The following is a 57671-nucleotide window of genomic DNA, read 5'->3' as shown; positions in this document are numbered from 1 at the left end:
CTACACGCCGAAGAACCTGGTCACGCCGCGTGGGCGCAACCAGCGGCGCCAGGTGGGCGTGTACGCGGGCGTGATGCATAACGATTATGCCCTCCTGAGCGCCGAAGCCAACGCGCGCGGTGAACCGATGCCGGTGTCGCTCAACTACGCGCAGATCGCCAACCGGGTATCGTACTTCTGTAACTTCCACGGTCCCAGCATGGCCATCGACACGGTGTGCTCGTCGTCGTTGATCGCGGTGCACATGGCGCTGGAAAGCCTGCGCAGCGGCGAATGCGAGGTGGCGCTGGCAGGCGGCGTCAATCTGTCGCTGCATCCGGTCAAGTACCTCACCTACGGGATGATGGACATGCACGCCAGCGACGGCCGCTGCCGCGCCTTCGGCAAGGGCGGCGATGGCTACGTGTCAGGCGAGGGCGTGGGCGCGGTTCTGCTCAAGCCCCTGCGCCACGCGGTGCGCGACAACGACCATATCTACGCTGTCATCAAGGGCAGCACGACCAACCACGTGGGCGCGGTCAGCGGCCTGACCGTACCCAGCCCCGTGGCGCAGGCGGACATGATCGAGCAGTGTTTGGAAAAGACCGGCATCCATCCGCGCACCATCAGTTACGTGGAGGCGCACGGCACCGGCACGTCGCTCGGCGACCCGATCGAAATCCAGGGATTGGTAAAAGCCTTTGGCCACTACACGGCAGACCGCCAGTACTGTGCCATCGGCTCGGTCAAGTCGAATATCGGCCACGCGGAATCGGCGGCCGGCATCAGCGGACTGGCCAAGGTGGCCCTGCAACTGCGGCACCGCACCCTGGTGCCGTCGCTGCATTCGACTGAACTCAATCCCTACCTGGACTTCACCAGTTCGCCGTTCCGGGTGCAGCACGTGTGCGAACCGTGGCGCCAGCCGGTGATGAGCCAGGACGGCCACGAGGTGGCGATACCGCGCCGCGCCGCCCTCAGTTCCTTCGGTGCATCCGGTTCGAATGCGCATCTGATTTTGGAGGAGTACGCCGCGCCAGTCGCGCCGCCGGCGTCCGCTTATCCTGCGCGCCCCGTGATCGTGCCGTTGTCGGCAAAGAAAGCGGATCGCCTGCAGGCCATGGCGGCGCGCCTGCTGGCATACCTGCGCCGGCACGGGGAGGGCTTGTCGCTGGCCGACCTGGCCTGGACCCTGCAAACGGGACGTGAAGCGATGGCCGAGCGGGTTGTCTTCGTGGCTGCCAATATCGAAGGATTATGCACGCAGCTTGAAGCTTTTAGCGGCGGTGCACCGCATGCCATGCGCGCCACCACGGCAAAGGGCAAACAGGCGTCAGCGCCTGCAGTGGAAGACCTCGAGCGCTGGATTGCTGCCGGCGACATGCAGCCGCTGGCGCGGGCCTGGCTCGATGGCGCAGCGATTGAATGGGACGTGGTGCACCGCCTGCAGTTCCCTGACTTGGCGCCGCGTCGGGTGAGCCTGCCGACATATCCGTTTGCGCGCGAGCGCCACTGGATCGACGTACCGGCGTCCGCTGCATCAGCTGCAACAGCTGCATCAGCTGTATCGACACCTCTGCCAGCTGCACATGCGAGTGCCGTCATAGCCGCGTCAGCGCCTGTAACGACACCCGCACCAGCGTCGGCTAGCGGGGGAGCTCCGGGATTGGCCTCGGCTTCGGATTCCGTATCTGCCAAGGCACCGGCATTCGCCGACACCGTGTACTTCACCACCGCGTGGCACGACTGTCCCGCAACAGGCACGGCAAAACCATGCAAGACCACCGTGTTCGCCATCGGTGCGCCAGCGCTCAACGCGCCGCAACTGGCGGGGCATGCTATCGACATCGTCCACCTGCCGACCAGCGACGATATTCCCGCCGATCTCGAACGTCACGCCACCGCGCTGCTGGCGTGGAGCCAGGAAGCCGCCCGCCAGCGCCGCGCCGAACCGGAACTGCTGCTGGTGTACGGGCCGCACACGGGTACCGACTATCCGCACCGTGGCCTGATGGGCGCCTTGCGCACCATTGCGCTGGAACTGCCGTTCATCCGCACCAGGCTGATCCTCGATGCTGCATTGGCGGTTGGTGACATGGCTTCCGCACAAGCCAACCTGCGCGCCGAGATCACTGCCGGCGATGGCTACACGGAAGTGGCATATCCGGCCGGGCGCCAGCGCCAGGTGCTGCGGCGCGAACTGCTGGACGCAGCACCAGCCGACGCGCAAGACGGCCGCACCAGCGCCGATCATCTGCGCCGCCAGGGCGTGTACCTGGTCACTGGCGGCCTGGGTGGACTGGGCCGGATGTTCGCTACCCACCTGGGAGCCGGCACGCAGGCGCGCTTCGTGCTGACTGGCCGTTCGTTGCTGGATGCGGCCCGTGAGGGGCAACTGGCTGCGCTGCGCAGCCAGGGCGTGCAGGCGGACTACATCGCCTGCGATACGGCGCAGCCGCAAGCGGCGCACGCGCTGGTGGCGCAGGTATTGGAGCGGTATGGCGCCTTGCACGGTGTGATCCACAGCGCCGGGGTGCTGGCCGACAGTTTCATTGCGCGCGCCACTGCCGCCGAGGTGCATGCGGTGCTGGATGCCAAGGCGGCCGCCATCGTCAACCTGGATCACGCCACCGCTAGCCTGGCGCTCGACTTCTTCGTGGCGTTTTCCTCGTCGGCGGCGTTCGGCAACCCGGGCCAGTTCGGCTATGCGACCGCCAACGCCTTCCTCGACAGCTTCGCTGGCCACCGCGCGGCGCTGGTGGCGCGCGGCGAGCGACGCGGTAAAACCGTGTCGATCAACTGGCCGCTGTGGCAGAACGGCGGCATGTCGGTGCAGCCTGCCTATGCGCAGCTGATGCGCGAGCAGTACGGCATCGTGCCGCTGCAGGAAGACGCCGGCATGGCGGCCCTAGGGGCGGCGCTCGCCTCGAATGGCCACCAGTTCGGCGTGTTCCAGGGGGAGCGCGCCCGCATTGCCGCCTTGCTGACGGCAGCTCCGCAACCTGCCGGGCAGATTGGTGCGCAGCGTACAGTTAGCGAAAAGAGCTCGCAAGATGCAGAGGACGCGGTACGCGCGGCCGTGGCGCAGGTGTTGGGTCTGGCGCCCGATACCGTGGATGCCGACGTCGATTTCGCTGACCATGGCATGGATTCGATCGGCGCCACCAGGATCGCCGCGCTGCTCAACGAGCAGTTGGGATTGACGCTGACCGGCCCGCTGTTCATGGAACTGAACTCGCCGCGCAAGCTGATCGGTTACCTGGCCGCGACCATGTCATCGACACAAGCAGCTACGCCAAAATTCGTCGCGCCCATGCCGATGCCGGAAGCGGAAGCGCAACCGCAACCGCAACCGCAACCGGGACCTGAGCCTGAGCCGGCACCTGCACCGCCACTGACAGCAAAACCTCGACCTGACCCGCAACCCATGACCAGCCATGCAGCGAAGCCGCGTGCCGCCATCATCGGCTACGACGTCCGGCTACCGGGCGCGCCGGATGCCGACACCTTCTGGCGCCAGGTGCAGGACAAGACCATCAGCATCGACGACAACGCGCACGACGCCTGGCGTGCGCGTGGCGTGGTGGCCGATGCCGATCCCGCCAGCATGCGCCACGCCGGACTGCTCACCGACATCGACAAGTTCGATGCCGCCTTCTGGGGCGTCGGCGCAGCGGCAGCGCGCGCCATGGACCCGCAACAGCGGCTGCTGATGCGCAGCATCTGGCAGTGCGTGGAACACGCCGGCATCGCCATGCGTGAACTGACCACCGGCCGCGTGGGCCTGTTCCTGGCGCTCGATGCGGTCGATTACCAGGCGCTGGCCCGCAACCTGGACATGGACGAGGGGACAGTGCAGCCACTCAGTCCCGGCATGATCGCCAACCAGGTTTCGTATTATTGTAATTTCACCGGCCCCAGCGAAGCGATCGACAACGCCTGCGCCAGCACTTATGTGGCATTGAAGCGCGCGGCGCAGGCGATGGCAGCGGGCGAGTGCGACACGGCGATCGTCGCCGGCGTTAAGATTCTGCTCGACCCGGCGGGCTTCCGCAGCCGCGACGAGGGGGAAATCCTCAGCCGCAGCGGGCGCATGTACCCGCTCGATGCCCGCGCCGACGGGTATGTGCGCGGCGAGGGCGTGGGCTGCGTGCTGCTCAAGCCCGAAGACCGGGCACTGGTCGAGGGCGACACCATCCACGCCGTGGTGGCCGGCGTGGGCGTGACGCACAACGGGCGTGGCGCGCTGTCACAGGTGGCGCCCAGCGTGGACGGCCAGTACCGCGCCATCCGTGAGGCGTATCGCGTGGCGGGCTTCGGCCCGGAGACGGTTTCCTACATCGAAGCGCATGGCACCTCCAACAGCTTCAGCGATGCGGCCGAACTGGCCGCCTTCAAGCAGTACTTCAAGGAGGCGCTCACGCCGCAAGCCTGGCGGCAGCACCGTTGTGCGGTCAGTTCCGTGAAAGCCAATATCGGCCACCTGGAAGGCGCCTCGGGTATCGCATCGCTGGTCAAGGCCCTGTGCTCGCTGCGCGATGGCCGCATCGCGCCGATCGCCACCTGGGCGTCGCTGCACCCGGCCATCCTGCTCGAGCAGTCGCCGTTCCACGTGCCGACCACGGTGGTGCCATGGGAACGGGGCGCGGCACCGCGCCGCGCAGGCCTGCATTCGATCGGCATCGGCGGCGTCAATGCCCACGTGCTGCTGGAGGAAGCGCCGTTGGCCACCACCCCGCGAGCCCGCGCGCCGCTGCCCCGGCAGCGCTTCGACGAGAAGTCGTTCTGGCTGACGGCGCCCGTCGATGAACCAGCGGCGGAAGATGTCTTTGCAAAGCTGTTCCACGAAACCTTCACGCAGGCGTCTGCCGATGGCTGGGAATCGCTGGTCGCATGAACCGGCAGCGCTGCTCAACTTCAATTCAACTCAAGGAGCATCGAATGGACAAGCAACGCGCGCTGCGCGACACCGTGATTACGCTCGCCGGCGAAGCGCTGGGCGTGGCGCCCGGCGACATCGCCACCGGCGTCAACATCCAGGACCTGGGATTCAACTCGGTTCTGCTGGTCGGCTTCGTGGAAAAGGTGTCGGCCGCGCTGGACGACGATATCCACCCGGGCGTGTTTTTCGAACACGCGACGCTGGATGCCTTTACCGGCTACCTGCTCGAGCACAAGTCCGACAAGGTGGACCAGTACCTGTCGATGATGGCTGCCGACATGGCACGCGCCATTCCGTCACCGGCTGCGGCGCCGATGGACGCGCAAGCGCGGCCGCTCACCAGGGGGACGCATGGCGAACTACCGCAGAACGTCCCGGTGATCATCGGCGGCGGCATCGGCGGCATGTTGATCAGCCGCGCACTGTGCCGCAAGAATATCCGCCATGTGCTGGTCGGCTCGCCGCAACTGGGCGACACGCCCAAGCTGGGCGAATCGATGACGGAGGCGTGCACCATCGAGTTCACCCAGGACTTCGAAGGCTACGAACCCTACCTGTTTGCCAAGAACTACACGCCGTTCTTCATGGGCGACATCGTGGCCGGCTTGCGCTTCGATTTCTTCGGCACCATGGCTTCGCTGTTCCTGGACAAAGCGCCGCGCGCCTTCATCCACGTCGATCGCATCGGTTTCGACCAGGCCTTGTTCGACGAAGTGAGCGCCTGCGAGCAGTGCTACTGGGTCGACGACCTGGTGGTCGATGTCGATTACGACAAGGAAGGTGATCGCCTGTCCCTGCTGCGTCTGAAGAACGGCGCCACCATCAAGCCGTCTTACGCGTGGGACTGCACCAACCATATCCGTCTGCTGGGCCGCAAGCTCGAGATCCCGTACCAGAACTTCGACGCACCGCGCCAGGTCATCTTCACCCACTATATGCAAAAGGATTGCGAGGACCTGTGCCACCGCGAAGACCTGCCATGGATGCACGCCACCACGCTGCTGCGCGCCGAGACGGAGTTCGATAACCTCAATGGCGTGTCCTGGTTTATCCCGCTCGGCAAATATGTCTCGGTGGGGATCAGCATGGCGCCCGAGGATATCGGCGACCGCAATCCCGAGGAGATCATCACCGCGCTGACCAAGGCATACCAGAATCGCGGCATCGACTACAGCCGCGAATTTGCGCGCCGCAAGGAGATTGTCAGCGTGCCGTCGCAGCACTTCATGCATGAACGCTTTTATGGCGCCAATTGGTCGATGGTGGGCGGTTGCGCAGCCAGCACGTGGTTTACGTCCGGGTCGCAGATCAGCATGCTGGCGTGCATGGCGGCGATGGCCGATCGCATCATCGACGAACCGCAAGTCTATGGCGAACATTACAGCCGCCATGTACGCGGCTTTGCCAAGACCCAGCGCATCTACGACACGCTGCTCGGTTCGGGCATCGGACCGCTGGACGCGATGAAGTTCCTGTCGGGGATAGTCGAGCAGGCGCGCGGCCGGATTTCGTCCTACTACATGTTCCGCAAGGGGCTCGACACGCCGGTCGCGCGCATCGCCAAGGAACTTTGGGAAGAACAGGTAGTCGTAGACAAGGACTACTTCGCGTTCCTCAAGCAGATCGCCACCCATGCCCAGCCGGCAAGGCGGCAGGAGCAGGCGGGCGCCATCTTTGCCAGGCTGGCCGAGATGCACGACGCCGCGCGCAAGGTCAGGATTCCGTACCTGCGCGACAGCGCCGTGCGCGAGGAAAAAACGGGACTGTTCCTTTAACCGGGATAAAGCGGATCATGGACCAACACAATTATCTTCAGCCCTGGGCCCAGCGCATGGCGCAGGCGTTTCGCAGCCTGTGGAATGGTACGCTGGCGCCGGACGAGACAACGCGGTTGCTCGACCCGGCGCTGGTGTTCCACTTCCACGACCAGGCGCTGTACGGCCCCGATTCGTATCGCCGTTTCATGGCCACCGCGCGCGCATCCGCCAGCGAGCTCGATCTGGACGAAGAGCTGGTGCTGGCTCGCGACGACCTGCTGATGCTGGTCTATCGCTGGACCGCCGCCCAATGGCATTCCGACATCGTCGGTGGTGGGCGCCATTCCAATTACTGCAAGGTGGTGCTGCGCGTGCGCGATGGCCGCATTGCCGAGATCTGGCAGCAGTCGCCGGATTTTCTTTACCTGCTCGGCAAGCTGCCGTTGCAGGCGCCGATGGCGTATCCACAGGTAGTGTTGTCCAGCGTTCTGGCCTGCGCGGACGGCGCCATCCGCGCCACCGACGATGCCGACACCCATGCCATGAGTGCGCTGTTCAGGCGCATGAACGACTGCTTTCTCAACCGTTCGTCGCTGCGCAATATGCAGGACATCCAGCACCACGACATCAGCTACGATACCGGCGGCACCCGGGGGACGGGCGTGCAGGCGTGGAAAACCTTCGTGTATGCGCTGCACACCTGCCTGGGCGGGCAGCAGGGCACGCGCTTCGACGACTTGTACCTGCGTGACGGCGACCGGCTGCGGGTGTTCCTGCGCGCTACCGTGGCGCATGAGTCGCCATATATCCTGCGCTGCGCCGACGGCCTGCTGGCGGCAATGAAGATGCGCGTGCGCGATGGACGTATCGCCGCCATCGAAACCCAGCTGGTCAACTACATCCAGTTTCTCGATACCGATTTTACCCGCCACCACGAGCGCTTGGCCAAGCTGTTCCACGGCCGCCGCGAAGCGGTAGTGGAGGCACGGGCCGATGCGGCCCTGGTACTGGCTGCTGCTGCGGCGCCGAGAGTAGGCGTGGCGATCATCGGCATGGCCGGCCGTTTTCCGCAATGCGATACTGTCGATGAGCTATGGGAGGCGCTGGTTGACGGGCGTTCGCTGATTTCAGCGCTGCCCGAGGCGCGCCCCTGGCTGGCCCAAGGTACCGACATCGGCCATGCGGGCCTGATCGACCGCATCGATCATTTCGATACGGGCTACTTCCAGGTGCTGCCCGACGAGGCGCGCTTCATCGATCCCCAGCAGCGGCTGCTGTTGCAGGAGATCGTGCACAGCATCGATGATAGCGGCCACCCGGCCGCCAGCTATGCCGGCCCGCGCACGGCGCTGTTCATCGCCAACCTGTCGGCGGACTACCAGAAGCTGCTTCACGACCAGGGCTGGATCGACGATCCGCAGTCCTGGGCTGGCAACGAGCAGGCGATCTTCGCTTCGCGCGTGGCGCGCTGCTTCGATATCCAGGGACCGATCCGGCTGGTCAATGCCGAGTGCACCAGCTCCCTGGTGGCGCTGCACGAAGCGGCGCGGCTGATCGGCGCCGGCGAGATCGACCAGGCCATCGTGGGCGCCACCAATTTGCTGCTGCATCCGTATGGCTTCGCGGCGCGCAGTGGCACCTTGCTTACGCGGCAGCCGCAGGCACGCCTGTTCGGCAGCGACAGCGATGGCCAGTTGCGCGGCGAGGCGATCGTCAGCGTGGTGCTCAAGTCGCTGTCCAAGGCGCAGGCCGATGGCGACCGTATTTACGGCGTCATCGCCGGTTCGGCGGTCAACAGCAGCGGCAAAACGCTGTCGCTGGCGGCAGGGCACGTCGAACGGCAAGCAGCCGTGATCCGCGCTGCCTGGGAAGCGGCCGGCATTGGACCGGAGGAAATATCGCTGATCGAGTGCCACGCATCCGGTGTGCGCGGTGGCGACTTTGCGGAAATCGCCGCGCTCCAGCACGCGTTTGGCGAGGGTGGCGGCGGTAATGGTAATGATGCCGCTGCGCCGGTACGGCTGGGCACCTCCAAGGCTGCCACGGGCCACGCCGAGGCGGCGTCCGGCATGGCGTCGCTGGTCAAGGTGCTGCTGCAGTTGCGGCACAACCGGGTAGTCGGCGTTGCAGGACTGGATCGCATCGACCCTGCGCTGCGGCTCGATCCACTGCGCTTTGCGCTGTCGTCGGAAGCGGCGCCGTGGCCCCGCCAGAACGATGTGCCGCGCGTGGCCGGCATCAACGGCTTTGCCGCCGGCGGCTATAACGCCCACTTGGTGGTGCGGGAATATGTCGAATCCGGTGCCGGTGCTGCGCACCTTTCAGCACCACCATCCGCGCTCGATGGCATCGTGCTGGTCTCGGCGCAGTCGCAGGCCAGCCTGCACGCCCGCCTGCGCGACTTGCTCGGGTACCTGGCCGCTCATCCGCATACCGCGCTGGCCGACCTGGCGTACACCTTGCGCCAGCGTGATGCTTTGCGCTGGCGTGCCGCGTTCGTCCCGGCCGATGTGCCGCACTTGCAGGCCATGCTGGCGGCAGCGCTGCAAGGGCAGGGTGGCGAACGTGCCTTACTGGGTCGGCGCGACCAGCCGTCCGCACCGGTTGCGGCGGAAGGTGATCCGCTGGTTATCGCTGCCGCCTGGGCTGGCGGCCAGTCATTCGCATGGCCGCCGATCACGGGCCACCGGCGCCCGCGCCTGAGTGGTTTGCCAGCCTATCCGTTCGATGCCCAGCCGTGCTGGCTGCCACCACCGCGCGCGGGGGAAGGCGTGACAGGTAACGCTAACGGCAGCAGCACCGTCACTGCCAGTCTCACTGGCGCCAGCATCGCCACCGTCTCTACCACCGCAAACCCCACCAACCCTCCCATCGTTGATCGTGCCACCGTCCCGGAATCTCCAGCGCTACGCAAAGTCGTCACGCTGATCGGCAGGGAAGCCTGGTTGGCGGACCACGTGGTGAACGGCCAGGTCATGCTGCCGGCCGTGGCTTACCTGGAGCTGGTGCGTGACGCCGCTGCGAGCGCGCTGCAATGCCCGGCCACCAGCGTGCAGTTGCACCAGGTGGCCTGGGTGCGGCCGATCGTGTTCGATGGCGCCGGGGAGATAAAACTCCAGATCGCGTTCACGCCCTTAACCAATGCAAGTGCGCTGCTGTTGGGATTTACCGTTACCAGCGCTGGTGACGGGGAGCCGCTGCTGCACTGCCAGGGGCAGGCACGGGCCGGCGCCGCGCCAGCCGCACCACATGTCACCACGCTGGACCAGTTGCGCGCTGCCTGCATCACACCTGGTCCGCAGCCGGAGCAGCTTTACGCGGCTTACCGCGCAGCGGGACTGGCTTATGGTCCTGGCTACCATGCGGTCACGGCCCTGCATACCGATGCTGCGGGACGAGTATTGGCGCGGCTCGAACTGCCCGCCGGTGCCGATGGCAGCACGGGCATGGCGCTGCATCCGTCGATGCTGGACGCCGCCATCCATGCCGCTGCCGCACTCACGCCAGCCGAAGGTCACGGGGCACTGGCGCCATCGCCATCGCTATCGCTGCCGTTCGCCGTCGAACGCGTGGCGATCCACGGCGAGACCACTACCACCATGTGGGCCTTTATCCGAGACACCGGAGGCAGCGCTGCCGGCGCCCGGGTGCGCAAGCTCGATATCGACCTCTATGCCCACGATGGCCGCCTGTGCTTAGCGCTGTCGGGCTTCTCGCTGAGCAGCATGGATAATACTGGCGCTGCCAGGCCGGCCGCCACGCCAATGTTGGCACATCAAGCGTCGCATCAGGCGGTGCACGAACCGGTGCTGCACTTGCTGCGCGCCGAAGTGGCGGCGCTGCTGCAAGTGGCGGTGGACGACATCAGCGCCGACGAAGAGTTGGGCGCTTACGGGTTCGACTCCATCAACCTCACCAAGTTGGGCAACCTGCTCAATGAGCTATACCGGCTGCCTGCGGAGCGGCCGCTGAACCCGACCGTGTTCTTCGAATACCCGAGCCTTGCCGCGTTTTCGCGCTTCCTGGCCAGCCGCTATCCGGAGCAAGTGGCGGCAATGCACGGCGCGACTGCCGGGCGGCAGCAGCAGGCGCCACGCGTGATCGCGGACCTCACCGAAGCGCCAAGCTTGCTCGTGCATGCGATAGAAGCGCCACGTGCGTTCGCTGATGCCGGCGAAGCGCCGCACATCCTCGTTGGCGCCGCCGAACCGTTACGCGTATCCGAGGATGCGGCCGATCCGTCACGCGTGTTCGAAAATGCTGCCGAAGCACCACCACCGAAGCCGGCCCGGTCGGCCGGCAAGGCCATTGCCATCGTCGGCGTCAGCGCCAGCTTCCCGCAGGCCCCGGACCTGGATACATTCTGGCGCAACCTGGAAAGCGCCCGCGACTGCATCGTCGAAGTCCCGCCCGAGCGCTGGGACTGGCGCGCGCTGTTCGGTGACCCGGCCACCGAACCGTTCAAAACCGACGTCAAATGGGGCGGTTTCTTGGATGGTATCGCACAGTTTGATCCGCTGTTCTTCGGCATCTCGCCGCGCGAGGCCGAGTTGATGGACCCGCAGCACCGGCTGCTGCTGCAACATGCCTGGCATGCGATCGAGGAAGCCGGCCATAATCCGCGCAGCCTGGCGGGTAGCCGCACCGGTGTGTTCATGGCCACCGCCAACAGCGGTTACGGCAATCTGCTGGCTCAGGCCGGGCTGGCAGTCGATGGTTCGACCATTACCGGTATGGTGCCGTCGGTGGCGCCCAATCGCATCAGCTACCTGCTCGACCTGCACGGCCCCAGCGAGCCGGTGGAAACCGCGTGTTCGTCGGCACTGGTGGCCATCCACCGCGCCATGGCCGCGATCGACGCCGGCCACTGCGACCAGGCGCTGGTGGGGGCGGTCAATACCATCGTCACGCCGGATGGCCATATCGGCTTCCGCAAGGCCGGCATGTTGTGCGAGGATGGCCGCTGCAAGACTTTCTCGCGCCACGCCAACGGTTATGTGCGTGGCGAGGGCGTGGGCGTGCTGCTGCTCAAACGCCTGGCCGACGCTGAGCGCGATGGCGACCATGTCCACGCGGTCCTGCGCGGCAGCGCCGAAAACCACGGCGGCCGCGCCAACTCGCTGACCGCGCCCAACCCCAACGCCCAGGCGCAGTTGATCGCAACCGCCTTCACCGAAGCCGGCATCGATCCGCGTACAGTGGGTTATATCGAAGCGCATGGCACCGGCACGGCGCTGGGCGATCCGATCGAGATCAATGGCCTCAAGCTGGCGTTTGCCGATCTGTATGCCAGGCATGGCGCGGCGCCGGCGCAGGAGGCGCACTGCGGCGTCGGTTCCGTCAAGAGCAATATCGGCCACCTGGAACTGGCGGCGGGCATGGCCGGCATGGTCAAGGTACTGATGCAGCTGCGCCATCGCGCGCTGGCGCCCACCCTGCATGCGCAGGAACTCAATCCCTACCTGGAGATCGAAGGTAGCCCGTTCTTCGTGGTGCGCGATGGCCAGCCGTGGGCCGCTCCGCGCGATGCCGAGGGGCGCACCTTGCCGCGTCGCGCAGGCGTGAGTTCCTTCGGTTTCGGCGGCGCCAACGCCCACGTGGTACTGGAGGAGTACCAGGCTGCGGCTCAGTCGGCAGGCGACGGCACCGCAGGACCGCAGGCCTTCGTGCTGTCCGCCCGGACCGAATCTCAGCTGTTCGACGCGGCGCGCCGCCTGCGCGCAGCGCTGGACGCTTTCAGTGACGACGACTTGCCGGCCATTGCGAACACGCTGCAACTGGGCCGCGAGGCCATGACGCACCGGGCGGCGCTGGTGGCCGGTTCGCTGGCGCAGCTGCGCACGCAACTGGACGCCGTAGTCGAAGGCCGTGCTGCCACCGTGCCGGACGTTTACCTCGGTGCCGGCAAGGCCGGCCGCGACACCATCGCGCTGTTCCAGTCGGACGACGAATGGCGCCCGGTGCTGGCCGACTGGCTGGCGCGGGGCAAATACCGTCATGTACTGCCACTGTGGGTACATGGGCTGGCGCTGGACTGGACACCGCTGTACGCCAGCACTCGTCCGCGCCGGCTGTCGCTGCCCGGCTACCCGTTTGCACAGGAGCGCCACTGGGTGCCGCCAGGGACCGTCGGTCATCCGCTGCCGGCACCGGCGCACGTTCTGCATCCGCTGTTGCATATGAACGTCTCCGGCTTCGACGGCCAGCGCTTCCGCACCACCTTCACCGGCCAGGAATGGTTCCTGCGCGACCACGTGGTGTTACAGCGCCGCGTGCTGCCAGGCGTGGCTTACCTGGAGATGGTGTGCGCGGCGCTGGCGCAATCCGCCCGCTCAACCCAAGGCATGGTGCTGCGTGACGTGGCCTGGCTGCAACCGGCGGCGCTCGATGTCGGCGATGCGAGCATCACCCTGGAACTGGCGCTGATACGGCGCGACGACGGCGACGTGGCGTTTGCCATCACCAGCGGCGACCAGCCGCCGCGCACGCACTGCCTGGGACTTGTCAACCTGTCCGGCCCCGGGCCACAGCAAAAGCCGTTCACACCGCCGCCGGCTGGCGGCGTCGCTGTCATCGCCGACCGGATCTACGAGCGGTTCGCGGAACTGGGCATTGCCTACGGCCCTGCCCACCGGCCGCTGTGCGAGTTGCACGTGGCGGAAGCTGTGGAAGGCCACGCAGCGCAGATATGGGCCACGCTGGAACTGCCGGCAACCGCCACCGCAGGCATGCACGACTACGTGCTGCACCCGGCAATGCTCGATGGTGCTCTGCAAGCGGGTATCGGCTTCATGCTGGCGCAGTCCGGCGGTCAGGCGCCGCTGCCGTTCCACCTGCGGCGGCTGGAAGTGCTGGCGCCGTGCACCGCCAGCATGCGCGCGCTGGTAACACGCGACGCCGCTCATGCCCAGGATGGCGACACTATCCGCCTCGATATCGACCTGTACGACACCGGGGGCGCGCTATGCGTACGTATTGGCGGCTTCGCCGCGCGCCAGGCAGGTGGTTCGCATACCGAAACCTCCTCCCACCGTACGCTGTCGAGCGAACCGCACGCGCTGGTGCTGGCGCCGGTCTGGGAGCGGCTCGAATATCGGGCCTCGGCCGAGACCAGTCCGCGCGCCGGCGACCGCGTGTGGCTGCTGGACGCTGCCTGTGGCCCCGCTGCCGCCGCCGTTCTGCGAGCGCAGTGGGCACACCCCACCGTCTTTACACCAGGCGGTCCTGACGCATCGTCCTCACCCGTTACATCTGGCAGCCCCGACACTCCGTTCGCACCTGCCGTCCACGGTAGCCTCGCCAAGACGTCTGCGATCTACACACCCGGCAAACCTGGTAACGCCGGCACGCCGTTCACACCTGGCGCATCCGCTAGTTTCGTCACGACATCCACACCCAGGACACCCAGCCCGCAGGGTACATCCGCCGCGACCGTCACACCCGCCGGGCAGGCAAGCGACGCTGACCTACGGACATTGCTGGCGGATGGCGTCGATCACGTTGTCTGGGCTGCCGCCGACCGGCAGGCATTGGCGACCTACGGAGATGCCATGCTTGCCGCCCAGGAGTGCGGTATCTTCGCTGTTTTCCGCGCCGTCAAGGCCTTGGTGGCCCACGGTTATGGCGGCAAGCCGCTGGCCTGGACCTTTATCACGACCGGCACGGCGGCGCCGAACGCCGATGAACGCATCGATCCTACTCATGCCGGAGTACGCGGTCTGGCCGGCGTGCTGGCCAGGGAATATCCGCAGTGGTCGGTGCGGGTGCTGGATCTGGCGCCCGGCTGGTCGGCCGATGTGGCGACACTGTCTGCGGCCCTGGCGCTGCCCGCCATCGACGCGGTGGTGCGCGACGGCGTCTGTTACCAGCAAAAGCTGGCGCCGCTGCATGTGCTGGACCGGGTGGCCGCACCACGCTTGCGCGAATCGTCGTACCGGGCCGGTGGCTTGTACGTGGTGATTGGCGGCGCCGGTGGCATCGGCGCAGTGTGGACCGATTACATGATGCGGACGTACCAGGCGCAGGTGGTGTGGCTCGGACGCCGGCCGCTCGATGAAGCCATCGCGGCGCGGATAGAAGAACTGGCCAGCCACATCGCCGCGCCACCGCCGGTGTATCTAGCCGCCGACGCCACCGATCCCGTATCGCTCGCCGCCGCCCGTGCGCAAGTGCTGGCGCGCTTCGGCCGCATCGATGGCCTGGTGCACGCGGCGGCGGTGTTGTCCGATGCCAGCCTGGCCAACCTGGACGAAGCGGATCTGCGCGCAGTTTATGCCAGCAAGGTCGATACCAGCGTGCGCATGGCGCAGGTGTTTGGCGACGACCGGCTCGATTTTCTGCTGTGCTGCTCGTCGCTGGTGGCGTTCGCGCATCCGCCTGGCCAGGCCAACTATGTGGCTGGCTGCGTGTTCCAGGATGCCTGGGCCCAGGCCATGGCCGCGCACTGGACCTGCCCGGTGAAGGTGATGAACTGGGGGTACTGGGGCGGCGTGGGTCTGGCTGCGGACGATGGTTACCGCGAACGCATGGAGCGCCTTGGCGTTGGTTCGATCAATGCGGCCGAGGGCATGGAGGCGCTGGAAATGCTGCTGGCCGATAGCCAAAACCAGACCGCGCTGGTCAACGTCACCCGGCCGCTGGCCGAGCTGTCGCAGGGGATTTATGCAGGAGTGCTGGCGGGCGGCCACCCGACCGCAGAGTCACCCGTGCAGGCAATGGCGGCGCCACCATCGGCAGCCGCAGCCGCAGCGGCAACGGCAACGGCAACGGCAACGGCAACGGCAACGGCAACGGCGACGGCTCCCGACGAAGCCGGACTGACCGCCATCGTCACCAGCGTGCTGTCGGCCGCGCTCAAGGTGGCTCCCGGCGATATCGACCCCGACGAGCCGTTTTCGGCTTACGGCGTCGATTCCATCACCGGCGTGCAGCTGGCGCAAACATTGAACCAGCGCCTGGGGCTGGAGCTGGACGTGACGCTGTTCTTCGACCACGGCACCGTGCGGCGTCTGGCGCAGCACCTGCTCAACCGTCATGGCGCTGCGCCAGACATCACTCAGCCGCTGGCGCAGAAAACACCGGTGCCATCAACCGCACCAGCGGCAGCTCACCTAACGGCGCCAACGACAACGCCAGTTCCAGGACCGGCAGTATTTTATCCACCGTCGTCAATGGCGCGAACAACGGCACCGACCCTGGTAGCACCAGCACCAGCACCAGCACCAGCACCAGCACCAGCACCAGCACCAGCACCAGCAGCACAGGCGGCAGAAGCAGCACAAGCTGCACGAGCTGCACATGCAGCATCAGCAGCACCAACCACATCACCAACCCTACCTGCGGATAATCCTGCGCCAGCAATCGCCACTATCGCGCCGACGGCAGAACCCATCGCCATCGTCGGCCTGAGCGCAGCCTTCCCGCAAGCCGGCAACCCCGAAGCCCTGTGGCAGGCCCTTGCCAGCGACCGCCACTGCGTGACCGAAGTGCCGAAGCAGCGCTGGGACTGGGAGCAGGTCGGCGATGAATCGCTGACCGACGCCGAACGCGCCTGCTTCCGCTGGGGCGCCTTTCTCGATGGCGTCGAGCAGTTCGACGCCGGCTTTTTCGGCATCGCGCCGGAGGAGGCGGCGTACATGGCGCCGCAACAGCGGCTGCTGCTCACCCACGCCTGGCGCGCCGTCGAGGATGCCGGCATCACTCCCGCCACGCTGGCGCAATCACCCACCGGCGTGTTCATCGCGGCCGTGCCCAGCGACTATTTGAACCGACTAGAACACGCAGACCATGTGCCGTTAGTGGTAACCGGCCTCTCGACGTCGATGATCCCCAACCGCATTTCACAATTCCTCAACCTGCGTGGCCCCAGCGAACATTGCGATACCGCCTGTTCCTCCACCCTGGTGGCGCTGCATCGCGCGGTGCAGGCGATCCGCAGCGGCGAGTGCGCGCAGGCACTGGTGGGAGCGGTCAACCTGCTGCTCACGCCTGCCGGCTACATCGGCTTCCAGTCCATGGGTTACTTGAATGCCGGTCGCCGTATGGCAGCTTTCGAACCTGGCGCGTCCGGGTTCGTACGGGCCGAGAGCGTGGGCGCGCTGCTGCTTAAACCCCTGCGCCAGGCGCAGGCCGACGGCGACCATGTGTATGGCGTGATACGCGGCACCGGCGTGGCCCACGGCGGCGGCGCGCTATCGCTCACCACGCCCAATGGCGGCGGCATGCGCCAGGCGATCCGGCAAGCGTTGACTGGCAGCGGCGTCGATCCAGCCAGCGTGTCGTACATCGAGGCGCACGGCATCGCCTCGCCGCTGGGCGATGCGATCGAGATCGGTGCGCTCGGTGACGAGTACCGTCGTTCGACATCCGATACGCCGTGCCGGATCGGCACCGCGCGGCCGGTCGTGGGCTATGCAGAAGTGGCGTCCGGGCTGGTCTCGCTGGTCAGGGTGCTGATGGCGTTCAGGCACCGCACCTTGCCTGGCATTCCGGGCTTTGCGGGGCCGCACGCCAACCTGGCGACGGCCGCCGGCCGCTTCGCTTTCAGCGCCGAGCCGCAACCTTGGCCGGCGCCGGTGGACCGGCACGGCGTTACTGAACCGCGCCGGGCGGCGATCAACAACTTCGGCTTCAGCGGCGTCAATGCCCACCTGGTATTGGAAGAGTACCTGCCGGCGGCGCGGCCGGAACTGCCGCAACAGCAGGAACTGATCGTGCTCTCCGCCCGCACCGATGCCGCCCTGCGCCAGAGTGCTGCCGACTTGTTGCTGGCTTTGCAGGAAGGCCCAGTGCCGGCACTGGGCGATATCGCTTTCACCCTGCAAACAGGTCGCGCGGCGTTCAATCGCAGGCTGGCGGTGGTGGCCGATAGCCACGAGATACTGCTGCGCGAACTGCAACGCCACCTTGACGGCAACGCTGTCAACACCGGCGCCAACGCCAACGCCAACGCCACCAACAACGCCACCATGACCACCACCGGCCGCGCCGGCGCCAAAGTCGCGGACCGCGTCCAGGCCGATTTGTGGGCGCGTCAGGGTCGGTTGCCGGAACTGGCCCGCCACTGGGTTGACGGCGGCACCGTGGACTGGCGGCTACTGCGCGCGGAAGGTTCGGCGCGCCGGGTGTCGCTGCCCGGTCACCCGCTGTCGCCCCGGCCGTACTGGGTACCCGGTGCCACCGGCCTGTCGGCGCTGCACGGCCGTCGCAAGGCCAAACGCGCAGCCCGCATCAACAAGGGCATCAACAAGAGCGTCAACCAGGGCGCCGACGGCCAGGGTGCCGGTCGTGCTACCGCCCCCAGCACCGCGCCTGCCACGTAACACCTCGAATCCCAACCACTGAAAGGACTGATATGGCGAACAATATGCAAGCACAGGCCAGGCAGGTAATCCAGCAGGCCATCCTGCGCCATGGCGGCATGGCGCGGTACGAGCAGGTCGATCGGATTGTCTGCGACGTGACGACCATGGGCGGGCTGGCCATGCGCCGGCGCGGGCTGCACGCCGATTTCCCGCTGCCCAACCGGGTCACGCTGATGCCCCGTCGGAGCCAGGCCGTGCTGCATGATTATCCGGCGCCGGGACGCTCCTGCCTGTACGACAACGGCCGCGTGGCCATGGTGGGGGGAGGGCGCGAAGCGGTCTTCGACAGCGACAACCACCGCCAGCAGATGCTCAGCGTCTCGCGCCTGCGGCGTCCATGGGCCGTGCTCGATGCCGTCTATTTTTTCGGCTATGCGATGACGCATTACGCCTCGCTGCCGTTTTCGCTGCTGGGGTTGAAAGTGGTGGGGCTGGCACGGCGCAGCAGCGGCGACTGGCGCACCCGCATCGATGTCGAGTATCCCGATGGCGCCCACACCCACAGCAAGCAGGAGACCTTCTATTTCGATGACACCGGCCTGCTGGTGCGTCACGACTATCGCCCGGAAGTGAGCTCGCCGGTCGCGCGCGCCGCCAATTTCCTGCACGAGTACAAGAACTGCGAAGGGCTGCTGATCACCGAACGGCGCAAGGTCCACTTCCGGCTCGGGCGCCTGGTCACGCCGCTGATCGTGATGGACGCCAGTATCAAGGTGCGGGAAGTGATGTACAGCTCCCCTGAAATGGCGGTCATCTCGGCATAAAGCACTCTTATTGAAGATGAAGGAGGAATCACCGTGGGAACACAAGTTATCGTCGATATCATCGCCGGCCACGCGCGCGAGGTGCTGCCCGACCTGGGTACGCGGCCGCTGGGAGCCATCGATTCGTTGCGCGAACTGGGCGCCAATTCCATCGACCGCGCCGAAATCCTGATGCTCACCACGGCCACGCTGGGTTTGCGCATTCCGCTGGTCGAACTGGCGCAGCCGCGCAACCTCGGTGAACTGGCCGCGCTGCTCGCGGAGCGAGGTGCACGTGTCGCCTGACGCCGTGGTCACCGGCCTGGGCGTGGTGTCGGCAATCGGCCAGGGCAAGCAGGCGTTTCTCGACGCATTGCTGGACGGACGCCAGGCGTTCGACGTGCTGCGGCGCACGGGGCGACAGGTGCCCGCGGGCGACGGTGAAACCGTTGCGCCGCCCTTTATCGGCGCCGAAATCGCCGACCTGCACCTCTCCGCAACCATGCCGCGCAAGGGCTTGCGCACCGCGTCCCTGGCAGGGCGCGCGGCACTGGCGGCGCTGCACGAAGCCTGGCACGAGGCCCGTCTCGACCAGGTGCGGCCCGGACGCATCGGCCTGATTATCGGCGGCAGCAATGTCCAGCAGCGCGAACTGGTGCTGGCGCAGGCCGCGCTGGCGGGCGAGCCGTGGTTCATTGCGCCGGCCTACGGCCACACTTTTCTCGACAGCGATGTATGCGGCCTGTGTACCGAGGCGTTCAATATCCGGGGCTTTGCCTACACCCTGGGCGCGGCGTCGGCCAGCGGCCAGGTGGCAGTGTTGCAGGCGGTGGAGGCGGTACGCGCGGGCCAGGCCGACGCCTGCATCGCATTGGGCGCCCTGACCGACCTGTCGTACTGGGAGTTGCAAGCCTTGAGTTCCATGGGGGCGATGGGTTCCGCGCGCTTCGCCGGCGAACCGGCGGTGGCGTGCCGGCCATTCGACCGCGACCGCGACGGTTTCATTTTTGGCGAGGCGTGCGGCGCGGTGGTGGTCGAGCGGGTGGAGCGCGGCGCGGCATTCGAGCGCGCCGGCGTGCAGCCGTATGCACGCTGCCTGGGTGGGGCGGTCAATGTGGATGGCAACCGCCATCCCAATCCGTCGCTGGCCGGCGAGTGCCTGGCCATCCGCCGCGCGCTGCGCCGTGCGGCGCTGACGGCGGCGCAGATCGATTACGTCAATCCCCATGCCAGCGGCTCCCGTATCGGCGACGAGACCGAACTGCTGGCGCTGCGCGAGAGCGGCCTGGCGCACGCCCGGCTCAATACCACCAAGTCGCTCACCGGCCACGGCCTGGCTGCTGCCGGCGCGGTGGAGGTGGTGGCCACGCTGCTGCAGATGCGCGCCGGGCGGCTGCACCCGTGCCGCAACCTGGACCGGCCGCTGGAAACCGGCTGGAATTTCGTCGGCGCAGCCGCGCAAGCCTGCGACGTCGAACACGCGCTCACGGTCAGCATCGGCTTTGGCGGGGTCAACTCGGCGCTGTGCTGGCAGCGCTTGTGAGGCCGTCCATGCCCATAAAGTCCCACGGCCTGCTCGAGCACTACCTGCCGCGCTATACCTTTGCCCACCGCTACAAGACGGTGGTGCATTGCGGTGACATAGGCCGCGTGTACGATATCGCCCGCGACGTCGATTTATCGCGCTCGCGCGTGATCGTGCTGCTGTTCCGGCTGCGGGGCCTGCCATGCGGCCGCTGGCGCGCGCGGGCGTTTTGCGCTGCCATGCACTGGACCGAGCTGGCGCAGCGGCGGCCTGCGGAATTCCTGGTCGCCTACTGGCGCGGCGGCGATGGTAACCGCATTCGCCGCATCGAGGACGCCGCGCAGTTTTGCGGCCCGCTGCCGGGCGCCACCCAAAAAGTGGGCTTCACGTTCCGCTTCCGCCAGCTCGATGCGAAGCGCGTGGAAATCGATACCGAAACCCGGGTGCTGTGCATCGGTGCGCGCAGCCGGCTCGCTTTTCTCGGGTACTGGCTGATGATCAAGCCGTTCAGTGGCCTGGTGCGCAAGGAAATCCTGCGCCTGATCCGCCGCGAGGCCGAGTCATGAAGGGCACAGTCAACCAGCCCAATGCCATGGTGGTCAAGCTGCCCTTGATCGTGCTGGCGCCGCTGCGACTGTATTTTCAGCTGGCCGGCCGCATCGCGCCGCAAGCGGCAGCGGGGGCGTTCCGCTGGCTGCTGTCGCACATGCCGCGCCGGCTTTTGTCGGCGCGCGAGCAGGCGTTTCTGGATGGCGCACAGCGCCTCGACTTCGATTGCGGCGACGCGGTGCTGGCCGGCTACAGCATCGGCGCCGGTCCCGCCGTGCTGCTGGTGCACGGCTTGCAGGGCAGCGCCGCCAATTTCCGCGCGCTGGCGCCGGCGCTGGCGCATTCAGGGTATCGCGCCGTCATATTCGACGCCGTCAACCACGGCAATTCGCCGCCGGGCACGGCATTTTCCGGGCGCTCGGTGCAGCACCTGCGGTGCGTGATCGAAAAACTGGGACCGCTGCACGCCATCGTCTGTCATTCGGCCGGCGCCTATCTGACCATGCTGGCGCTGTGCGAACCGACCGCCAGCGTGGAAAAATGCGTGTACCTGGCGCCGTACCCCGATATCGCCACCACGCTGCGCACGTTTGCCGACTACCTGTGGGTACCGCGCGCTGTGGAGCCGTGCCTGCGGCGCTGGTTCGAGGACATCGGCGGCATGCAGTTCGAGCAGCAGTCGATGCGCCACTGCCTGCCGCGCCATGGCACTACCCGCAACCCGGCATGCCTGTTCGTGCACGACACCGACGACCGCCACATCCCGCTCGACTGTACCCACGCCACGCTGCGGCACCTGCCGCTCGCGCGTCTGCACGTGACCAGCGGTCTCGGACACTTCCACATCCTCAAGGAACCGGGCGTGATCGCCCACATCGTCGATTTTCTCCAACGCCCATGACCAGTATCCACGCAACCAAGCCATCCCGTCCCGAGCTGGTGTTCCTGTTCCCTGGACAGGGTTCGCAGCACTACCAGATGGGACGCGCGCTGTTCGACGCCGATCCCGCTTTCCGCGATCTGATGACCGGCCTCGATGCCCAATTCACCGAACGCGAGGGCGTGTCGCTGCTCGCCCGCCTGTATGGTTCGCTCTCGGCCGTCACGCCGCTCGACGACATCCACCTGAGCCACCCGCTGGTGGTGATGATTGAGTACTGCCTGGCCACCGTGCTGCGCCAGCGCGGGCTGCGTCCCACGCGGGTGATCGCGTCCAGCGCCGGCGAATTCGCCGCACTGGCGTTCACCGGCCGCATCACCATCGAGACCGCGCTGGACATGATGGCGCGGCAGGCGCAGTGGGCAACGCATTACGTGGAGCCGGGCTTCATGCTGGCGGCGATGGCGCCGCGCGCCTGGTGCGCGGCCGATCCCGATGTGTGCCGGCTGGCGTGGGTGGCGGGCGTGGGCATGCCATCGGCCACCGTGCTCACGGGCCGGCGCCAGAACCTGGCGCCGCTCGAGGCGGCGCTGCGCGCGCGCGGTGTGGCGTTCGGACGGCTGCCGGTGCGGGTGCCGTTTCACAGCGCGCTGATGGACCCGATGCGCGCGCACTGGGTGCGGCGCTACGCCAACCATCCGCACGCGGATGCGCTGTGGGACGTGATTCGCGAGCCGTTCGATTTTCCGGCGTCGCTGGCCATGCTGGACCGGCAGGCGCCATGCACGCTGGTGGACGTGGGGCCGTCGGCCACGCTGGCCAACTGGATCCGCCACGGCGCCGTGCCGCATGCCGACCAGTGGCGCATCCACGGCATCCTCTCGCCCTGGGGCGGCGACTTGCCACGGCTGCAGCAGGTGCTCGACCTTGCCGATGTTCACACCACCGCATGATGACGCGCGGCGCCCGCCTGTTCCTGTTCGGCGTGATGGCGTTCGGCCAGTTCATGGCGCTGGTCGATATCCAGATCGTGGCCGCCTCGCTCAACGCCATCCAGGCCGGCCTGTCGGCCGCACCGGACGAGATCAGCTGGGTGCAAACCGCGTACCTGATGGCCGAACTGGTGATGATCCCGCTGGCCGGCTTCCTGGCCAAGGCCCTGTCCACGCGCTGGCTGTTCACCTTGTCCGCAGGGCTGTTTACGCTGGCGAGCGCGCTGTGCGGGCTGGCGTGGGATATCGATTCGATGATCGCATTCCGCGTGTTCCAGGGTTTTGTGGGCGGCGCCATGGTGCCCACCGTGTGGGCCACGGGCTTCATCCTGTTTACGGGACGCGACCGCGCACTGGCCTCGTCCATCCTTGGCGTGGTGACTATGCTGGCGCCGGTGTCCGGGCCCACCATCGGCGGCTGGATCACGGAGCTGATCGACTGGCGCTGGATCTTCTACATCAATGTCGTGCCGGGCGTCATGGTGACGGTGCTGGCGGCGGCGCTGATCCGCTTCGACGAAGCGCGGCCGGCGCTGTTGCGTACCCTGGACTGGTCGCACCTGCTGGCGATGGCGCTGTTCCTCAGTTGCCTCGACTACGTACTGGAGGAGGGGCCGCGCCACGACTGGTTCAGCCACACCGGCATCGCCGTGGCAGCGTGGGTGGCGCTGGTGGCGTTCGTGCTGTTTGTCGAACGTTCGCTGCGCTCGGCCACGCCGGTGGTGCGGCTCACGCCATTCAAACGGCCGACGTTCGTGCTGGCCAGTATGCTGGCGCTGGCCACCAGCGCGGCCATTTTTGCGGCCACGTACCTGGTGCCGGTGTTCCTGGGCCGGGTGCGCGGCTACAACAGCCTCGATATCGGCACCACCGTGTGCGTGACGGGGCTGGGCATGCTGATCAGCGCGCCGCTGACCATGCGCCTGCTCAGGCACTTCGATCCGCGCCTGGTGATTGCGCTCGGGGTGCTGATTTTTACCGCCAGCCTGTGGATGTTCTCGTTCGTCGGCCCGGAGTGGGGTTTCAAGGAACTGTTCTGGCCCCACGTTCTGCGCGGCGTGGCCGGCATGCTCTGCGTGGTGCCGGCCGCAAACCTGGCTCTGGCCGATCTCGAAGACGAGGCGCTGCACGAAGCGTCCGGCTTGTTCAACCTGCTGCGCAACCTCGGTGGGGCTTTGGGCATCGCGCTGGTCAATACCTGGCTGCAGGACCACAGCCGGCTGCACCTGCTGCGCCTCGGCGAGGCGCTCGGTACGCGCGGCGGCGGCGCCCGGCAACTGCTCGAGGGGCTGCTGCACGACCTGTCCACCCGTACTACCGACGCCGCCAACGCCTTTCTGGCCGCGCAGGCGCTGGTCGAACGCCACGTGCAGCGGCAGGCGCTGGTGCTGGCGTTCGACGACGTCTTCCGCCTGATGGCCTGGCTGCTGCTGGCCACATTGGTGCTGGTGCCCTGGTGCCGGCCGGCGCCGCCATCTTCCAAACCACATGCGATAGAACCATGACGCAAACCGAAACAAAAAATCGGCGGCGTGCTTTGCTGCCGCTGCTGACAGCACTGGCGGTCGGCGGCGCCGGCGCCCTGTGGCTGGCCGCCCCCGGCAGCCAGGTCTCGACCGACGACGCGTACCTGCGCGCCGACGACACCAGCATCGCCCCGCAGGTGAAGGGAAGGGTGCTGGAAGTGCTGGTGCGCGACCACCAGCGCGTGGTGACCGGTACGCCGCTGGTACGGCTCGACCCCGACGACCTGGCCGCGCGTACCCGCGCCGCTGCTGCCGATCTGCAGGGCGCGCGCGCTAACGTGCAGGCCGCGCAGGCGGCGCTGACCAGCCTCGATGCCGAGGAACAGCTGGCGGCGGCCCAGATCACCACTGTGCAGGCGGGGATCGTCGCGGCACGGGCGCGGGTGGCGCGTACTGCCGCCGAGCAGTCCCGCCACGAACGGCTGGCGCAAGCGGGCGCCGTGGCCCAGCGCGAACTGGAGCTGTCGCGCACCGTGGCGCTGGACGCCACGGCGGACGCCGACCGCAGCACCGCGCAACTGGCAGTGGCGCAGCGTCAGCTGGTGCTGACGCGCAGCCGGCGCGCCAGCCTGCGCGCCGCGCTGGCCCAGGCCGAAGCGGGCGTGGCACGAGCCGATGCCGCGTTCGCACTGGCGCGCCAGGAGCAGGGTTACGCGGTGATACGGGCGCCGGTCGATGGCGCGGTGGGTGCCTTGCAAGTGCATCGCGGCGACATCGTGCAACCGGGCTCGGCGCTTATGACGCTGGTGCCGCTCGAGCGCATGTACGTGGTGGCGTATTTCAAGGAGACGCAAAGCGAGCGCATCGTCGCCGGTCAGCCGGTGCGGCTCGACATCGATGCGCTGCCCGACCAACCCTTGCGCGGTACGGTGGAGAGTTTCGCGCCCGGCACCGGCGCACAGTTTTCGCTGCTGCCGTTCGAGCCGGGAAGCGGCAACTTCACCAAGATCGTGCAGCGGGTGCCGGTACGGATCGCGCTCGATGGCGGCCAGGAAAAGTGGTTGTCGAAACTACGGCCGGGCTTGTCTGTGACGGCCCGGGTCGCCGTCAAATAATCAACGAGGCCAATACCCGCAAGGCGCGCTTGTCAAGCCGCGTAATTACTATCGGTGGCAAAATTGTCTCGGAGGCCATTTTTTTGTTTCGTTCAATTTTGCCTGTCGTTACAATCGCTGCATCGGAATTCCAAGGCGTGCGCACCATGATTTGCCTGATCGTCGATCATCATCCCGTCATTTCCAGCGGCCTGGCGCAGATGGTGCGCGCCAGCTTTCCCGGCTGGCAGGTGGACATTGCCCATACTGTTGCTGCCGCCATCGAGCAGGCCGATGCGCAACAGCCCGATGTCGTGTTGATCAGCTTGCTCATGCCCGACAATTCGGGATTGGCGCTGCTCGGTCACTTGCAGCAGCACGATCCGCACAGCAGGCGCACGGCCAGCATCGTCATCGCCGATGCGCCCGACGCCGATACGGCACGCCTGTGCGAGCGGCTGGGCGCGCACGGCTTCATGTCGCGCGCCCACGCATTTACCGCGATTGACCCGGCGATCCGCGCCGTCTGCGCGCGGCAAAAATATTTCGAGCCGGCGCCCGATCTTGCGACGCCGGTACCGGCGCCGATCCGCTTTACGCCGCGCCAGCGCGACATCGTCGATCTGCTGTTGATCGGCTACTCGAACAAGCAGATCGCCTGCACGCTCAACCTCAGCAGCGGCACGGTCAAGAACTACATCTTCGACCTGATGCGGATGATTTCGGTCAATTCGCGGCTGGAGATGGCGCTCAAGATCCGCGACAGCGGCTACCAGCGCTCGTGACAACCATCATCAAGACCCTCCGGGTCTTTTTTTTCGTCTATCGCCACCCACCGTGCCGGATGACACCTGCCATCGGGCAGGTATCCACTGACATCTGTTCTTGCCAGTTCGACAAAAACATAATGAACCTCGACACCCTAGACCAACGGAGGTTCCATGAACGACGCATCCCCCAACCCCTGGCTGGTGCTGCGCACCCGCAGCCGCCAGGAAAACGTGGTGCAGGAAGTGCTGCGCCAGCGCCAGATTCACTCCTACCTGCCCAAGCACCGGGAGGCCGCCAAGCCGACCGAAACCGCGCTGTTTCCCGGTTATATCTTCGTGCAGCCGCGCCCCGAACAGGTCAGTGCACTGCGCACCGTGCGCGGTTCGTGCGGCCTCCTGATGAGTTGCGGTCGCCACGCGCAGGTGGCCGCCAACGATGTGCTGGCGATCCGCATCATGGTCGGCAGCGGCGCGCCGCTCGATGTCCATGCCGACCTGGTGGCCGGGCAGCCGATGGAGGTGATCGCCGGACCGTTCAAGCACGCGCAGGGGCAGTTCGTCAGCGTCGGGCGTCAGCGCCGGCTGGTGATCAACCTGCACCTGATCGGCCGTGGCCTCAGCGTCGAGATCGACGCCGCCCACGTGCGTCCGCTTGCCAACGCCGCCTGACAGGAGCAAATCATGTCGACCACCGAAATCTATCTGCTGGCGATGATGATGATTTTTGCCGTGCCTTACCTGGTGTGGCGCCTGCTCAATTCCGACAACGTGGCGCCGCTGGTGGTGGTGCAGATCGTCGGCGGCGTGCTGCTCGGGCCCGGCGTGCTGGGCGCCGCCTATCCCGAGTACCACGCCTTCGTGTTTTCGCCGCAGGTCACGCTGGCGCTGAACGGCATCGCCTGGTGGGCGGTGATGGTGTTCGTGTGGATTGCGGGCGTCGAACTCGATTTGCGCCAGGCCTGGCGCCATCGCGGCGAGAGCCTGGTGGTGGCCGGCATGGCGCTGGTCACGCCGCTGCTGCTCGGCGTGGGTGTGGCACTGGTGCTGCTGGGCTGGCAGTCCGACTGGATCGGCCCGCGCGCCCGTACCTGGCAATTCGTCACCGGCGTGGGCATGGGATGCGCGGTGACGGCGCTGCCGATCCTGGTGCTGTTCCTGGAAAAGCTCGGCATCCTGCGCACTGCGCTGGGCCAGCGCCTGTTGCGCTACGCCAGTTTCGACGACCTGGCGATCTGGGGGGTGCTGGCGCTGATCCTGCTCGACTGGGAGCGCATCGGGCGCCAGGGCCTGTTCCTGTGCGGTTTCGGGATTGCCGCCTGGCTGGTGCGGCGCGCGATGGTGCGCTTGCGCGAGGGCGACCGCTGGTATGCCAGCCTGACCTGGCTGCTGGCCTGCGCGTTCCTGTCGGACTGGGCCGGGCTGCACTACATGGTGGGCGCGTTCCTGGCCGGCGTGGTGCTCGACGCCGGCTGGTTCGACCGCACCCGCATGGACGCGCTGCGCGAGCAGGTGCTGTTTGCCTTCATGCCGGTGTTTTTCCTCAGTACCGGACTCAAGACCACCTGGACCGTCGGCGCGGAGACGGTCTTCGTGGCGGCCGGCTTGCTGATGGTGGCCAGCGTGGCCGGCAAGCTGCTGGGCGTGGGACTGGCCGGGCGCATGCTGGGCTGGCCCCGTGGCGATGCGCGCGTGATCGGCTGGCTGCTGCAAACCAAGGGCTTGATTGAGCTGATCTTCGCCAACATCCTGCTCGACAAGCAGATCATCTCGAACCAGATGTTTACTGCCATGCTCCTGATGGCCATCGGCAGCACCATGCTGGCCTTGCCGATGGTGCGCAACAGCCACCTGGTGCCGGCCCGCGCGCCTGCTGCCATGCCCGGCGGCCCGCTGCGTGAATGATATGAGCAACCTTTGCGTGGTGCTGTGCGTGGCGTTGCCAGATGAATACCACCCGGCTGCGCTCGAGCGCAGGCTGCGCCGCCGGCTCGACCGGCCAACGCTGGGCCGCATCGACCGCCTGCGCCAGCCGGTGGACCGCTTGCGGTCGATGCTGGGCCGCCTGCTGCTGCGCCACGGGCTGCGGCTGCGTGGCCTCGACGATGGCGCCGGCGTGACGATCGGCCACTATGGCAAGCCTAGGCTGGTTGATGGCACGGCCGAGTTCAACCTGTCACATTCCGGGCGCTGGGTGGTGTGCGCCATCTCGCAGACGGCGGTTGGCGTCGATGTCGAGCAGATGCGGCCGTTGGACCTGGTGCTGGCGTGGCGCTTCTTTCACCGCCGCGAATGCGCAGCGCTTGCCGTGCAACCGGCAGCCGCCCAGCACGACTATTTCTTTCGCCTGTGGACCGCCAAGGAAGCGTACATGAAGGCGCTCGGGCTCGGTTTTCAGCGCGACATGGCGTCGTTCACCGTGGCGCCGCGCGCGGACCTGCACGTGGCGCTCGACGATCCGCAGGTATCGTCGCAGCCCTACGTGCTGTCCCATCTTGAACTGGACCCCGCTTACCGGCTGGCGCTGTGCCGCCATGGGCAGACGGTGCAGGTGCTGCCGGTAACCCTCGATCACTTGTTGTCACTAACCATCATTCATTAACTTACCTTCAGGCTACTGTGCTGTCGTGCCCGCTTTGAAACGGCATAATGCGCGACAGGGTTGGTTGCCTAAAGGACATAATGTGCTGAATGGAATGCTGAAACGCGATCTGTCGTGGCTGTGGGCGGCGATCGCTGCAATGGTGGTGCTCGTCATCTGGCTGCTGCTGCAACTGGGCCGGCAAGGATCGCAGGCGCAAATCACGGCCGCGCGCACCCGTGCCGCCGTGATTTGCCAGATCATGCGCGCGGGCGCCCAGCGCCTGGACGGCAAGGATATGCAGGCCGAGGCGGTCGAGCGCGCGGTGGTCGATATGGCGCTGCGCGAAGACAGCGGCGTCGAGGGCGGACTGTGGCAGGCGCAGCGCGGCGTGTATGCGTACGCCTTTCCCACCTACGACGGCAGCGGCATCAAGGACGATGCCCCGGCGGCCGAGTTGCCGCGCATCGGCTCGCTGGCGCAGCGCGCTTTGGCCAGCGCCGCGCCGGTGATCGAGGTGCGCCCCGGCCTGCGCGAGGCGGTCGTGTATGGCGCCTGCCCGGTGCGCGATAACGTCGCCGGCTGGACGTTGACGCGCGTCGCCAGCATGGCCGACAACGCGCTCGACCACCTGGTGGTGGCCGTCAGTGTGCTGCTTTGTTCACTGGTGCTGGCCGGGGCCTGGTTCGCGGTGCTGCTCACGCGCTGGGGCCGCGAAGTGCAGCGGCTGTCGGGCCTGCTAGTGGCCAGCGAACGGATGGCCGCCCTCGGCAGCCTGGCAGCGGGGCTGGCGCATGAAATCCGCAACCCGCTCGGCACCATCCGCATGAAGGTGGACAATGCGCTGGCCGCCGCGCCCGAGCGCCGTCCCGCCCGCACCGAGGCCGCGCTGCACACGACGCTGCTGCAAGTGCAGCGGCTGGAAACCCTGGTGGCCAGTCTGCTGGCGCTGACGCAGCCGTTCCACCCGCAGCGCGCACCGGTGGCGCTGGCCGATTGGCTCGAGCAGCGCCGGCAGGACCATGCCGATGCGGCTGCCGATCTCTCGGTAACACTGGCGCTGAAACTCGGGCCTGGCCTTGGCGCTGCCCATGCTGGCACCCACGCCGCACCTCCAGACTCTGTCGCTGCCGAGGTAGCCGCCGCTCCTGCTGACAGCGGCCCGGGCGCGCGCAGCACCGTCCACACCGACCAGGAGGTCGCGCTGTTCGACCCGGCGCAGATGGCGCGCGTGCTTGACAACCTGCTGATCAACGCGCTGGCTCACACCACGGCAGGCGGCCGCGTGGAGTTGGGCGCCGCCCGCAACGGCAATGTCCTGCGGTTGTGGGTGGCCGACGACGGGCGCGGCGTGCCGCCGGCCTTGCAGGCCAGCTTGTTTGATCCGCTGGTGACCGGACGGCCCGGCGGTACCGGCCTCGGGCTGGCGGTGGTGCGCGAAGTGGTCCACGCCCATGGCGGCACGGTGGCGCTCGACCGCGCCCACGTGCCCGGCACCCGTATCGTGATGGAGCTGCCATGGACCTGATCCTGGTTGTCGATGACGATACCGCCTTCAGGGCCACGCTGGCCGAGACGCTGGAAGATCTCGGCTATCGCGTGCGCCAGGCGGCCAGCGCCGAGGCGGGGCTGCGCGCGCTGGGCGAGGGCGGCATTGCCGCCGCGATTGTGGACCTGCGCCTGCCCGGCGACGACGGCCTGGCGCTGCTGCGCGCCGCGCCGGCCATCGCACCGGACGTGCCGTGCATCATGCTGACCGCGTATGCCAGCGGCGCCAACACCATCGAGGCGATGCGCCTGGGCGCTTTCGACCACCTGACCAAGCCGATCGGACGCAGCGCGCTGGCCGCAACGCTGGAGCGGGCCTTGCGCGCCAAGGCAGCGGCGGCGCCGGGACCGGCGGAAGTTGCGGCCGATCCGGCCGACACCATGGTCAGCAGCAGCGAAGCGATGCGCGCCATCTTCAAGCGCATCGGCCTGGTGGCCGACAGCGACAACTCGGTGCTGGTGCTGGGCGAGACCGGCACCGGCAAGGAACTGGTGGCGCACGCGCTGCACCGCAACAGCGCGCGCGCGGGCGGCCCATTCGTGGCCGTCAACTGCGCGGCGATACCGGCCGACCTCCTCGAGAGCGAACTGTTCGGCCACGTAAAAGGCGCGTTCTCCGGTGCTACCGCCGATCGGCCCGGACGCTTCCGCGAGGCCGATGGCGGCACCCTGTTCCTCGACGAGATCGGCGACATGGCGCTGCCCACCCAGGCCAAGATCCTGCGCGTGCTGCAGGAGCGGGTAGTGACGCCGCTCGGCGGACGCCACGCGCAGCCTGTCAACCTGCGGGTGGTGGCGGCCACCCACCGCGATCTCGAAAGCGAAGTCCTCGATGGCGCCTTCCGCGCCGACTTGCTGTACCGCTTGCAGGTCATTACCATCATGTTGCCGCCGCTGCGCGAGCGGCAGGGTGATATCGATGTGCTGATCGCACATTTTCTCCATCACGGCGGCGGACGCGGCAAGCACCTGTCCGGCGCCGCGCTGGCAGCCTTGCATGCGCACGACTGGCCGGGGAATGTGCGCGAGCTGCGCAACACCGTGCAGCGCGCGATTGCGCTGAGCGAAGGGGATTTGATCGAGGTCGAGCACCTGGGGCTGAGCGCAATGGCTGGTGTGCTGCCGGGTAGTGCCGCGCCGCGGCGGGCTGATGCCGACGCTGTGCATGTGGTTCCGGCTATTGCTGGCGGCATTGCGACCCCTGCGCATGCTGGCGCTGGCGGGGAAGTTGCTGCAGCAGCGCCTGCGGTCGCGGAGGGTGTCGCGACAGCCGTTTCGGCGGCTGGCGGGTTGCCTGCCATCGACTGGGACGGCAACCTGGATCGGGCCGTGGCGCAGCTGGAGGCGGCGATGCTGGTCCGCGCGCTGGACGCCAGCGACGGCAACCGCAGCCAGGCGGCGCGGCGGCTGGGCCTGTCGCGCCAGCAGTTGTACCGCAAGCTGGCGCAATATGGACTGGATATGTGACGCCTGTCCGCAGGACGGACAGGCTGGTGTCACCAATCCGGACACGTGCCGGCGGCGAACAGTCCATTTGTGCGCTGTAAGGGACAAATGACGCTGGCACGCTATCTGCATAGACATGGTTACCCCGCCTTTTAATGAAACAAGGAGAGAACCATGAATGTCCTGAAACTGAAACCCGCCATGCTGGCCGCCGCACTGTCCGTTGCCACCGCCGCCGCCATGGCTGCACCACAGCCACCGCAGCCGCCGGCCGCGCCATTGCTGGCCCAGGCCGACACGCCGCCACCGCCACCAGCAGCCGGTGCGCGCCGTGCCAAACCGCCTGCCCAGCCAGGAAAGGGCGTGCGACCACCGGCCCCGCCGCGTGATGGCGTGACGCCACCACCAGCAGGAGCCGGCGCGCCGCCACCTCCACCAGCCGGCGGCGTAGGTGCGCCACCACCGCCACCTCCAGCAGGCGCGGGCATGCCACCACCAGCCGGTGCCGGTATGCCGCCACCTCCACCAGCCGGCGCTGGCGCGCCGCCACCACCGCCAGCCGGCGCTGGCGCGCCGCCACCACCGCCTGCAGGCGCCGGCATGCAGCAGCCACCGGCGCCGCCAGTTGGCGGCCAGCTCTAACCGGGCGGGACGCGACCGATGCAACTGCATAGTCGCCTGTCTGCCGCCTTGCTGACGGCGATGCTTGGCGGCGTTGCCGCCGTCGCCAGCGCCGCGCCGCCGGGGCCGCGAATGCCGCCGGGCTTGCCGATGCCGCCGACTCTGCCAGGCAATGCGGCGCTGGCGGTCATCGAAGGCCAGGTGCAGCGCCTGCTGGTCACGCCTTACGGCGAACCGAATGGGCTGCGTTTTGCTGACGGCACAGTCGTGCTGCTGCCGCCGCACCTGGCCGTGCAGCTGACCGGTGTCGTCGCCGTGGGTGACCGCGTGCGCGCGATCGGGCTATCGGCCAGCGGTGGCGCCTTGCGCGCGCAGGCGCTGGTCAACCTGGTGACCGGCGGCGCGGTGGACGAGCAGGGTGAAGGTCCGCCCCGGCCACCAGCGCCGGCGCCACGTCCGCCGTTGCAGCAGTACGCAGTGCAAGGCACGATCGATGTCGTCTTGCACGGCCCGCGCGGCGAGGCCAACGGCGTCATCCTTGCCGATGGCGCCATCATCTATTTCCGGCCCGACCTGGTCGGCTTTGCGCTGGCGCCGGGTCTGCCGTTCGCGGCAGCCGGCATCGGTACGCGCAGCGCGGCAGGCCTGTCCATCGAAGCGATTTCCGCTACGGCCGGCAAAACTGACAATCCAACCAATTCCAATCATGTCGAGTAACACCATCCTGTGGACGATCACCGCCATTACCATGCTGGGCATCGTGGTGCGCCCTTGGCGCCTGCCCGAGGCCGTGTGGGCGGCGCTGGCCGTCGCGGCGCTGCTGATCTTCGGTCTGATCGACATGGCGCACACCGTGGCCGGCGTGGCGCGCGGCGCCGATGTTTATCTGTTCCTGGCAGGCATGATGCTGCTGGCCGAACTGGGCCGGCGCCACGGCGTGTTCGACTGGCTGGCCGCCCACGCGGCGCGCGCAGCCGACGGGTCCGGCCACCGGCTGTTCCTGCTGGTGTACCTGGCGGGCACGGTGGTGACGGTGGCGCTGTCGAACGACGCCACGGCCGTGGTGCTCACGCCCGCCGTGTACGCGGTGGCGCGCGCGGTCGATGCGCCGCCGGTGCCGTACTTGCTCATCTGCGCCTTTGTCGCCAACGCGGCCAGCTTCGTGCTGCCCGTGTCCAACCCCGCCAACCTGGTCGTGTTCGGAGAGCACATGCCGGGACTGGCCGACTGGCTGGCGTTGTTCCTGTTGCCGTCGCTGGGCGCCATCGTGGTCACGTACGCGATCCTGTATTACCGGCTGCGTGCCGGGCTGCCGCAGGTCATCCGCCGCGCAATCGCGGTGCCGGCATTATCCAGTGGCGGCCGCGTCACGCTTGGCGCGCTTGCCGGTACGGCGCTGCTGCTGGGGGCGGCCTCGGCGCTGCGCTTGCCGCTGGGGCCGGTCACGCTGGCGGCCGGACTGGTGGCGCTGCTGCTGGCCAGTGTGGCTGCGCGGGTGTCGCCGCTGGCCGCCGTGCGGGCGCTGTCGTGGGACGTGCTGCTGATGGTGGCCGGCCTGTTCGTGCTGATCGAGGCGTTGCAGGCGCACGGCGTGGTGGCCGCGCTGGCGGCGCAATTGCAGCGCTTGCAGGCGGCTGAACCGGTCATGGCCGATGGCATCGCCGGCGCCGTGCTGGCCTTGGCCTGCAACCTGTTCAACAACCTGCCGGCCGGCTTGCTGGGGGCGGCCACGCTGGACCACGTGGCGGCCGAGCCGTCGCTGCGCGCTGCCGCCCTGATCGGCATCGATCTCGGCCCGAACCTGTCGGTGAGCGGTTCGCTGGCCACCATCTTGTGGCTGACCGCGCTGCGGCGCGAGGGCGTGCAGTTCAGCGCGTGGCGCTTCCTCAAGCTTGGCGTGCTGGTGATGCCGGCCAGCCTGCTGGCTGCGCTGCTGCTGTTGCAGGTGGCCGCATGAGCGCAGTACCGGCCGCCCTTGGCGCCAAAGTGGCAAGCCCGACTGCCGCCACCCTGTGGGCACTGGGGCTGCTCAACTTTTTCCTGGCCGATGCGCGCGACGGCCTCGGTCCATTCCTCGACGCTTTTTTGACCACCAGGGGGTGGCAGCCGCTGGACCTGGGCATGCTGGCCACCATCGGCGGCGCCATCGGCCTCGCGGCCGGGGTGCCGGCCGGCGCTTTTGCCGACCGCACCCGCAACAAGCGCATGATGATCGTCGTGCCGATCGCCGTGATCACGGCCATGAGTTTCCTGTGCATCGCCTGGCCGCAGAGAGGCGTGGTGTTCGTGACACAAGCGCTGGCCGCGCTGGCCGGCGTGCTGATCGCGCCGGCGCTCACCAGCATCACGCTGGGCGTGGTGGGTCCGAAACACTTCGGCCGCCAGCTGGGCAGGAACGAGGCCTGGAATCACGCCGGCAACGTGGTGCTGCTCGGTGGCACCTGGGGCGCCAGCGCCTGGCTCGGCCTGCCCGGTGTGGCCGGGCTGATGCTGGTGACGACCATGGCGGCCATCATGGCCACGCTGGCCATCGCCCCGGCCAGCATCGACCATGCGGCTGCGCGCGGATTGGCGCCGGCCGGTCCCACCGCGGTAAAGGAGGCAAGCGGAGCACCGGCAGGGGCGGCAATGCCGTCGTGGCGCGCGCTGGCCACCAACCGATCGTTGCTGCTGCTGAGCGTGGCCTTGCTGCTGTTCCACTTCGGTAACGCGCCGCTGGCCCGGCTGATCGCCCAGCAATTCGCCTTGCAGATGCAGCGCCCGTTCGAGACCACGGCGGTGATTACCATGGTGTCGCAGCTGTCCGCGCTGGCGGCGGCGCTGGCGGCGCAGCGCATCATCCGGCGCGAATGGGTGCGCGCGGCCGCCGTGCTGGCGGTGCTGAGTTTGCCGCTGCGCGGGGTGCTGGCGTGGAGCTTTTCCGACTTTGCCATGATTTACCCGGTGCAGTTGCTCGACGGCCTCGGCGTGGGCCTGCTGGGCATCCTGACGCCGTTCCTGGTGGAGCGCCTGACGCGCGGCAGCGGCCATTTCAATATGGCGCTGGCGGCGGTGATGGTGGTGCAGGGCGTGGGGGCGGCTTCGAGCAACGTGGTGGCCGGTTACCTGGTGGCGCATTACGGCTATCCGGTCACGTACCTGCTGCACGGCAGTTTCGCGCTGCTGGCGCTGGCGGCCTTGTTGCCGGCGCTGGCTGGCGCCAGGGCCAAATCGTCAGCGTCGGGCGGCTTGGCGCCTTAGCCATGGTGGCGGGCAGCGCCGGCCATCTTGTGCTGACCGCCGCCCTGCACGGTCAGTGCCAAGCTCAACCGGCCAGGTTGACGCCTGGTCCGGCCTGCTGCGCGGGCGCCTTGGCGCTATAATTCCGGTTTGCCGGCTCGGCAGCGCCCGGCGCGCCGCAGCAGCCGGCCGGTCTCACTGGAACTTATGGAAAAATCAATCGATACGCGTGCCGTGCGCACGCTGGTGATCTCGCCCAACTGGATCGGCGACGCCGTCATGGCGCAGCCGCTGTTGCGCGCTTTGAAGGACGCCAATCCGCAGCGCCGCATCGACGTGCTGGCCCCGGCCTGGGTGGCGCCCGTATGGCGCGCTGCCGCCGAAGTGAGCGAGGTGCTGGAAACGCCGTTCAAGCACGGCAAGCTGCAATGGGCCGAACGCCGCGAGTACGCGCGCATGCTGCGCGAACGCGGCTACGACGAAGCCTATATCCTGCCCAATACCCTGAAATTCGCCCTGATACCGTGGATGGCCAAGATTCCGAAGCGGATCGGCTACAAGGGCGAGATGCGCTACGGTTTGATCAACGTGATGCACCACGACGATCCGAAACACAAGCGCCCGATGCTGCCGTTCTACGCGGCGCTGGCTGGCCCTGTATCAAAGACCCCGCCGCAGGACGTACCGTATCCCGTGCTGACCATCAGCGATGAGGACAAGGCTGCCGCGTTGGGCCGGGTGGGCATCGCGCCCGGCACCACCATCGTGGCGTTCGCGCCTGGCGCCGAGTTCGGCCCCGCCAAGCGCTGGCCCAGCGGCTATTTTGCCGGCCTGGCGCGGCTGTTGCAGCAGTCCCGTCCCGAGATCACCATTGTGCTGATGGGGTCGGCCAAGGATGCCGAGGTGTGCGACGAGATCGTCGCCGCCGCGCCCGGCGTGCGCAGCCTGGCCGGCGTGACGTCGTTATCCGATGCGCTCGCCATCCTCGGCAGCGCGGCGGCGCTGGTGACCAACGATTCGGGCCTGATGCACATTGCCGCCGCGTTGAACCGGCCGGTGGTGGCGCTGTATGGTCCGACCGATCCGAGGCATACTCCACCGTTGTCGGACATTGCCAAGATACTGTGGCTACACCTCGAGTGCGCACCGTGCCAGCAGCGCGTGTGTCCGCTGGGCCACCAGGCTTGCATGCACAAGCTGACGGTGGACCTGGCATGGGCGCCGCTGCGCGCCATGCTGCCGGCGCGGCCGGCAGCCCTTTAATTTTAGAACAGGACAGATCATGATTTTGGTGACCGGCGGTGCGGGTTTTATTGGTAGTAATATCGTTCACGCGCTGAGCCAGCGCGGCGAGGCGATCTTCGTGGTGGATAACTTGAAGCGGCCGGAGAAATTCCACAATGTCGTCGATGCCGAGGTGGTCGATTACATGGGCAAGGAAGAGTTCATCGAACGCCTCGAGCGCGGCGAATTTGCCGGCAAGTTCTCGGCCGTGTTCCACGAAGGCGCGTGCTCCGACACCATGGAAATGGACGGCGAGTACATGATGCGCAATAACTTCCGTTACAGCGTGTCGTTGTTCCACTTCTGCCAGAAGGAAAAAATTCCGTTCATCTATGCCTCGTCGGCAGCCGTGTATGGCGCCGAGGAAGGGTTTACGGAAGAGCGTTCGGGCGAGCGGCCATTGAACGTATACGGCTACTCGAAATTCCTGTTCGACCAGTACGTGCGCAACTTCTGGAAAACCAATGGTGACCGTGGCGCGCAAGTGGTAGGCCTGCGCTACTTCAACGTCTACGGCCCGCGCGAATTCCACAAGGGGAATATGGCCTCGGTGCCGCTGCACCAGTACCGCCAGTTCCTGGCCGATGGCCAGGTGAAATTGTTCGGAGAGTACGACGGTTACGCCGCCGGCACCCAGACCCGCGACTTCGTCTATATCGACGACGTGGTCAGCGTCAACCTGTTCTTCCTCGACAACCCGGACAAGAGCGGCATCTTCAACCTGGGCACCGGTCGTGCGCAGCCGTTCAACGATATCGCGGTGGCGGTGGTGAACAACCTCAAGCCTGAAGCCGGCGCCCTGGGACTGGACGCCATCGTCGAGCAGAAATTGCTGGAGTACGTGACGTTTCCGGACAAGCTCAAAGGCAAGTACCAGAGCTTCACCCAGGCCAACATCGCCAAGCTGCGCGCGATCGGTTACGACAAGCCGTTTTATGATGTGAGCGCCGGGGTGACCGCGTATATCTCGTGGTTGAAGGCCAACCACAAGTAATTGCTATTGCAGGCCCAGCTTCCTGAGCAGGCCGGGCAGCAACTGCGCCAGGAAAACGCTGCCGACCACCTAGGCGATGATGGCGTTTTTCGCTTCGGCGATGGCGGCCTTGGTGTTGGCCTTGACCTCGGCGACCGCTGCCTTGGTCTCTGCTTGGACTTCGGCGACCGCTGCCTTGATTTCTGCTTTGACTTCGGCCAGGTCCGCCTTGGTGGCAACCGTCGCCTTGAGGAGCAGGCGCTGCCAGCGGTTGGAACTGTCGGCGCGCAGCCCGATGCGGGCAGAGGCCGGATCGGCTCCACCGGCAGCAGCAAAGCTATCGGCACGCACGAGCAGCGAACCATCCACGCCCCTCAGCCGATACCACGCCTGACCATTGAAGCGCAGCGTTTCCAGTTCGCGCACCTTTAGCGGCGCGGCCAGCCGCAACGCTGCCGCCGGCGACAATTGTGCGGCCACTTCCTGACCCGACCGGCGCCGCTGTTCGTTCGCCGTGGCGCCGCGTGGCGAGAAGACGCTGAACGGATTCATCGACATCAGGCCCGAAAAAATCCATGTCAGCGTAATTACGCCAACCGCCAGCCCGAGAATATGGTGCCAGCGCATCCAGAAAGTCCGGTACGGTATCGAGCGCGACCGGTTGAGGAACAGCTGCCACACGCCGATGATCAAACCGGTGGCCGCCAGCAGCATGCCGGGCAGCGACAGCCAGACCACGACATGGTGCCAGCGCTCGGGCCAGCGCCGCAGTTCGGTGAAATAGATCCAGTGGGGAATTGCGCCGACCCAGTTCCAGGCCCGCTCGGCGCGGCGCGTTTCGCCGACTACTTCGGCCGCGCCGGGGGATACATACAGCTCCAGTCCATCGTCGCCGTCGAGCTCCACCCGGACCAGCGGCCGGCAAGGATTGAAACCTTGCGCCGCGGTCCACTGGCCGCGTTCCAGCGCAAGGCCAGCGCTACCCCCAGCCACTTGTGGACGAACAGCAGCGCCTGCTTCATGGTCAGAACGTGGTGCGGGCTGTCAACTGCACCGAGCGCGGATCGGCCAGCAGCCAGCGCACGCCGGCGCTGCCGGACAAGGCGTAGTCGCGGTCGGCCAGGTTTTTCACTGACAGGGTCAGGCCCAGCTTGGGCGAGGCGGTCCACGCCAGCGAGGCGTCAATCGCCGTGTACGCGGGCAGGTTGGCAGTGTTGGCGGTATTGGCCTGGCGCTCACCGACGTAGCGGGCGCCGATCGCCGCTTGCCAGCCCGGCACGAAGCGGTAGCCGGTCCAGATGTTGGCGGTGCGCTCGGGAACGCCGGTGGGCGTGTTCCCGGCGCGCGAAATTGGCACGCCGCCGACCACTTCGTTGAAGTCGTCGTAGCGGGCGCGCAGCGCTGCCAGGTTGGCGTCGATGGTCCAGCCGCGCACCGGTTCGGCCGCGAATGCGAGTTCGATGCCGGTCGATGACTGCTGGCCGATCTGCAATGCCACTGTGGGATTGTCCGGGTCGCGCGAGAGCAGGTTGTTCTTTTCGATTTTAGAGAAGGCCGCGCTCCATTCGCCGCGCAGCGCGGCGATGCCGCCCTTGGCGCCGAATTCGAGTTGCTTGCCCTTGGTGAGGTCGAAGCTGGGGCTGCCGTTCGGCGGGGCCAGCGCACCGCTGGGCGGATCGGTGGCGGTGCCGTACTGGACGTACAGGCTCACGGCGGGATCGATGTTCCACACCAGGCCGCCGCGGCCGGTCACCGGAGTGTAGTCGTTTGCGTGCAGGATTTCCAGGTAGCTGTCGCGGTTGATCAGCGTGCCAACCGGGTTGAGGGTATAGCTCTCGGCGTTGCGCCAGTGGCGCTTGCTGGTCACGTAGTAGCTCTCGTTGCGCACGCGCACGCCGGGCGCGGCCTGGTAGTCCACTTTGACGCGCCACCGAGTTATGGCCGGAAAAGCCGCGTGCCGACAGGCTGGTGCCGCCGTTGCCCGGCGACGGCGCTTCGCTCACGCCCGGCATGCGCACAGCGGCGTCCTGGGCGCGCACCAGCACCCGCTCGGCCATGTCGGCGCTGCTCATGCTGCTGACGCTGGCTGGGGTATCGCGTGCGGTCAGACCCAGGCGTGAACCGGTGCCGTTTTCTTCGACGAGGCCGAGGCCGCTGTCGGCGGTGAGGCGGCTTTCGACCACTTCCACCGTGGGCAGGGTGGGGTGATGGGCGCGCGCGGCGGCGCACAAGGTCATGCTGGCGGTGGCCAGTGCGGTCAGGGCCAAATGGTTCATGCGAGGGCGGTGAGCGCGGAAGGAGGCGCACAGTTTACGACATTGATAACATTGAGTCATTCCAAAGATTTTCATTAAACGTGAAAATTATTCATGTGGCCGGTTTTCGTTGTATTTCGATGCGTACTGCGCCCGGCTTGGCGCGGCGCTGGCGCTATAATTCGTCACCGGGGAGTTTGCCCATCCACGGTCAATTTCCACTGCCCTTGAAAGCCGATGATCACACCTGATTTTGCTGTCCGCAATGCCGATACGCCCGTCACGCTGGCCAACTGCGCCGACGAGCCAATCCACATTCCCGGCAGCATCCAGCCGCATGGCGCGATACTGGTGTTCAACAGCGCGGCCGAACTGGTCTCGTGGAGCGCCAACGCCCACGCCATGTTGCAGTTGACGGTACCGATGGTGCTGCTCACGGCCCTGGCCGACCTCGGCCTGGCGGACGAAGTGCAGGAAAAAATCCACGAATGCATCGAGGACATGGACGGCGGTGAAGCCCCGGCCGCCATGGCGGAAACCCTGGTCGGTACCCAGGCCTTCGATTGCATCGTGCATGGCCACGAAGGCCTGGTCATTGTCGAATACGAATGCCGCGAACTGGCCACCGACAGCGTGGCCACGTTCGCGCTCAAGGCCCATACCGCCATCGAGCGCCTCAAGCGCCAGAAGTCGGTGCCGGCGCTACTGAAGGCGGCAGTCGATCAGATCCGGCTGATTACCGGGTTCGATCGCGTGATGGCTTACCGCTTCCGCCACGACGACAGCGGCGAAGTGGCGGCCGAGGCGCGCACCGAGTCGCTCGACCCGTACCTGGGCCGGCGCTACCCGGCCAGCGACATTCCGGCCCAGGCGCGCCGCCTGTACGTGATCAACACCCTGCGCCTGATCGGCGACATGGGCTACACCCCGGTTCCCATGATCGGCCGCACCGGCGCGGCGCCGCTTGACATGAGCTACAGCGTGCTGCGCAGCGTGTCGCCGATCCATGTCGAATACCTGCGCAACATGGGGGTGGAGGCGTCGATGAGCATTTCCATCGTCATCAATGGCAAGCTGTGGGGCATGATTGCCTGCCACCACATGGCGCCGCGCCGGGTGCCGTACGCGATCCGCATGGCGGCCGATGTCATGGCGCAGGTGCTGGCGGCCTCGGTGCAGTCGCTCGAAACGCGCGAACGGGCCACCCTGGCCGAGCGCGCGGCCGAAGTGCGCACCCAGGTCATGCAATCACTGCTGCATTTCGATGATGTCGCCGCCGGCCTCACCGCGTGCGCCGCCGAGATTTGCGGTTCGTTGGGCGCCGGCGCGCTGGTGGTCATGCACGGCGGCCGGGTGGTCGCCCACGGCCCGGTACCGGCGGACGTGGTAACGGCGGCAGTGGCGTCGATGCAGCTGGAAGACGCCGACGTGGTCGAACGGTCGGCGCGGCGCGACTGGCCGGCCGGGCAGCAACATGGCTGCGGCAAATGGGTCGGCCTGCTGGGCTTGCGCTACGACGCTGCCGCCAACGGCTGGCTGCTGGCGCTGCGCGAGGAGCAGGTGGAACTGGTGCGCTGGGGTGGCAAGCCCGACAAGGAAATTGCCCACGGACCGCTGGGTCCGCGCCTCACGCCGCGCGGCTCGTTTGCCGAGTGGCGTGAAACCGTGTTCGACCAGGCCGAACCGTGGGAAGCCACGCGCCTGTCCATCGCGCGCCAGCTGCTGGCCGAAATGAACCGCGCGTCGGTCACCCGCCACGAACAGAACGACCGCGCCCGCGCCCAGCTCTTTGCCATCCTCGGCCACGACTTGCGCAACCCGCTGCAATCGATCAGCATGGCAGCCACGGTGCTGGAACTGGGCGGCTCCAAGGAAACCGCCGGCCGCCGCATCAAGGCGTCGAGCGGGCGCATGGAGCGTTTGATTTCGCAGGTGCTCGACATGAGCATGATCAACGGCGGCATGCGCCTCGGTGGCGAGGTCGTGGCAGTGGACCTGGCGCCCATGCTGGCCGACCTGGCCGACGAATTCCGCACCGCCAAGCCGAATATCGTGCTCAACCTGGACAGCCCGCCGCAAGTGCTGGTACCGATGGATGCCGACCGCGTGGCGCAAGTGGTGAGCAACCTGATCAGCAACGCCTACCACCACGGCAAGGTCGGGGAAACCATCGACGTGCGCCTGGTGCAGGACGACGCCGGCGTGACGCTCGAGGTGCTCAATGTGGGTGATGAAATCGCCGAAGAGACCGCGCGCACGCTGTACAACCCGTTCAAGCGGCTGTCGGCCAACAATGCCCGCAACAAGGGCGGCATGGGCCTGGGGCTATATATTGCGCGCCAGATCATGCTCGAGCACGGCGGCACCATCGAATACACGTACCAGGCACCGCATGTGCGCTTTACGCTGCATCTGCCGGCAACACCGGCAGCCCCTCCGGCCTAATTCACCTGCCACAACCCCGCCAGCAGCCAGCGCAGGTCGCAGTCGGGGTCGTCGCGGTAGCGCAGGAAGAAGCTGTCGGCCCATTCCTCGTCAAGCGGGGTATCCCATTTCTCGAAATTGGAAATCGGGTATTCCTCGCTGAACAGCAGCAGCAAATCGGTGTGCGCTTCGCGTTCGTTCGCGGCCAGGCCGCGATGCATGCTGAAGCGGACCAGTAAATCACTTTTTCTCATGTTCTAAAACCTGTGACGGCCGCAGGCTGCGCTCGAGCTCGTCGAAATTGGCTGGCTTGACCAGGTGGAAATCGAAACCGGCGTCGCGGGTTTTCTGGCGGTCCTGGTCGGAACCGTAGCCGGTATGGGCGATCAACCGGGTGAGGGCGAACAACGGGTCGTCGCGCAGCATGCGCGCCAGTGCGTAGCCGTCCACCTTGGGCATGCCGATGTCGAGGATGATGGTGTCGGGCCGGTGCGCCCGCGCCAGGGCCAGCGCGCGGTCGGCATCGTTGGCCAGGAATACCTCGTGGCCCATCACGCCCAGCAGTTCGCCCATCACTTCGGATGAATCGATGTTATCGTCCACCAGCAGCACGCGGCGCATGCCGGGCGCGAGCGTTGGATGGGCGGTATCGGGCGGCACCGGGGCGGATGCGGTCGCGGCGGCATCGAGCAGCGGCAGGATCAGCTCGAAGGTGCTGCCGTGATCGATGCCGGGGCTGCTGGCATGAACGCTGCCGCCGTGCATGTGCGCCAGCGTGGACACCAGCGACAGGCCAATGCCGAGGCCGTCGTGCACGCGGTCGTGGGCGGCGGCGCCCTGGGCGAACATATTGAAGATGCGCGGCAGGTTGTACGAGGTGATGCCGATGCCGTTGTCGTGCACCGAGATCGACACGCGGGCGTCGGCCAGGCGCGCCACCTGCAGCCGCACTTCGCCACCGCGGTTGGTGAACTTGGCGGCGTTGTGCAGCAGGTTGCCGATTGCTTGCGCCAGGCGCACCGGGTCGCCGTTGATCCACAGCGGCTCGGGCGGCACGTCCACCACCAGCCGGTGCTGGCGCGATTCGAGCATCGGCTGCGCGGTTTCCAGCGCAGAATCCACCACTGCATGCAGCTCGGTGCGCTGCAGTTGCAAAGTGAGCTTGCCCTGCGAAATGCGCGCCACGTCGAGCAGATCGTCCACCAGGCGCGACAGGTGCGCCACCTGGCGCACGATGATCTGGCGCGCCTTCTGGTGCAGCGCCACGTCGCCAGGCGCCACTTCGCCCATCAGCGCCACCGCGTTGCGGATCGGGCTCAGCGGATTGCGCAGCTCGTGCGCCAGCGTGGCGAGGAAATCGTTCTTGTTGTCGTCGGCCGCGTGCAGCCGGTCTTCCATGTCGCGGCGCTGGGTGATATCGCTGGTGATGCGGGCGATGCGGTAGGGCACATCGGCAGCATCGCGTACCAGGAAGGCGCGGTCGCGTACCCAGCGCACGCCGCCAGGCACGGTCAGGCGGTATTCCTCGTCGAACGGTTCGCCGGCGCCCGCCAGCTGCCAGCGCGCGGCGACGGCGGCGCGGTCGTCGGCGTGGATGGCGTCGAGCCAGTCGCCGGGCGCGCGTTCGAGCAGCTGCGCCGGCCGGTTCCACATGGTAGCGTAGGCATTGCTGACATACAGCAGTTCGCTGCCGTCCAGGCTGAACATCCAGAACACGTCTTCGATATTGTCGGTGAGCTGGCGGAAGCGTTCCTCGCTGTTGCGCAGGTCGGCCTGGGTGCGTTGCAGGCGCAGCAGGGCATTGACGTTGGCAATCAGTTCGTCGGCTTCGATCGGCGCGGCCAGGTAATTGTCGGCGCCGCCTTCGAGGCCGCGGATCTTGTCGTCGCGGCCGGTGAGCGCGGCCGAGGTTTGCAGGACCAGGATGGTGCAGGTGTCAATATCGGACTTGATCTGGCGGCACACTTCGATGCCGTTGATGTCGGGCAGCTTGACGTCGAGCAGTACCAGCGCGGGCAGCAGGCGGCGCGCCATGGTCAGTGCATCGGTGCCGTTGGCCGCTTCCGCCACATCGAAGCCGGCGCCTTGCAGGATGCGGGTCTTGACGTAGCGCGCACCGTCGTTGTCGTCGACGTTGAGGATCAGGATGTCACTATTGCTCACAAGCGGTCTTTCAGAGAAATGAACAGGCTAAGCGTCCGGCGCAGCACGCGGCAGGTGCAAGAAGAAAGTGGACCCCTCCCCGCTGGTGCTCTCCACGTCCACCGACCCGCCCAGCAGCGTGGCCAGCTTGCGGCACAGCGGCAAACCGAGGCCGGTGCCCTTGACCTGGCGTTGCAGCGGATGCTCGATCTGGGAAAATTCCTCAAAGATCAGCAGCAGGTTGTCGGAACTGATGCCGATGCCGGTGTCGCTGACTGCAAAGGTAACATGGTCGGGGCTGTCGTTGGCGCGCAGCTCGACGCTAATCTGGCCGTGCTCGGTAAATTTGAGTGCGTTCGAGATGAAATTGCGCAGGATTTGCGCCACCATGCCTTCGTCCGACAGCAGCAGCGGGCCCGGCGGCGGCATCACGAACACCAGTTCCACGTGCTCGTGGTGGGCCAGCGGACGCAGCATGCCCTTCAAAGCGCTGAACAAATTGGCGACGTCGATTGGCGCCACCGTCAGTTCCACCTTGCCAGCCTCGATCTTGGCCAGGTCGAGCAAATCGTTGACCAGTTCCGACAGGTCGCTCGCGGCGGTGGCAATGAACTGCACCTGCCGTTCCTGCTCCACCGTCAGCTCGCCGTCCATGCGGTCTAGCAGCAGCTTCGACAGCGCCCGGATCGAACTGAGCGGCGTACGCAGTTCGTGGCTGGTGTTGGACAGGAAGCGCGATTTCATTTCGTCGGCCTTGCGCAGGCGCTCGGCTTTTTCTTCGACCTCGGCGTACAGCGCCACCACGCCGCGGTTGGTGTCTTCCAGTTCGTGGGTGAGCGAGATCAGGTCTTCCTGGCGGTCGCGCAGCTCGGCCAGCGCCATGGCCAGCTCGCGGTTTTGCTGTTGCATTTCCGCCACCGTGTTTTGTACCGGGCTGGCAGCGAGTTCACCGCCCAGTTGCAGCAGGCGATCGCGGTCGATGTGCTGGCGCGGCCCCAAGGCTTTGAGCATCAATACATGCAGGCCATGTTCGGGCGAGCCTTGCACGCTGCACTCGTCCATCAGGCGATGCGCGGTGGCGACCGCGTTGTTCAGCTGCGACTGCGGCGATTCGCCCTCCACGCCGGACACCAGTTCGGTGGCGCGCACCGGGTCGCCGTCGGCACGGATGGTAACCACCAACTGCTGCTGGGTGCCAGAGGAGTCAAGCGCGAACACCGCGCGTCCGCGCGCCAGCCGGCTCGAGGCGCAGCGCGCCACCTCCGAGACTGCCGTGGCGATCCGTACCTGGTCTTGCGCGCCAAAGCCGAGCAGGGACGAGATCTGGCGCGCGCGCTGGCGCACTGCCACCACGTCCGGCTCGCTGTCAATGCCTACTTGCAGGATACGGGTCTGCGGCATCATGCACGCTCCGGCACGCGGTAAACCAGCACGCTGGCGTCGTCGCGCTGGCGCGCAAAGTCGCGCAGCAGCACGGCCGCCACCACCGACGGATCGCACGCCGCCAAACCCGGGTACTGGTCCAGGTCCCACTGGGTGCCGATGCCGTCGGTGGCCATGATCACCAGTGCGCCGGGGCCGCATTCCACGGTAAATTCCTGCACCTTGCGCATATTGTTGCCGACGATGCCGTTGTACGACGCCAGCTGGCGCCGGCCGCCAGCGTCGATCACGCAGGCGCTGATGTTGCCGATCCCGGCAAAGTGCAACTGGCCAGTCGGCGCGTCGAGCAGCCCCAGCGCCAGTGCCGCACCGCGCGTGTTGCGCAGCGCCGCGTGGCACGCCTGGATCTGTTCGGTCGGGCGCAGGCCCGGCTGCAGCGTGACCGTGGCAATCGCGGCGGCGGCGGCCTTGGCCGCCTCCGGCCCGTGGCCCAGGCCATCGACCATCAGCAGCGCCGTGTGCTGGCGCGCGGTCGCTACTGCCCAGGCGTCGCCATTGGCGGTTTCGCCGGCCAGCGGCAGCGAGATGCCGCCGCTGGCCAGTTGCAACTCGGGCGACGGCGTGCGCCACAGGCGCATGAAGAATACCGCGCCCTTGCCGCGCGGGGCATACACGTCGAACTGGTCGGATAGCCGGTGCAGCGCACCGAGGCCGGTGCCGGCGGTGCCGGCGCTCGAACTGCCGTCGCGCAGCGCTTGCGCCAGGTTGCCGATGCCGGGGCCGGCGTCGTACGCCACCACGTCGATGCCGTCCATGTCGCCGGTATGCACGGCAGACAGCACGATGGTGCCATCGCCGGCGTGCTTGAGAATGTTGGTGGCCGCTTCGGTGATCAGCAGGGCCAGCTGGCCGGCACGCACCTCGTCAAAACGGCCATTGGTGGCCAGCAGCTGGCCTGCGCGGCGGGCGGCAGCAATGTCGCTGGCGTGGGTGATCGTGATCCAGGTGGAAGTCTCGACCGATTGATTTATTTTTTCCATTTAACAATGGCTACTGCCGTACCTTCTCCGCTGCGGGAATCTATGTCGAACTCGTCGACGAGGCGCTTGGCCCCGCCCAGTCCCAGTCCCATGCCGCCACCGCTGGTATAACCATCGCGCAGCGCCTGGGTGATATCCGCGATGCCTGGGCCGTCATCGGCAAACACCAGCCGCAACCCCTGGCGCAAGCCGCTGTCGAGCACCTGCGCCAGCACCATGCCGCCGCCGCCATACTTGATGGTGTTGCGCGCGAGTTCGCTGGCAGCCGTGACCAGCTTGGTCTGTTCCACCAGGCTCAGCTTGAGTGCAAGCGCGTGCTCGCGCACCAGCTTGCGCACGCCCACCACGTGTTCGTCGGTGTGCAATGGCAAGGTCGTGCCGCTGGTCACGCGCGCACCCGGCTCGGTCAGCAGGGACGAGGCGAAGCGCACCGCATCTTCGGCGCCGAGCGCGTTCATCGCTTGCCGAGCATGACCATGCCCTTCTCAACATTGAGCGCGGTCTTCACGCCGGGCAGGGTCAGGCCCAGTTCGACCAGCGTGATCGCCACCGCCGGCTGCATGCCGACCAGCACCGTCTGGGCATCGAGCACGCGTGCCATGGCAGCGGTATTGCTGATCATGCGGCCGATGAAGGAATCGACCAGGTCCAGCGACGAGATGTCGATCAGCACGCCTTTGGCGCGGTCGCTGACGATGCGCTCGGTCAGATCGTCCTGCAGGGTCATGGCCAGGCGGTCATGCATGTCGACCTGGATCGACACCAGCAGCAGGTCGCCGATACGGAGAATGGGGATCCGTTCCATGCTGGCCTCAGGCGGCGATACGGGTGACGCGCGCGCCCACGCGGGCCAGCGCCACTTCGAAGGCATCGGCCAGGGTGGCCTTGGTCATCACGTCTTCCAGGTTCACGCCCAGGTGGACGATGGTCTGGGCGATCTGCGGACGGATGCCGGAAATGATGCAGTCGGCGCCCATCAGGCGCGCGGCAGCGATGGTTTTCAGCAAGTGCTGGGCCACCAGGGTATCGACAGTCGGCACGCCGGTGATGTCGATGATGGCAATCGCGGCGCCGGTCTCGACGATTTTTTCCAGCAGGCTTTCCATTACCACCTGGGTGCGGGCGCTGTCGAGCGTGCCGATCAGCGGCAAGGCCAGCACGTCCTGCCACAGTTTGACCACCGGCGTGGACAGCTCCAGCAGTTCCTGCTGCTGGCGCACGATGATCTGGTCGCGGCTCTTCTGGAACACTTCCACCGTGTACAGGCCCAATTGATCGAGCAGGGTGGTGGAGCCCCACAGCGCGTCGGCCAGCACGGCCGGCTCGGCGCTCAGCGCTTCGCGCAGCGCGGCAAACAGCGACTGCTTGAGCGAGAATACAAAGGTGGCGGTTTCGCTCGGGGTGGAGCCTTGCTTGGCGCGCTGGTTGGAGATTTCCGCCAGCAGGTTGCGCACTTCGTCCCAGGCGCGGCCTTCGATGTTTTCGGTGCCGCCAGTGACGGTGGCTTCCGGCAGCAAGCCCAGCAGTTGCGTGCAATGGCGGCGCAGTTGATCGGCGACGGCAGCGTCTTTACGGAAGGACAGACTGTTGAGATGACCGATCCACGCCTCGAGGATCTGTTGTTCGTGTTCTTGTATGACGGCGCCAAGGCGGCGTGCGGTGTCGTTCGAGCTCATCAATTCCCCAATCAACTTTAGATTTATTTCCTGTAAGTATAACAATTGATCAAAATCTACGTTTTTATCAATCGTGTGCAACCTCAAAGCTTAGCCACTTTTCAATCTTTCGACTAGGGCATAGCTCAGTAAAATCATGTAATTTGGAAAATAAATGCTGCGCGTGCAAATTCGCGTGCTTTGTCGTCGTAACGTCAGACAAGACTGCTAAGATTAAGTTTCCCTTAATTTCAAGCCGGATACTGTTGGCGCGGCTGTCGTTGCCATCGCTGGCCGTGAGGGAGTGGACAATTAAAAATAGGGAGTGCAAGTGGTCAGTGAATCAGTTTTGGCAGCGTCGGTGCAACGGGTGTGGTTCAATCGTGCGTTTTCGTCGGTGTATACCGCCATCAGCCTGATCCGCGAAGCGGACCGGGAGCAACGTTATCACCTGATTTACTCGCACGTCGCGCCGGCCACTGCCGGCCAGGTTGCGCACCAGTTCGAACTGGAACCGGCCGGTCTCAAGGGTGACGAATACGTCGAATGGTGCCTGGCGTTCTGCCGCCAGCACGCGGTCGATATCTTTGTCACCGGTAAAGAGGCACGCCTGATCACGGCAGCCGGCGAGCGTTTTGCCGAGATCGGCGTGCGCGTGCTGTCGGCAGGTTCTGCCGACACCTTGCAACTATTGCATGACAAGGCCCGTTTCTACGCCACGGTCCAGTGCCCGCAGGCGCCACCACCGGAAGCAATTGCCGTCCACACCCTGGCCGAGTTTGATGCCGCCTACGCCGAGCTGCGTGGCCGCTACAGCAAGCTGTGTCTCAAACCATCGCAATCGATTTACGGCCTCGGCTTTGCCCTGATCGACGAGCAGCGCAGCTGCGCCGAGTTGCTGATCGCCGGTGTGCAATACACCATCGGCCTGGCCGATTTACGTGCCGGTCTGGCGCTGCTGCCCGAGTTTCGCACCATGCTGGTCATGGAATATCTGGAAGGGCGCGAGTACAGTGTCGATTGCGTGGGCGACAATGGCAAGCTGGTCGTTGCGGTACCGCGCAAAAAGCCGCAATCGTCGTCGGCCACCGGCCAGCGCGTCGACATGCATGCCGACATCCTGGCCGCGTGCGCCACGCTGTCCGAACATTACGGTTTGAACGGCTGCTTCAATGTGCAGTTCCGCGAAACCGGCGATCAGCCGCGCCTGCTGGAAATCAATCCGCGCATGTCGGGTGGCATCAGCATGGCGTGCGCGGCCGGGCCGAATTTGCCGTATATCGCGCTGGCCGGCTTCGATCGCGGTTTCGAACACGTCGAGATCGCACCGGTGCGCAATGGCGCGCGCGTAACCGAAGTCTCGATCGCCATGGAGCTGTGATGAAGCGGCTGGCTGAAAACCTGGCCATGGCCTTTGCCGGCCAGGACGGCGATAACTTGCGGGTGGTGGATCTGCCAACCGGCAAGCTCACCGTCTCCGCGCGCGCTGGCGCTTATCCGCTTGACGCGCTGGTGGGTTTTGCCGCGCGCGCCAACGCCAAGCGCGGTTTCCTGTTCGTGAGCAAGGTGCTGGGCAAGCACTGGCCGGTGCGTCCGAGCGCCATGCGCGGCCTGCACCAGTCGCTGGCGCGCGATTTGCCGCTCGATTTGCCGGGACCGGTACTGTTCATTGCCATGGCGGAAACCGCCGTGGGCCTGGGGCAGGGGGTGTTCGAGGCCTGGCTCGATGAAGACGCCGACCGCGAGGCGCTGTTCCTGCACACCACGCGCTACCGCGTGGGCGGCGGCCCGCTGATCGAATTCGAGGAAGCGCACAGCCACGCGCCGCGCCAGTTCCTGCACATGCCCGACGATCCTGCGCTGGCCGCCAAGTTTGCCCAGGCGCGGTCGATCGTGCTGGTCGATGACGAGGCCAGCACCGGCAACACCTTTGTCAACCTGGCCGCCGCCTGCCGCGCAGTGGCGCCCGCCATCGAGCATGTGCACCTGGTGACGATTACCAATTTCATGGGCGAGCAGGGCACCAGTCAATTGCTGGGCCGCTTCGGCGTGCCGGTGACCCACAGTGCCGCGCTCGAAGGCGCGTTCGCGTTCGAGGCCGGCCAGCTGGACACCGGCGCCGCACCGGCCCAGCGCTATGACGCCAGCGCCGACCGTGGTGCCAGCGCCGCATTTGGCAGGCTGGCGGTGGACCATGCGCTGGCGTTGCCGCCGGCCCTGGCGGCCGGCCTGCTTGACCAGGTGCAGCTGGGTCAGCGCGTGCTGGTGCTTGGCACCGGCGAGTTCATGCATCCCGCTTACCTGCTGGGCCGGGCGCTGGAAGAGATGGGCGCCGACGTGGTGGTGCAATCGACCACCCGCTCACCGATCCTGGTGTGGGGCGCGGTGGCCAGCGCGGTGACGTTCCCCGACAACTATGGCGAAGGCGTGGCCAATTTCATCTACAACGTCGCGCCCGGCCAGTACGACCACGTGCTGGTCTGCCACGAAACGCCGCCCACGGCAGCGTTGCACGAGCTCGCTGGCAAGCTGGGCGCGCGCCTGTTCCATTTCAAGTCGGAGAAGCTGGTTGAAGAAATTCCTGTTCGTTGACCTGGACGATACCTTGTTCAGTACCCTGGGCAAATGCGCCAGCCAGGCCGAGCTGCGCCCGGCCGCCTATTACTCGGACCAGTCGGTGTGTTCGTACACGACTGCGCGCCAGCGCGCCTTTCTGGCGCTGATGGACCCGGCCACCACGCTGATCCCGGCCACCGCGCGCCACCTCGATGCGTTCGGCCGGGTCGATCTGCCTTTTAACAGCTACAAGATTCTCAACTTCGGCGGCCTGATCCTCGGACCAGACAATCAGCCGGACCCGGCATGGCTGGCGCAGATGCGCACCGACATGACGATCGCGCTGCCCGGCCTGAACCAGGCGGCAACCGTCATCAACGCCTGGTGCGAAGAGCAGGGGCTGGCCTCGCGCGCACGGGTGGTCGAAGACGGCGGCGTGCCGTATTACACCTTGATCAAGGACGTGGACAAGCAGGCCGAGCGCCTGGCGCCGATCGAACACGAAGCGCTGGCGCCGTGGCTAAGTGGCGCCGGCAGCGGTTTTTATGTCCACCGCAACGGCAACAACCTGGCCGTACTGCCGCGCACGCTCGACAAGGCGGTGGCGGTGGAATATGTCACGCGCCTGCTGCGCGCCGAGCATGGCGAGATCCTGACCCTGGGCATGGGCGACAGCAAGTCCGACGCCCGCTTCATGGCCGCCTGCGATTACGCCATCATCCCCAGCAACACCCAACTGGCGGCGTTGACGGTGGCGGCGCTATGACCGACGCTCCTTTTTCCGGCAGCTACCAGGCTGGCGACGTGCAGTTTTTGCTGCGCCAGTTGCCGGCGCAGCAGTTCACCAGCGTGGCCGACAAGGAAGCGCTGATCCAGTCCGGCCGCAAGCATTACAGCGAGATGCTGTCGCCCGAATCGCTGCCGTCCGGGCGTTACTTGCAGGTATTCGAGGACGCGTGCGCGGCCAACCTTGCGCAGATGGCGCGCGATTGCCTGGCGCTGGCCGGCATGATCGCCGACCGCCGTGCAGGGGACGTCACCGTGGTGTCGCTGGCGCGGGCCGGCACGCCGGTCGGCGTGATCGCCAAGCGCCTGCTCGAGCAAAGGTTCGGGCGCGGGGCCGTGCATTATTCGGTCTCGATCGCGCGCGATCGCGGCATCGACGCCGTGGCGCTGCGCCAGATCGTGCAGCACCATGCGTCCGAGTCCGTCGTATTTATCGACGGCTGGACCGGCAAGGGCGTGATTTCGCGCGAGCTGGCGCACTCGGTGGCGCGCTTCAATGACGAACATGGCACCGCCATCGACAGCGGCCTGTACGTGCTGTCGGACCTGGCCGGCTCGGCCGCTTGCGCCGCCAGCGAGGCCGACTACCTGATCCCGTCGAGCATCCTGAATGCCACCGTGTCCGGACTGGTGAGCCGCACCGTGGTGGGCGCGCCGGACCAGTTGCACGGTTGCGTCTATTACGAAGCGTTCGCGCCGCACGACCGCTCGCGCCAGTTTGTCGATGCGGTGACCGCCGCCGCGCTGGCGCTGGATGGGGCAGACTTGCCGCATGCGGCGCTGGACCGCGCAGCGGCCGCCGCCACCTCGCGCGCCTGCCTGGCGCAGCTGCAACAGGAATACGGCGTGGTCGACGTCAACCTGATCAAACCGGGCATCGGCGAGGCCACGCGAGTGTTGCTGCGCCGCGTGCCGCGCCTGCTGCTGGTCCGCGATCCGGCCAGCGCAGACGTGCGTCACCTGACCTTGCTGGCACAGGAAAAAAATGTGCCGGTCATCATCGATCAATCGCTGCCTTACCAGGCGGTATCCCTTATCAGGAGTGCTTTGGATGGCTAATTGGACGGTGAACAAGCCGATGGGCGCGTCGTTATACGTACCGACCACCCACAAGGATCTGCTGGAAATTGCCAACGGTATCAAATTGCCGAAGCTGCGCTCGGTGATCTTTTGCACCGAGGATGCGGTGGCCGACCGCGAGCTCAGTTATGCGCTGTTCAACCTGTCGGTGATGCTGGAAAACATGGACCCGGTAGGCTTGCTCGACCGCTTCGTGCGGGTACGCAATCCCGAGGTGCTCGAACGCGTGCTGGCCATGAAGGGTTCCGAACACCTGACCGGCTTCGTGATCCCGAAAGCCACGCGCGACAATTTCGATGCCTACTTCAAGCTAGTACGCCAGACCGGGCACATGCTGATGCCCACGCTGGAGACGGCGGAGGTATTCGACGAGCGCGAGATGGTGGCGTTCCGCGAACTGCTGCGCGCGCCGGGCGTGGTGGGACGCATCCTGGCGCTGCGCATCGGCGGCAACGATTTACTGGCGCTGCTGGGCATTCGCCGTCCTCGCAACATGACAATTTACCGCACCCCGCTGGGATCGGTGATCGCGCGCCTGGTCACCACGTTCGCACCGTATGGCTTTCGCCTGACGGCGCCCGTGTTCGAACACCTGGACCAGGATGCCTTGCTCGACATGGAAGTGCAGGAAGACCTGGCGCACGGACTGGTGGGCAAAACGGCAATCCATCCGTACCAGCTGCCGCTGATCGAAATGCATTACCGGGTCCAGCCGATCGACGTGGCAGCGGCGGTGCGGATCATGGACGAAGATAGTCCGGCGGTATTCAAGATGGGGAATTCGATGTGCGAAGTGGCCACGCATCGCGCGTGGGCGCAGACGGTGCTGCAGCAAGCCAATCATTTCGGGACGTATCCCGACAACAGCCTGGCGCCAAATTCGGATAGCTGAGAAGATAGTAAGAAGGTGAAGCTGGGGCAGGGGTGGCTATCCCCTGAGGTCAATCGAACATGCAGCCTGGCCGTCACTCGCTAGAGGGTGACGGCCAGGCATCACGCCAGGCTTAACGCGCTGGCGGCGGTGCTGCCGGGTCTGGCGTGGTGCCGCCCGGTGGCGTGGTCGTGGTGCCATCAGCCGGTGGCGTGGTTGCTGGCGGTGGCATGGTGTTGTCAACTGGTGGCGAGCCGGTCGGTGCCGTATTGGCCGGTGGCGCTACAACTTCAGGTGCCGGCGGATCAACTTCCTGCTTCTTGCAACCGGTAACAGCGGCGGCGGTCAGGATCAAGGCGAAAATAAACTTGGCTGGTGCGTGATGCTGTTTCATGTCGAGCTCCTTTTGGTGACAATCGAACTACAGTTTATGCATTCCTCAGCCCGTGCGCTATCGGCGCGCTTGCGGCTTGTTTGTAGGACTATTCAGCGGTCGCCTGTATCACTTCTTTCCTGATGGCATAGACTTTTGAGCCGGATACAGCGGCTGCTGGCCTGCCATCGCCGTTGATGGCGCCGGTAGCTTGCCAGCGGCTGCCTTGACGACCAGGTTGTCGAACCAGGCCATGCTCAGCTTGTCTTCATCCTTGTCTTTATGCGCCCCGGCCAGGATGCCGGCCATGCCGGCGCCGTACAGTTCGTCGGTGGCGGCAAGCTGCTGCTTGCCATCGACCAGCCCGGTAATCCGGTTGCCGGCAAAGCGCAGGGTCAGCGTATGCCATTGGCCTGCCTTCACGCCTGCCACGCGGCCGGCGGCCAGTTCCTTTTCGCCGCCCTCGGACGGGTCGTTCATGGCGCGGATCAAGGCCTGCTGCTCGGCGTCGCCGACCGCCTTTTTCTTGTCTTTCTTGCCGCGGATGGCCACCAGCCGCAACGCGCCATCATGTCCCAGTTGCAGGAAGTAGCCTTTCGGGATGAAGCCATAGCCGGTGCCGGCATGGTTGATGCGGCCCATGACAGCGGCCGATTCGTCCGCTTGCAGGTACACGTCCACGCTCGCTTCGTAGTCGCGCCAGGCGTCGCCGCCGATGATCGAATAGGGCTGCCAGTCGGGCGCCCACGAGATGGTGGGAGTCGGCGCACTCTGGCGCAGACAGGTGCCGGTGCGGGCCGGGCAGCGCGCCAGCTCGAAGGAACCGGCGATGTCGGCCAGGTAGCGCGGCTGGTGGCCCCAGGTGGCCGGCTGTGGATAGTGTTCAAACGTTTCGCGGTAAGGGAACGGGAACGATGCCAGCGTCGGCACGTCGGCCACGCCGCCTTTTTGCTGGCCGCGCGTGGTGGTTAGTGAATACACGGCGTGCGGTTCGAGCGTGAGCGTCGCCACGCCGTCGCGCACCACGGCGTCGGCCTGGCGTACAAAATGTTCTTGCTCGGTGGTGCGCCACACGGCCAGGTCGCCATCCTTCAAGCCTTTGACGTTCAGGCGCATCTTCTGTGCAGCGGGCGCGTCCTTGGTTTCGATGATCACGCTGTAGTCGCGCTCGGGCGAGGCCAGGGTGACGAAGGTGCCGCCGCCGGCCAGGTCGCCGCTGCCGCCCTGCAGGTAGGTCCAACCCGTCTCGGTGAACTGGCCGTAATGGGCATAGCCCCACAATACCGGGTTGACGCGGTAGTGGCCGCTCCACGGCCAGTTGGCGCGCACCATCGCCTCTTTTTCGCCCGAATAGGCCTGCATCGTGTACAGGCCGGCAATGCCGTACCAATTGACCACCTTGGTCACGCCGCTGCGCACGTAGTTTTCATTGAAGGACTGGACCATGCTGATCAGGCCGTCGTAGCCGGCCTTGTACACGTGCTGCTCGGTGTTCCAGATCGGCTTGCCCATGGCGGCCGCCTTTTGTTGCACCTCGACCGGCACCACCGACTTGGGCGGGTTGATGTGGGCGCCGATGACGTCGATGGCGTCGCGCAGTTGCGCATCCCGGGCCATGTCATCGACAAAGCGGAATTTCCATGGATCGGGCCAGTTGTCGAAACCTTGCAGCTTGACCCTGCCGAAATCGTTGGCATTGAGCGTGGCGCGCAGCGCCTTGGCGAAACCGTAGCTGGCGCCTTTCTCGTTGCGGATGCCGATGGCGTCGAACTCCATGCCGTACACGTTGCGCAAGCCCTTGAGCCAGCTGACGTAGTAGTTGGCCGTATCCTGCGAGAAGAACCGCGCATCGCCCTTGTAATAATCGCCCGTGCTCTGCTCGAACAGTTGGCCTTGCCGGCCCAGCCAGCCGGGCGCGCTCCAGGCGGCGCCGTCGAGCGTAAGTTTCGGATTGCGGCGCCTGGCCTCGCGCATTTCCCACCACAGGTAGCCGCGTTCGTAGTTCAGGTCGTCGCGGGCGTGCATATGGCTCGGCATCGAGCCCTGGGTGGCGTTGCCGTCGCCGGGAATTTCCACGTACAGGGCGCTGACCGACGCGCCGAATTTCGGCGTGAACACCAGGTCGAGGATTTCGCTGCGCTGCGGCTCCGGGTAGTCCTTGAGCAGCACGCCGGTGCCACCCCCGCCTTCGACAATGCCGATGCCGTCGAAGCGCGGCCCGCCGGCGGTGCCGTCGAGGGTAATGGTTTGTTCGGCCGGCTGGCGGCACAGGGTTCCGGGATCGATGCGGTCGGCCATCGGCGGCTCGGCGTCGAGCTTGATGCCCTGGCGGCGCGCCGTGCGTTCGATCACGGTGCCGCCGCCCGGCTCGGCGTAGGCAGGATCGGATTGCGCCTGTTGCAGCGACACGTAGCGGGCGCCGGCCGCATCGAGCCGTTGCAGCACGTCGGGCAGGGTCGCCGCGCTCCAGCCGCCCAGGTGCGTGAGCAGTACTTGCGGGATCACGCGGCCATACACGCGCTGCGAGTCGGCCTGCATCCTGGCGATGGCGCGCTCGACCGCCGCCAGGTACTGGCTTTTCATGGTCGTGATCGCGGCCTGGTCGCCGCTGGCCACGCAGCGCGCGTAGGCGTCGGTATAGGCCCAGTCGTCGAACGAGATGCTGACATCGGCCACGCGGTAGCCGCGTTCGCGCAGCCAGGCCAGCGCGGCTGGCCCGCGGGCGCCGCCGCCATCGAGGAACGGCAGGCGCAGGTAGCGCCAGTCGGCACCTTGCATGCGCTGCGCCACGGCAGCTTCGCCAGCCTCCACGTCGGCTTGCCAGGCCGCCAGCGACGGCGCCTGCGACAGGCCCAGGTGGGTAGCGGTATGGTTGCCGAGCGGGTGGCCGGCGGCGCGCCAGGCATCGAGCACCTTGGCGTCGTCGGCGGACCGGGCCAGCTTGCCGGCGTTGACGAAGCCGAACGCTTCGGTCACGCCATGTTGCTTGAAGGTTTGCAGGTGCGCGTCCACGATGTCCATCCGGGTCATGCGGGGCGGCAATAGGCCGTGGGCGGGCAGGTCATCGACGGTGACGGCAACGTCGAAGCGCTGGGCGCAGGCGGCGCCGGAAAACAGCAGGGCGGCCAGCAGTGGAGCTAGCAGTGAAGGAACTGCGGTGGCACGGGCGAAGGTCATGGCGGGCGATAGCGAAGTCGGAGGCAACCGCATCGTAATCGAAGCGCCGCGCCAGCGGCGCGCCGGCGCCGGAAATAATCAGCGCCGTGCGTGCGCGCCGCTTTATTCGCGTTCGATCGAGGCCCGGATCACGTGTTCGGCTGCCTGGTAGATATTCGGATCGCGCAGGATGTCGTATTGGAAGGCACCGCCCGGCGTGG

General features: G+C 66.6%; 41 protein-coding genes and 1 pseudogene (2 of these 42 only partly in view). 29 read left to right on the top strand and 13 right to left on the bottom strand.

Annotated features, from left to right (window positions below; genetic code table 11):
- The 23 genes from ASF04_RS27735 to rfaD form a co-directional block, all read left to right on the top strand.
- Positions 1–4876, top strand: partial view of an SDR family NAD(P)-dependent oxidoreductase gene (locus tag ASF04_RS27735; protein WP_056148585.1) — the 3' portion only. It extends 19865 nt beyond the left edge of the window; 4876 of the gene's 24741 nt are visible here — the last part of the coding sequence; its start codon lies off the left edge, out of view; the stop codon is at positions 4874–4876.
- Positions 4877–4920: 44 nt separating this feature from the next.
- Positions 4921–6696: an acyl carrier protein gene (locus ASF04_RS26350; protein ID WP_056148582.1), complete on the top strand. Its 1776-nt coding sequence runs from the start codon at positions 4921–4923 to the stop codon at positions 6694–6696.
- A 17-nt stretch (positions 6697–6713) separates the two neighbouring features.
- On the top strand, positions 6714–17999 hold the full coding sequence (locus tag ASF04_RS26345) for an SDR family oxidoreductase (RefSeq protein WP_082489033.1): 11286 nt from the start codon (positions 6714–6716) through the stop codon (positions 17997–17999).
- A gap of 32 nt (positions 18000–18031) precedes the next feature.
- Complete coding sequence (locus tag ASF04_RS26340; RefSeq protein ID WP_056148576.1) at positions 18032–18805, top strand: hypothetical protein; 774 nt, start codon at positions 18032–18034, stop codon at positions 18803–18805.
- Positions 18806–18838: 33 nt separating this feature from the next.
- Positions 18839–19090, top strand: coding sequence for an acyl carrier protein (locus tag ASF04_RS26335; protein WP_056148574.1), 252 nt, complete (start codon positions 18839–18841; stop codon positions 19088–19090).
- Positions 19074–20327, top strand: coding sequence for a beta-ketoacyl synthase N-terminal-like domain-containing protein (locus ASF04_RS26330; RefSeq protein ID WP_056148571.1), 1254 nt, complete (start codon positions 19074–19076; stop codon positions 20325–20327). The genes ASF04_RS26335 and ASF04_RS26330 overlap by 17 nt, the downstream gene beginning before the upstream one ends.
- Before the next feature lie 8 nt (positions 20328–20335).
- Positions 20336–20875, top strand: a complete 540-nt coding sequence (locus ASF04_RS26325; protein ID WP_056148568.1) for a hypothetical protein — start codon at positions 20336–20338, stop codon at positions 20873–20875.
- Positions 20872–21759, top strand: a complete 888-nt coding sequence (locus ASF04_RS26320) for an alpha/beta fold hydrolase (RefSeq protein WP_056148565.1) — start codon at positions 20872–20874, stop codon at positions 21757–21759. Before ASF04_RS26325 ends, ASF04_RS26320 begins: the two co-directional genes overlap by 4 nt.
- Complete coding sequence (locus tag ASF04_RS26315; protein WP_056148562.1) at positions 21756–22691, top strand: acyltransferase domain-containing protein; 936 nt, start codon at positions 21756–21758, stop codon at positions 22689–22691. Before ASF04_RS26320 ends, ASF04_RS26315 begins: the two co-directional genes overlap by 4 nt.
- Positions 22688–24235 carry a DHA2 family efflux MFS transporter permease subunit gene (locus ASF04_RS26310; RefSeq protein ID WP_229205213.1) on the top strand — a complete coding sequence of 516 codons (1548 nt, stop codon included), beginning with the start codon at positions 22688–22690 and terminating at the stop codon, positions 24233–24235. Before ASF04_RS26315 ends, ASF04_RS26310 begins: the two co-directional genes overlap by 4 nt.
- A complete protein-coding gene (locus ASF04_RS26305; protein WP_056148559.1) occupies positions 24232–25311 on the top strand; it encodes an HlyD family secretion protein in 1080 nt (359 codons plus the stop codon). The genes ASF04_RS26310 and ASF04_RS26305 overlap by 4 nt, the downstream gene beginning before the upstream one ends.
- A 146-nt stretch (positions 25312–25457) precedes the next feature.
- Positions 25458–26075, top strand: a complete 618-nt coding sequence (locus tag ASF04_RS26300) for a response regulator transcription factor (protein ID WP_056148556.1) — start codon at positions 25458–25460, stop codon at positions 26073–26075.
- Positions 26076–26231: 156 nt separating this feature from the next.
- Entirely contained in the window at positions 26232–26729 is a 498-nt protein-coding gene (locus tag ASF04_RS26295; protein WP_019920638.1) for a transcription termination/antitermination protein NusG, read from the top strand.
- A 12-nt stretch (positions 26730–26741) separates the two neighbouring features.
- Positions 26742–27962, top strand: coding sequence for a cation:proton antiporter (locus ASF04_RS26290; RefSeq protein WP_056148554.1), 1221 nt, complete (start codon positions 26742–26744; stop codon positions 27960–27962).
- 1 nt (position 27963) lies between these two features.
- Positions 27964–28659, top strand: a complete 696-nt coding sequence (locus tag ASF04_RS26285) for a 4'-phosphopantetheinyl transferase superfamily protein (RefSeq protein WP_056148551.1) — start codon at positions 27964–27966, stop codon at positions 28657–28659.
- 94 nt (positions 28660–28753) lie between these two features.
- Complete coding sequence (locus ASF04_RS26280; protein ID WP_082489032.1) at positions 28754–30166, top strand: HAMP domain-containing sensor histidine kinase; 1413 nt, start codon at positions 28754–28756, stop codon at positions 30164–30166.
- Positions 30157–31653, top strand: coding sequence for a sigma-54 dependent transcriptional regulator (locus tag ASF04_RS26275; protein ID WP_056148548.1), 1497 nt, complete (start codon positions 30157–30159; stop codon positions 31651–31653). The genes ASF04_RS26280 and ASF04_RS26275 overlap by 10 nt, the downstream gene beginning before the upstream one ends.
- A gap of 153 nt (positions 31654–31806) precedes the next feature.
- On the top strand, positions 31807–32274 hold the full coding sequence (locus ASF04_RS27975) for a hypothetical protein (RefSeq protein WP_200931150.1): 468 nt from the start codon (positions 31807–31809) through the stop codon (positions 32272–32274).
- A gap of 18 nt (positions 32275–32292) precedes the next feature.
- Positions 32293–32970, top strand: coding sequence for a hypothetical protein (locus tag ASF04_RS26270; protein ID WP_056148546.1), 678 nt, complete (start codon positions 32293–32295; stop codon positions 32968–32970).
- Positions 32960–34210, top strand: coding sequence for an SLC13 family permease (locus ASF04_RS26265; protein ID WP_056148542.1), 1251 nt, complete (start codon positions 32960–32962; stop codon positions 34208–34210). Before ASF04_RS26270 ends, ASF04_RS26265 begins: the two co-directional genes overlap by 11 nt.
- Positions 34207–35493: an MFS transporter gene (locus tag ASF04_RS26260; protein WP_056148539.1), complete on the top strand. Its 1287-nt coding sequence runs from the start codon at positions 34207–34209 to the stop codon at positions 35491–35493. The genes ASF04_RS26265 and ASF04_RS26260 overlap by 4 nt, the downstream gene beginning before the upstream one ends.
- 186 nt (positions 35494–35679) lie before the next feature.
- Positions 35680–36735 (top strand): lipopolysaccharide heptosyltransferase II, encoded by a 1056-nt coding sequence (gene waaF / locus ASF04_RS26255; protein ID WP_056148535.1) that lies wholly within the window; start codon positions 35680–35682, stop codon positions 36733–36735.
- A 16-nt stretch (positions 36736–36751) separates the two neighbouring features.
- On the top strand, positions 36752–37750 hold the full coding sequence (rfaD, locus tag ASF04_RS26250) for an ADP-glyceromanno-heptose 6-epimerase (RefSeq protein ID WP_056148532.1): 999 nt from the start codon (positions 36752–36754) through the stop codon (positions 37748–37750).
- A gap of 69 nt (positions 37751–37819) precedes the next feature.
- Here rfaD and ASF04_RS26245 read toward each other — a convergent pair whose 3' ends face one another.
- From ASF04_RS26245 to ASF04_RS28430, 3 genes and pseudogenes are all read right to left on the bottom strand, one after another.
- On the bottom strand, positions 37820–38722 hold the full coding sequence (locus ASF04_RS26245) for a hypothetical protein (RefSeq protein ID WP_200931149.1): 903 nt from the start codon (positions 38720–38722) through the stop codon (positions 37820–37822).
- A 31-nt stretch (positions 38723–38753) separates the two neighbouring features.
- Positions 38754–39647 (bottom strand): TonB-dependent siderophore receptor, encoded by an 894-nt coding sequence (locus ASF04_RS26240; protein WP_056148530.1) that lies wholly within the window; start codon positions 39645–39647, stop codon positions 38754–38756.
- A gap of 67 nt (positions 39648–39714) precedes the next feature.
- A pseudogene (locus ASF04_RS28430) lies at positions 39715–39786 on the bottom strand (hypothetical protein); the annotation flags it as partial.
- 435 nt (positions 39787–40221) lie between these two features.
- On the opposite strand from ASF04_RS28430, the gene ASF04_RS26235 reads away from it, so the two are divergent.
- Positions 40222–42429, top strand: coding sequence for an ATP-binding protein (locus ASF04_RS26235; protein WP_056148528.1), 2208 nt, complete (start codon positions 40222–40224; stop codon positions 42427–42429).
- Here ASF04_RS26235 and ASF04_RS26230 read toward each other — a convergent pair.
- Genes ASF04_RS26230 through ASF04_RS26200 form a run of 7 tightly spaced genes read right to left on the bottom strand, consistent with a single transcriptional unit; the run spans position 42426 to position 48649 of the window.
- Positions 42426–42662, bottom strand: a complete 237-nt coding sequence (locus ASF04_RS26230; protein ID WP_156368781.1) for a hypothetical protein — start codon at positions 42660–42662, stop codon at positions 42426–42428. The two genes, ASF04_RS26235 and ASF04_RS26230, sit on opposite strands and share 4 nt — an antisense overlap.
- On the bottom strand, positions 42649–44571 hold the full coding sequence (locus ASF04_RS26225) for a response regulator (RefSeq protein WP_056148524.1): 1923 nt from the start codon (positions 44569–44571) through the stop codon (positions 42649–42651). Before ASF04_RS26225 ends, ASF04_RS26230 begins: the two co-directional genes overlap by 14 nt.
- Before the next feature lie 27 nt (positions 44572–44598).
- Entirely contained in the window at positions 44599–45954 is a 1356-nt protein-coding gene (locus ASF04_RS26220) for a sensor histidine kinase (RefSeq protein ID WP_056148521.1), read from the bottom strand.
- Positions 45951–46973 carry a SpoIIE family protein phosphatase gene (locus ASF04_RS26215; RefSeq protein WP_056148518.1) on the bottom strand — a complete coding sequence of 341 codons (1023 nt, stop codon included), beginning with the start codon at positions 46971–46973 and terminating at the stop codon, positions 45951–45953. Before ASF04_RS26215 ends, ASF04_RS26220 begins: the two co-directional genes overlap by 4 nt.
- Positions 46961–47431 (bottom strand): anti-sigma regulatory factor, encoded by a 471-nt coding sequence (locus ASF04_RS26210; RefSeq protein WP_227012228.1) that lies wholly within the window; start codon positions 47429–47431, stop codon positions 46961–46963. The genes ASF04_RS26215 and ASF04_RS26210 overlap by 13 nt, the downstream gene beginning before the upstream one ends.
- Positions 47428–47778 carry an STAS domain-containing protein gene (locus tag ASF04_RS26205; RefSeq protein WP_019920657.1) on the bottom strand — a complete coding sequence of 117 codons (351 nt, stop codon included), beginning with the start codon at positions 47776–47778 and terminating at the stop codon, positions 47428–47430. The genes ASF04_RS26210 and ASF04_RS26205 overlap by 4 nt, the downstream gene beginning before the upstream one ends.
- 7 nt (positions 47779–47785) lie before the next feature.
- The gene (locus ASF04_RS26200; protein ID WP_056148514.1) at positions 47786–48649 is read right to left on the bottom strand and encodes an STAS domain-containing protein; all 864 of its coding nucleotides are present in this window, start codon (positions 48647–48649) and stop codon (positions 47786–47788) included.
- Positions 48650–48998: 349 nt separating this feature from the next.
- Here ASF04_RS26200 and ASF04_RS26195 point away from each other — a divergent pair, with 349 nt between their 5' ends.
- Genes ASF04_RS26195 through ASF04_RS26175 form a run of 5 tightly spaced genes read left to right on the top strand, consistent with a single transcriptional unit; the run spans position 48999 to position 53942 of the window.
- Positions 48999–50009 (top strand): ATP-grasp domain-containing protein, encoded by a 1011-nt coding sequence (locus tag ASF04_RS26195; protein ID WP_307141818.1) that lies wholly within the window; start codon positions 48999–49001, stop codon positions 50007–50009.
- Positions 50009–51220 (top strand): phosphoribosyltransferase domain-containing protein, encoded by a 1212-nt coding sequence (locus ASF04_RS26190; RefSeq protein ID WP_082489030.1) that lies wholly within the window; start codon positions 50009–50011, stop codon positions 51218–51220. The genes ASF04_RS26195 and ASF04_RS26190 overlap by 1 nt, the downstream gene beginning before the upstream one ends.
- Positions 51198–51950 carry an HAD family hydrolase gene (locus ASF04_RS26185; protein ID WP_056148511.1) on the top strand — a complete coding sequence of 251 codons (753 nt, stop codon included), beginning with the start codon at positions 51198–51200 and terminating at the stop codon, positions 51948–51950. Before ASF04_RS26190 ends, ASF04_RS26185 begins: the two co-directional genes overlap by 23 nt.
- Complete coding sequence (locus ASF04_RS26180) at positions 51947–53029, top strand: cysteine protease StiP domain-containing protein (protein WP_056148509.1); 1083 nt, start codon at positions 51947–51949, stop codon at positions 53027–53029. The genes ASF04_RS26185 and ASF04_RS26180 overlap by 4 nt, the downstream gene beginning before the upstream one ends.
- Entirely contained in the window at positions 53022–53942 is a 921-nt protein-coding gene (locus ASF04_RS26175) for an HpcH/HpaI aldolase/citrate lyase family protein (RefSeq protein ID WP_056148506.1), read from the top strand. Before ASF04_RS26180 ends, ASF04_RS26175 begins: the two co-directional genes overlap by 8 nt.
- Before the next feature lie 112 nt (positions 53943–54054).
- Here the strand turns inward: ASF04_RS26175 and ASF04_RS26170 are convergent, their stop codons facing one another.
- The 3 genes from ASF04_RS26170 to ASF04_RS26160 form a co-directional block, all read right to left on the bottom strand.
- Positions 54055–54315 carry a hypothetical protein gene (locus ASF04_RS26170; RefSeq protein ID WP_056148503.1) on the bottom strand — a complete coding sequence of 87 codons (261 nt, stop codon included), beginning with the start codon at positions 54313–54315 and terminating at the stop codon, positions 54055–54057.
- A 108-nt stretch (positions 54316–54423) separates the two neighbouring features.
- Entirely contained in the window at positions 54424–57471 is a 3048-nt protein-coding gene (locus ASF04_RS26165) for a polysaccharide deacetylase family protein (RefSeq protein ID WP_056148500.1), read from the bottom strand.
- A 102-nt stretch (positions 57472–57573) separates the two neighbouring features.
- Positions 57574–57671 carry the 3' end of a hypothetical protein gene (locus ASF04_RS26160; RefSeq protein ID WP_019920665.1) on the bottom strand. The gene runs 343 nt beyond the window's last position, so the window shows 98 of its 441 coding nt (coding positions 344–441); its start codon lies beyond the right edge, outside the window; the stop codon is at positions 57574–57576.

Source organism: Duganella sp. Leaf61, assembly GCF_001421905.1.
GTDB classification, from domain to species: Bacteria; Pseudomonadota; Gammaproteobacteria; order Burkholderiales; family Burkholderiaceae_D; genus Rugamonas; species Rugamonas zoogloeoides.
The sequence above is the reverse complement of the archived record's forward strand: the minus strand, read 5'-3'. Positions and strand labels throughout refer to the sequence as shown.

What these genes read in the sequence shown, in the direction of transcription:
- ASF04_RS26350 (WP_056148582.1), top strand. Translation starts at nt 4,921, where the DNA reads ATGGACAAGCAACGCGCGCTGCGCGACACCGTGATTACGCTCGCCGGC.
- ASF04_RS26345 (WP_082489033.1), top strand. Translation starts at nt 6,714, where the DNA reads ATGGACCAACACAATTATCTTCAGCCCTGGGCCCAGCGCATGGCGCAG.
- ASF04_RS26340 (WP_056148576.1), top strand. Translation starts at nt 18,032, where the DNA reads ATGGCGAACAATATGCAAGCACAGGCCAGGCAGGTAATCCAGCAGGCC.
- ASF04_RS26325 (WP_056148568.1), top strand. Translation starts at nt 20,336, where the DNA reads ATGCCCATAAAGTCCCACGGCCTGCTCGAGCACTACCTGCCGCGCTAT.
- ASF04_RS26320 (WP_056148565.1), top strand. Translation starts at nt 20,872, where the DNA reads ATGAAGGGCACAGTCAACCAGCCCAATGCCATGGTGGTCAAGCTGCCC.
- ASF04_RS26315 (WP_056148562.1), top strand. Translation starts at nt 21,756, where the DNA reads ATGACCAGTATCCACGCAACCAAGCCATCCCGTCCCGAGCTGGTGTTC.
- ASF04_RS26310 (WP_229205213.1), top strand. Translation starts at nt 22,688, where the DNA reads ATGATGACGCGCGGCGCCCGCCTGTTCCTGTTCGGCGTGATGGCGTTC.
- ASF04_RS26305 (WP_056148559.1), top strand. Translation starts at nt 24,232, where the DNA reads ATGACGCAAACCGAAACAAAAAATCGGCGGCGTGCTTTGCTGCCGCTG.
- ASF04_RS26300 (WP_056148556.1), top strand. Translation starts at nt 25,458, where the DNA reads ATGATTTGCCTGATCGTCGATCATCATCCCGTCATTTCCAGCGGCCTG.
- ASF04_RS26295 (WP_019920638.1), top strand. Translation starts at nt 26,232, where the DNA reads ATGAACGACGCATCCCCCAACCCCTGGCTGGTGCTGCGCACCCGCAGC.
- ASF04_RS26290 (WP_056148554.1), top strand. Translation starts at nt 26,742, where the DNA reads ATGTCGACCACCGAAATCTATCTGCTGGCGATGATGATGATTTTTGCC.
- ASF04_RS26285 (WP_056148551.1), top strand. Translation starts at nt 27,964, where the DNA reads ATGAGCAACCTTTGCGTGGTGCTGTGCGTGGCGTTGCCAGATGAATAC.
- ASF04_RS26280 (WP_082489032.1), top strand. Translation starts at nt 28,754, where the DNA reads ATGCTGAAACGCGATCTGTCGTGGCTGTGGGCGGCGATCGCTGCAATG.
- ASF04_RS26275 (WP_056148548.1), top strand. Translation starts at nt 30,157, where the DNA reads ATGGACCTGATCCTGGTTGTCGATGACGATACCGCCTTCAGGGCCACG.
- ASF04_RS27975 (WP_200931150.1), top strand. Translation starts at nt 31,807, where the DNA reads ATGAATGTCCTGAAACTGAAACCCGCCATGCTGGCCGCCGCACTGTCC.
- ASF04_RS26270 (WP_056148546.1), top strand. Translation starts at nt 32,293, where the DNA reads ATGCAACTGCATAGTCGCCTGTCTGCCGCCTTGCTGACGGCGATGCTT.
- ASF04_RS26265 (WP_056148542.1), top strand. Translation starts at nt 32,960, where the DNA reads ATGTCGAGTAACACCATCCTGTGGACGATCACCGCCATTACCATGCTG.
- ASF04_RS26260 (WP_056148539.1), top strand. Translation starts at nt 34,207, where the DNA reads ATGAGCGCAGTACCGGCCGCCCTTGGCGCCAAAGTGGCAAGCCCGACT.
- waaF (WP_056148535.1), top strand. Translation starts at nt 35,680, where the DNA reads ATGGAAAAATCAATCGATACGCGTGCCGTGCGCACGCTGGTGATCTCG.
- ASF04_RS26235 (WP_056148528.1), top strand. Translation starts at nt 40,222, where the DNA reads ATGATCACACCTGATTTTGCTGTCCGCAATGCCGATACGCCCGTCACG.
- ASF04_RS26230 (WP_156368781.1), bottom strand. Translation starts at nt 42,662, where the DNA reads ATGAGAAAAAGTGATTTACTGGTCCGCTTCAGCATGCATCGCGGCCTG.
- ASF04_RS26220 (WP_056148521.1), bottom strand. Translation starts at nt 45,954, where the DNA reads ATGATGCCGCAGACCCGTATCCTGCAAGTAGGCATTGACAGCGAGCCG.
- ASF04_RS26215 (WP_056148518.1), bottom strand. Translation starts at nt 46,973, where the DNA reads ATGGAAAAAATAAATCAATCGGTCGAGACTTCCACCTGGATCACGATC.
- ASF04_RS26210 (WP_227012228.1), bottom strand. Translation starts at nt 47,431, where the DNA reads ATGAACGCGCTCGGCGCCGAAGATGCGGTGCGCTTCGCCTCGTCCCTG.
- ASF04_RS26205 (WP_019920657.1), bottom strand. Translation starts at nt 47,778, where the DNA reads ATGGAACGGATCCCCATTCTCCGTATCGGCGACCTGCTGCTGGTGTCG.
- ASF04_RS26200 (WP_056148514.1), bottom strand. Translation starts at nt 48,649, where the DNA reads ATGAGCTCGAACGACACCGCACGCCGCCTTGGCGCCGTCATACAAGAA.
- ASF04_RS26190 (WP_082489030.1), top strand. Translation starts at nt 50,009, where the DNA reads ATGAAGCGGCTGGCTGAAAACCTGGCCATGGCCTTTGCCGGCCAGGAC.
- ASF04_RS26180 (WP_056148509.1), top strand. Translation starts at nt 51,947, where the DNA reads ATGACCGACGCTCCTTTTTCCGGCAGCTACCAGGCTGGCGACGTGCAG.
- ASF04_RS26175 (WP_056148506.1), top strand. Translation starts at nt 53,022, where the DNA reads ATGGCTAATTGGACGGTGAACAAGCCGATGGGCGCGTCGTTATACGTA.
- ASF04_RS26170 (WP_056148503.1), bottom strand. Translation starts at nt 54,315, where the DNA reads ATGAAACAGCATCACGCACCAGCCAAGTTTATTTTCGCCTTGATCCTG.
- ASF04_RS26165 (WP_056148500.1), bottom strand. Translation starts at nt 57,471, where the DNA reads ATGACCTTCGCCCGTGCCACCGCAGTTCCTTCACTGCTAGCTCCACTG.